At 67.8% G+C, this 55,276-nt stretch carries 53 protein-coding genes (1 of these 53 running past the window's edge); 29 read left to right on the top strand and 24 right to left on the bottom strand.

Features of this window, described 5'->3' with window-relative positions:
* The 3 genes in view from DOM66_RS17485 to DOM66_RS17495 are tightly spaced (each overlapping or abutting the next) and all read left to right on the top strand, a layout consistent with a single transcriptional unit that may run on beyond the window.
* Positions 1-68, top strand: the final stretch of a protein-coding gene (locus DOM66_RS17485; RefSeq protein ID WP_110677042.1) for a (2Fe-2S)-binding protein. 487 nt of this gene lie to the left of the window's left edge; 68 of the gene's 555 nt are visible here — the last part of the coding sequence; its start codon lies beyond the left edge, outside the window; it ends in the stop codon at positions 66-68.
* A complete protein-coding gene (locus DOM66_RS17490) occupies positions 65-1,108 on the top strand; it encodes an FAD binding domain-containing protein (protein WP_110691034.1) in 1,044 nt (347 codons plus the stop codon). Before DOM66_RS17485 ends, DOM66_RS17490 begins: the two co-directional genes overlap by 4 nt.
* Positions 1,105-3,360 carry a xanthine dehydrogenase family protein molybdopterin-binding subunit gene (locus tag DOM66_RS17495; RefSeq protein WP_110691035.1) on the top strand — a complete coding sequence of 752 codons (2,256 nt, stop codon included), beginning with the start codon at positions 1,105-1,107 and terminating at the stop codon, positions 3,358-3,360. The genes DOM66_RS17490 and DOM66_RS17495 overlap by 4 nt, the downstream gene beginning before the upstream one ends.
* Here DOM66_RS17495 and DOM66_RS17500 read toward each other — a convergent pair.
* Entirely contained in the window at positions 3,345-3,992 is a 648-nt protein-coding gene (locus tag DOM66_RS17500) for a TetR/AcrR family transcriptional regulator (protein ID WP_110677048.1), read from the bottom strand. The two genes, DOM66_RS17495 and DOM66_RS17500, sit on opposite strands and share 16 nt — an antisense overlap.
* 171 nt (positions 3,993-4,163) lie before the next feature.
* On the opposite strand from DOM66_RS17500, the gene DOM66_RS17505 reads away from it, so the two are divergent.
* The 6 genes from DOM66_RS17505 to DOM66_RS17530 all read left to right on the top strand — a co-directional run bounded on the left by DOM66_RS17505 (position 4,164) and on the right by DOM66_RS17530 (position 12,115).
* The gene (locus DOM66_RS17505) at positions 4,164-5,252 is read left to right on the top strand and encodes an HlyD family secretion protein (RefSeq protein WP_110677050.1); all 1,089 of its coding nucleotides are present in this window, start codon (positions 4,164-4,166) and stop codon (positions 5,250-5,252) included.
* A 13-nt stretch (positions 5,253-5,265) separates the two neighbouring features.
* Positions 5,266-6,816 carry a DHA2 family efflux MFS transporter permease subunit gene (locus tag DOM66_RS17510; protein ID WP_110677053.1) on the top strand — a complete coding sequence of 517 codons (1,551 nt, stop codon included), beginning with the start codon at positions 5,266-5,268 and terminating at the stop codon, positions 6,814-6,816.
* Positions 6,817-6,991: 175 nt separating this feature from the next.
* Complete coding sequence (locus DOM66_RS17515; RefSeq protein WP_110677055.1) at positions 6,992-7,405, top strand: hypothetical protein; 414 nt, start codon at positions 6,992-6,994, stop codon at positions 7,403-7,405.
* A 21-nt stretch (positions 7,406-7,426) separates the two neighbouring features.
* Entirely contained in the window at positions 7,427-9,739 is a 2,313-nt protein-coding gene (locus DOM66_RS17520; protein ID WP_157959094.1) for a tRNA(Met) cytidine acetyltransferase TmcA, read from the top strand.
* Positions 9,740-9,851: 112 nt separating this feature from the next.
* On the top strand, positions 9,852-11,327 hold the full coding sequence (locus DOM66_RS17525; protein WP_110691037.1) for an aminoacyl-histidine dipeptidase: 1,476 nt from the start codon (positions 9,852-9,854) through the stop codon (positions 11,325-11,327).
* Between the two features lie 146 nt (positions 11,328-11,473).
* Positions 11,474-12,115 (top strand): Vat family streptogramin A O-acetyltransferase, encoded by a 642-nt coding sequence (locus DOM66_RS17530; protein ID WP_110677061.1) that lies wholly within the window; start codon positions 11,474-11,476, stop codon positions 12,113-12,115.
* A gap of 42 nt (positions 12,116-12,157) precedes the next feature.
* Here DOM66_RS17530 and DOM66_RS17535 read toward each other — a convergent pair whose 3' ends face one another.
* Together DOM66_RS17535 and DOM66_RS17540 are read right to left on the bottom strand one after the other, a co-directional pair.
* Entirely contained in the window at positions 12,158-13,306 is a 1,149-nt protein-coding gene (locus tag DOM66_RS17535) for an App1 family protein (RefSeq protein WP_245392480.1), read from the bottom strand.
* 114 nt (positions 13,307-13,420) lie between these two features.
* On the bottom strand, positions 13,421-13,984 hold the full coding sequence (locus DOM66_RS17540; RefSeq protein WP_110677063.1) for a type 1 glutamine amidotransferase domain-containing protein: 564 nt from the start codon (positions 13,982-13,984) through the stop codon (positions 13,421-13,423).
* A gap of 162 nt (positions 13,985-14,146) precedes the next feature.
* Here DOM66_RS17540 and rmuC point away from each other — a divergent pair, with 162 nt between their 5' ends.
* Complete coding sequence (gene rmuC, locus DOM66_RS17545) at positions 14,147-15,778, top strand: DNA recombination protein RmuC (protein ID WP_110691111.1); 1,632 nt, start codon at positions 14,147-14,149, stop codon at positions 15,776-15,778.
* Here rmuC and DOM66_RS17550 read toward each other — a convergent pair.
* The 4 genes from DOM66_RS17550 to DOM66_RS17565 form a co-directional block, all read right to left on the bottom strand.
* Positions 15,775-17,355, bottom strand: a complete 1,581-nt coding sequence (locus tag DOM66_RS17550; RefSeq protein ID WP_110691038.1) for a chemotaxis protein CheW — start codon at positions 17,353-17,355, stop codon at positions 15,775-15,777. The two genes, rmuC and DOM66_RS17550, sit on opposite strands and share 4 nt — an antisense overlap.
* Complete coding sequence (locus tag DOM66_RS17555; protein ID WP_245392481.1) at positions 17,352-19,088, bottom strand: methyl-accepting chemotaxis protein; 1,737 nt, start codon at positions 19,086-19,088, stop codon at positions 17,352-17,354. The genes DOM66_RS17550 and DOM66_RS17555 overlap by 4 nt, the downstream gene beginning before the upstream one ends.
* Before the next feature lie 196 nt (positions 19,089-19,284).
* A complete protein-coding gene (locus DOM66_RS17560) occupies positions 19,285-19,758 on the bottom strand; it encodes a Dps family protein (protein WP_110677068.1) in 474 nt (157 codons plus the stop codon).
* A 284-nt stretch (positions 19,759-20,042) separates the two neighbouring features.
* On the bottom strand, positions 20,043-21,185 hold the full coding sequence (locus DOM66_RS17565; protein ID WP_110691040.1) for a glycerate kinase: 1,143 nt from the start codon (positions 21,183-21,185) through the stop codon (positions 20,043-20,045).
* 198 nt (positions 21,186-21,383) lie between these two features.
* Here DOM66_RS17565 and DOM66_RS17570 point away from each other — a divergent pair, with 198 nt between their 5' ends.
* The 4 genes from DOM66_RS17570 to DOM66_RS17585 all read left to right on the top strand — a co-directional run bounded on the left by DOM66_RS17570 (position 21,384) and on the right by DOM66_RS17585 (position 24,230).
* Positions 21,384-21,998, top strand: a complete 615-nt coding sequence (locus DOM66_RS17570; RefSeq protein WP_110677072.1) for a hypothetical protein — start codon at positions 21,384-21,386, stop codon at positions 21,996-21,998.
* Complete coding sequence (locus DOM66_RS17575; RefSeq protein WP_157958868.1) at positions 21,995-22,423, top strand: hypothetical protein; 429 nt, start codon at positions 21,995-21,997, stop codon at positions 22,421-22,423. The genes DOM66_RS17570 and DOM66_RS17575 overlap by 4 nt, the downstream gene beginning before the upstream one ends.
* A gap of 80 nt (positions 22,424-22,503) precedes the next feature.
* Entirely contained in the window at positions 22,504-23,199 is a 696-nt protein-coding gene (locus DOM66_RS17580; protein ID WP_232825271.1) for a DUF1007 family protein, read from the top strand.
* Positions 23,187-24,230, top strand: coding sequence for a nickel/cobalt transporter (locus tag DOM66_RS17585; protein WP_232825272.1), 1,044 nt, complete (start codon positions 23,187-23,189; stop codon positions 24,228-24,230). The genes DOM66_RS17580 and DOM66_RS17585 overlap by 13 nt, the downstream gene beginning before the upstream one ends.
* A gap of 2 nt (positions 24,231-24,232) precedes the next feature.
* On the opposite strand, the gene DOM66_RS17590 is transcribed toward DOM66_RS17585, so the two are convergent.
* Positions 24,233-24,658, bottom strand: a complete 426-nt coding sequence (locus tag DOM66_RS17590; protein ID WP_198651825.1) for an HIT domain-containing protein — start codon at positions 24,656-24,658, stop codon at positions 24,233-24,235.
* A gap of 208 nt (positions 24,659-24,866) precedes the next feature.
* Between DOM66_RS17590 and DOM66_RS17595 the strand changes: the two genes are divergently transcribed.
* The 5 genes from DOM66_RS17595 to DOM66_RS17615 all read left to right on the top strand — a co-directional run bounded on the left by DOM66_RS17595 (position 24,867) and on the right by DOM66_RS17615 (position 29,904).
* Positions 24,867-24,998: an entericidin A/B family lipoprotein gene (locus DOM66_RS17595; protein ID WP_035475804.1), complete on the top strand. Its 132-nt coding sequence runs from the start codon at positions 24,867-24,869 to the stop codon at positions 24,996-24,998.
* 187 nt (positions 24,999-25,185) lie between these two features.
* Positions 25,186-25,968: a formate dehydrogenase accessory sulfurtransferase FdhD gene (locus DOM66_RS17600; protein WP_110677076.1), complete on the top strand. Its 783-nt coding sequence runs from the start codon at positions 25,186-25,188 to the stop codon at positions 25,966-25,968.
* A 334-nt stretch (positions 25,969-26,302) separates the two neighbouring features.
* The gene (locus tag DOM66_RS17605) at positions 26,303-28,657 is read left to right on the top strand and encodes an FdhF/YdeP family oxidoreductase (protein ID WP_110691041.1); all 2,355 of its coding nucleotides are present in this window, start codon (positions 26,303-26,305) and stop codon (positions 28,655-28,657) included.
* Positions 28,650-29,009 carry a MarR family transcriptional regulator gene (locus DOM66_RS17610; protein ID WP_110691042.1) on the top strand — a complete coding sequence of 120 codons (360 nt, stop codon included), beginning with the start codon at positions 28,650-28,652 and terminating at the stop codon, positions 29,007-29,009. Before DOM66_RS17605 ends, DOM66_RS17610 begins: the two co-directional genes overlap by 8 nt.
* 130 nt (positions 29,010-29,139) lie before the next feature.
* Positions 29,140-29,904, top strand: coding sequence for an SDR family NAD(P)-dependent oxidoreductase (locus DOM66_RS17615; protein ID WP_110677083.1), 765 nt, complete (start codon positions 29,140-29,142; stop codon positions 29,902-29,904).
* Here the strand turns inward: DOM66_RS17615 and DOM66_RS17620 are convergent.
* The gene (locus DOM66_RS17620; RefSeq protein WP_110691043.1) at positions 29,879-30,124 is read right to left on the bottom strand and encodes an alpha/beta fold hydrolase; all 246 of its coding nucleotides are present in this window, start codon (positions 30,122-30,124) and stop codon (positions 29,879-29,881) included. The two genes, DOM66_RS17615 and DOM66_RS17620, sit on opposite strands and share 26 nt — an antisense overlap.
* Before the next feature lie 145 nt (positions 30,125-30,269).
* Here DOM66_RS17620 and DOM66_RS17625 point away from each other — a divergent pair, with 145 nt between their 5' ends.
* The gene (locus DOM66_RS17625) at positions 30,270-31,541 is read left to right on the top strand and encodes a hypothetical protein (protein WP_110691044.1); all 1,272 of its coding nucleotides are present in this window, start codon (positions 30,270-30,272) and stop codon (positions 31,539-31,541) included.
* A gap of 125 nt (positions 31,542-31,666) precedes the next feature.
* Here DOM66_RS17625 and DOM66_RS17630 read toward each other — a convergent pair whose 3' ends face one another.
* Genes DOM66_RS17630 through osmF form a run of 4 tightly spaced genes read right to left on the bottom strand, consistent with a single transcriptional unit; the run spans position 31,667 to position 35,637 of the window.
* Positions 31,667-32,434, bottom strand: a complete 768-nt coding sequence (locus tag DOM66_RS17630) for an ABC transporter permease (RefSeq protein ID WP_110691045.1) — start codon at positions 32,432-32,434, stop codon at positions 31,667-31,669.
* Entirely contained in the window at positions 32,431-33,507 is a 1,077-nt protein-coding gene (locus DOM66_RS17635; RefSeq protein ID WP_110691046.1) for an ABC transporter ATP-binding protein, read from the bottom strand. The genes DOM66_RS17630 and DOM66_RS17635 overlap by 4 nt, the downstream gene beginning before the upstream one ends.
* Positions 33,508-33,521: 14 nt before the next feature.
* Positions 33,522-34,709, bottom strand: coding sequence for an ABC transporter permease (locus DOM66_RS17640; protein ID WP_110691047.1), 1,188 nt, complete (start codon positions 34,707-34,709; stop codon positions 33,522-33,524).
* Between the two features lie 7 nt (positions 34,710-34,716).
* Positions 34,717-35,637 carry a glycine betaine ABC transporter substrate-binding protein OsmF gene (gene osmF / locus DOM66_RS17645; RefSeq protein WP_110677095.1) on the bottom strand — a complete coding sequence of 307 codons (921 nt, stop codon included), beginning with the start codon at positions 35,635-35,637 and terminating at the stop codon, positions 34,717-34,719.
* A gap of 205 nt (positions 35,638-35,842) precedes the next feature.
* On the opposite strand from osmF, the gene DOM66_RS17650 reads away from it, so the two are divergent.
* A complete protein-coding gene (locus DOM66_RS17650) occupies positions 35,843-36,163 on the top strand; it encodes an I78 family peptidase inhibitor (protein WP_157958870.1) in 321 nt (106 codons plus the stop codon).
* 127 nt (positions 36,164-36,290) lie between these two features.
* Positions 36,291-36,830, top strand: a complete 540-nt coding sequence (locus DOM66_RS17655; protein ID WP_157958871.1) for a cytochrome b — start codon at positions 36,291-36,293, stop codon at positions 36,828-36,830.
* Positions 36,831-36,926: 96 nt separating this feature from the next.
* Here the strand turns inward: DOM66_RS17655 and DOM66_RS17660 are convergent, their stop codons facing one another.
* The 7 genes from DOM66_RS17660 to DOM66_RS17690 all read right to left on the bottom strand — a co-directional run bounded on the left by DOM66_RS17660 (position 36,927) and on the right by DOM66_RS17690 (position 44,357).
* Positions 36,927-38,000, bottom strand: a complete 1,074-nt coding sequence (locus DOM66_RS17660) for an ion transporter (RefSeq protein ID WP_188115214.1) — start codon at positions 37,998-38,000, stop codon at positions 36,927-36,929.
* Between the two features lie 31 nt (positions 38,001-38,031).
* Positions 38,032-38,508, bottom strand: a complete 477-nt coding sequence (locus DOM66_RS17665; protein WP_110677101.1) for an acyl-CoA thioesterase — start codon at positions 38,506-38,508, stop codon at positions 38,032-38,034.
* A gap of 355 nt (positions 38,509-38,863) precedes the next feature.
* Positions 38,864-40,177 carry a short-chain fatty acid transporter gene (locus DOM66_RS17670; protein WP_110691048.1) on the bottom strand — a complete coding sequence of 438 codons (1,314 nt, stop codon included), beginning with the start codon at positions 40,175-40,177 and terminating at the stop codon, positions 38,864-38,866.
* A gap of 77 nt (positions 40,178-40,254) precedes the next feature.
* Entirely contained in the window at positions 40,255-41,616 is a 1,362-nt protein-coding gene (locus DOM66_RS17675; protein ID WP_245392482.1) for an MATE family efflux transporter, read from the bottom strand.
* 58 nt (positions 41,617-41,674) lie between these two features.
* Positions 41,675-41,923 carry a YfhL family 4Fe-4S dicluster ferredoxin gene (locus DOM66_RS17680; protein WP_035475834.1) on the bottom strand — a complete coding sequence of 83 codons (249 nt, stop codon included), beginning with the start codon at positions 41,921-41,923 and terminating at the stop codon, positions 41,675-41,677.
* A 19-nt stretch (positions 41,924-41,942) separates the two neighbouring features.
* On the bottom strand, positions 41,943-42,431 hold the full coding sequence (gene coaD / locus DOM66_RS17685) for a pantetheine-phosphate adenylyltransferase (protein ID WP_110677107.1): 489 nt from the start codon (positions 42,429-42,431) through the stop codon (positions 41,943-41,945).
* 48 nt (positions 42,432-42,479) lie between these two features.
* Positions 42,480-44,357: a beta-ketoacyl synthase gene (locus DOM66_RS17690; RefSeq protein WP_110677314.1), complete on the bottom strand. Its 1,878-nt coding sequence runs from the start codon at positions 44,355-44,357 to the stop codon at positions 42,480-42,482.
* A 328-nt stretch (positions 44,358-44,685) separates the two neighbouring features.
* On the opposite strand from DOM66_RS17690, the gene trmB reads away from it, so the two are divergent.
* The 4 genes from trmB to DOM66_RS17710 all read left to right on the top strand — a co-directional run bounded on the left by trmB (position 44,686) and on the right by DOM66_RS17710 (position 48,080).
* On the top strand, positions 44,686-45,345 hold the full coding sequence (trmB, locus tag DOM66_RS17695) for a tRNA (guanine(46)-N(7))-methyltransferase TrmB (RefSeq protein ID WP_110691050.1): 660 nt from the start codon (positions 44,686-44,688) through the stop codon (positions 45,343-45,345).
* 61 nt (positions 45,346-45,406) lie between these two features.
* Positions 45,407-46,855: a D-alanyl-D-alanine carboxypeptidase/D-alanyl-D-alanine endopeptidase gene (dacB, locus tag DOM66_RS17700; protein ID WP_110691051.1), complete on the top strand. Its 1,449-nt coding sequence runs from the start codon at positions 45,407-45,409 to the stop codon at positions 46,853-46,855.
* A 170-nt stretch (positions 46,856-47,025) separates the two neighbouring features.
* Positions 47,026-47,475 carry an META domain-containing protein gene (locus DOM66_RS17705; protein ID WP_110677113.1) on the top strand — a complete coding sequence of 150 codons (450 nt, stop codon included), beginning with the start codon at positions 47,026-47,028 and terminating at the stop codon, positions 47,473-47,475.
* 98 nt (positions 47,476-47,573) lie between these two features.
* A complete protein-coding gene (locus DOM66_RS17710; RefSeq protein ID WP_110691052.1) occupies positions 47,574-48,080 on the top strand; it encodes a GNAT family N-acetyltransferase in 507 nt (168 codons plus the stop codon).
* 57 nt (positions 48,081-48,137) lie between these two features.
* Here DOM66_RS17710 and DOM66_RS19765 read toward each other — a convergent pair whose 3' ends face one another.
* Positions 48,138-48,611 (bottom strand): hypothetical protein, encoded by a 474-nt coding sequence (locus DOM66_RS19765; RefSeq protein ID WP_188115215.1) that lies wholly within the window; start codon positions 48,609-48,611, stop codon positions 48,138-48,140.
* 95 nt (positions 48,612-48,706) lie between these two features.
* On the opposite strand from DOM66_RS19765, the gene DOM66_RS17720 reads away from it, so the two are divergent.
* Complete coding sequence (locus DOM66_RS17720) at positions 48,707-49,441, top strand: TSUP family transporter (protein ID WP_110691053.1); 735 nt, start codon at positions 48,707-48,709, stop codon at positions 49,439-49,441.
* 54 nt (positions 49,442-49,495) lie between these two features.
* On the opposite strand, the gene DOM66_RS17725 is transcribed toward DOM66_RS17720, so the two are convergent.
* Positions 49,496-50,422: an AraC family transcriptional regulator gene (locus DOM66_RS17725; RefSeq protein WP_232825274.1), complete on the bottom strand. Its 927-nt coding sequence runs from the start codon at positions 50,420-50,422 to the stop codon at positions 49,496-49,498.
* 250 nt (positions 50,423-50,672) lie between these two features.
* Between DOM66_RS17725 and DOM66_RS17730 the strand changes: the two genes are divergently transcribed.
* Positions 50,673-51,746, top strand: coding sequence for an NAD(P)-dependent alcohol dehydrogenase (locus tag DOM66_RS17730; RefSeq protein ID WP_110677118.1), 1,074 nt, complete (start codon positions 50,673-50,675; stop codon positions 51,744-51,746).
* A 150-nt stretch (positions 51,747-51,896) separates the two neighbouring features.
* Here DOM66_RS17730 and DOM66_RS17735 read toward each other — a convergent pair whose 3' ends face one another.
* Positions 51,897-52,712 carry an acyl-CoA thioesterase gene (locus tag DOM66_RS17735; RefSeq protein ID WP_110691054.1) on the bottom strand — a complete coding sequence of 272 codons (816 nt, stop codon included), beginning with the start codon at positions 52,710-52,712 and terminating at the stop codon, positions 51,897-51,899.
* Positions 52,713-52,818: 106 nt separating this feature from the next.
* Between DOM66_RS17735 and tadA the strand changes: the two genes are divergently transcribed.
* Positions 52,819-53,286: a tRNA adenosine(34) deaminase TadA gene (tadA, locus tag DOM66_RS17740; protein WP_110677122.1), complete on the top strand. Its 468-nt coding sequence runs from the start codon at positions 52,819-52,821 to the stop codon at positions 53,284-53,286.
* Here the strand turns inward: tadA and DOM66_RS17745 are convergent.
* Positions 53,281-55,239, bottom strand: coding sequence for a diguanylate cyclase domain-containing protein (locus DOM66_RS17745; RefSeq protein ID WP_110691055.1), 1,959 nt, complete (start codon positions 55,237-55,239; stop codon positions 53,281-53,283). The two genes, tadA and DOM66_RS17745, sit on opposite strands and share 6 nt — an antisense overlap.
* Positions 55,240-55,276: the final 37 nt, after the last annotated feature.

Below are 55,276 nucleotides of genomic sequence, written 5' to 3' on the forward strand. Positions count from 1 at the left end.
CGATCCAGCAGGCGCGCGCGACCCTGGCCGACGACGCCGCGAGCCAGGCCGGGGAGGAGACCCCATGAGAGCCTTCGACTTCTCCCGCGCCGAGAGCGTCGGCAACGCCGCGCAGCACGGCAACGCCGAGACGGCTTTTGTCGCCGGCGGCACTACCCTGCTCGATCTGGTCAAGCTCGATGTCATGCGTCCGGCAGCGGTGGTGGATATCAACGCGCTGCCGTTGAAGGCGGTCGAGCGGCTGGCGGATGGCCGACTCAAGATCGGCGCGCTGGTGACCAACACCGATCTCGCCCATCACCCTGAGGTGAAGCGCGACTACCCGCTGCTCTCCCAGGCGCTGCTGGCGGGCGCCTCGACCCAGCTGCGCAATATGGCGACCACCGCCGGCAACCTCATGCAGCGTACCCGCTGCCCCTACTTCCGCGATGTCGGCAGCGCCTGCAACAAGCGCCAGCCGGGCAGCGGCTGCGATGCCCGCGACGGCATCAATCGCATGCACGCGCTGCTCGGTGGCAGCGCCGACTGTATCGCCGTGCACCCCTCGGACATGTGTGTGGCGCTGGCCGCCATCGGCGCCACCCTGACCCTCGAGGGGCCGTCGGGCGAGCGCGAGGTGGCGTTCGCCGACTTCCACCGGCTGCCCGGCGACACCCCGCATCTCGAGCACGATCTGGCCGCGGACGAGCTGATCACCGCGCTCACCCTCGACGCGCCGCTGGCGCCAGCCGGGTCGCACTATCTCAAGCTGCGCGATCGAGCCTCCTACGAGTTCGCGCTGGCCTCGGCGGCGGCGCAGCTCAAGCTGGATGGCGAGCGGATCACCGAGGCGCGGCTCGCCCTCGGTGGCGTCGCCACCAAGCCATGGCGTGCCAGCGAGGCCGAGGCTGCCCTGGCCGGCCAGCCGGCCGTGCTGGAGAGCTTCGAGCGCGCCGCCGAGATCGCCCTGCGCGATGCCCAGCCGCGGGCGCACAACGCCTTCAAGGTCGACCTGGCCAAGCAGGCGATCGTGCGTGCCCTGCGCGACGCCAGCCGCGCCGCACAGCGTGGTACCGACCAGGACGACACCGGCCAGGGCCGCACCGATACCCAGGAGAGCCAGGCATGAACGATCTGAACCAGTCGACACTCGACCAGCCCAAGGTCGTCGGCCAGCGCACGCCGCGTATCGATGGCGAGTTCAAGCTCACCGGACGCGCCGGCTATACCGGTGAACTCAGCATCGAGGGCATGCTCTACGGCTATCCGGTCGCGGCGACCATCGCCCACGGCACGCTGGAACGGCTCGAACTCGACGAGGCGCTGGCGATGCCCGGCGTGGTCGATATCTTCCACCACGCCAACTTCCCGCGCCTGCACCGCTCGCCCAACAGCATGGGGCACGGCGATCAGGTGAGCGAGGTGCGCCTGCCGTTCGAGGGCGAGCGCATCTACTACCACGGCCAGTACGTCGCACTGGTGGTGGCGGAGAGCTTCGCCCAGGCCCGCGCCGCGGCCCAGCGCGTGGTGGCCCGCTACCGCCAGGAGACCGGCGCGATCTCCAGCCTGCTCGACGGTGCCCATGACAGTCACTCGGAAGGGGAGCTGCTCAAGGACGCCGGCACCCGCCGCGGCGATCCGGAAGCCGCGTTTGACGGGGCCGCGGTGAAGGTCGATGCGGTCTATCACATCGCCGCCGAGAGCCACCTGCAGATGGAGATGCACGCCACCCTGGCCGAGTGGCGCGATGGCGGCAGCCGGCTGGTGGTGCACGAGTCGAGCCAGGGGGTGTTCTACCAGCGCAACGCGATGGCCCGGATCTTCGATCTGGCGCAGGAGAACATCGAGGTCATCTCCCACTACATCGGCTCCGGGTTCGGCAACAAGCTGTTCATGTGGCCCCACGCGGTGGCCGCCGCCGGTGCCGCGCGTGAACTCGGTCGACCGCTCAAGCTGGTGCTGCCGCGGCCCCAGGACATGACGAGCGGTGGCAACCGGCCCGCCTCACGCCAGCGCCTGCGGCTGGGGGCGGATCGCGATGGCCGCCTGAGCGCGGTGATTCATGACTCCACCACCGAGACCTCGCTGGTGGACCGCTACGTCGACGCCTGCGGCAGCGCCACGCCGAGCTTCTACGCCTGCGACAACCTGGCGGTGAGCCAGCGCATCCTGGCGCTCAACCACGGCACGCCCTGCCCGATGCGCGCGCCCGGCGAGGTCTCCGGCATCTTCGCGCTGGAGACCGCGATGGACGAGCTGGCGGTGGCGCTGCAGATGGACCCGGTGGAGCTGCGCCTGCGCAACTACGCCCATAAGGACCCGGAGAGCGGCCTGCCGTGGTCGAGCAAGCAGCTCGACAAGTGCCTGCACAGCGCCGCCGAGCGCTTTGGCTGGGCCCAACGCGACCCCGGGATCGGGGCGATGCGCGACGGTGACGAGATCATCGGCTACGGCATGGCCGCCTGCACCTGGTTCGCCGGACGTCAGCCGTGTCAGGCGCGGGTCGAGCTGCGCGCCGACGGCACCCTGTTCGCGGCCTGCGGCACCCAGGACATCGGCACCGGCACCTACACCATCGTGGCCCAGACGGTGGCCGAGCTGACCGGCGTCGCCCTCGCTGACATCGAGGTCAAGCTGGGCGAGACCAGCCTGCCGGCGGGGCCGCTCTCGGGGGGCTCGATGGCCACTGCGACCACGCTGCCCGCCGTGGCGGCGGCGGTCCGCGATGCCTTGGGCGCGCTCAAGGAGGTGGCGACCGGCCACGATGGGGTGTTCGCCGGCTGCGACGCCGACAGCCTGACGGTGGCCGAGGGCACGCTCAGCGACGGTGAGCGCAGCTACCGCTTTGCCGAGGTGCTCGAGGCCATGCGCCTGTCCAGCGTCAACGGGCAGGGCAGCAGCGCCCCGGGCGAGGAGAAGAAACAGTATAGTTTCCGCTCCTTCGGCGCCCACTTCGTCGAGGTGCGGGTCGACCCGGGGATCTCACGGGTGCGGGTATCGCGGGTGGTGTCGAGCATGGACATCGGCCGCGCGATCAATCCGCCCACGGCGCGCAATCAGGTCGAGGGTGGCATCGTCATGGGGATCGGCATGGGGCTGTTCGAGAAGCTCGACTACGACCCCCGCGACGCTCGGTTGATCAACGCCAACGTGGCCGACTACATCGTGCCGGTGCACGCCGACATCCCCGAGATCGACGTCGAGCTGCTCGACTATCCGGACTTCAAGTTCAACGAGTTCGGTGCCCGCGGGGTGGGGGAGATCGGACTCACTGGCATTGCGCCGGCGATCTCCAATGCGCTCTATCATGCCACCGGCAAGCGCTACCGCGACCTGCCGGTGACCATCGAGGCGCTGCTCGCCGATCACGCCTCGGCGTAGCGCAAGCCGCCGACGAAGAGGGAGACGCAGCGCGCCACGCGCTGCTCGATCGCCGCCTGTGAAGGCGGCGATTCCAGTTGCAGCAGCTGGGTCAGGTGCAGCTCGCCGAGCACCGAGCCGAGGAAGATGCCGGCGAGTTCGACGGCATCGCCCCGGGGTAGGCGTTCGGCGCGCATCTGGCGCTCGAGATAGGTGGCCAGCGCCTGGCGCACACGGCCCGGGCCAGCGGCATAGAACAGCTGGCCGAGCTCGGGCTGGCGCGGGCTCTCGGCCACCACTTCACGGTAGATACCGAGCGTCTCGCAGTCGGTGACCTTGATCAGCAGGGTGACCCCCAGGCGCTGCAGCGCCTCCTCGATCGAGAGCCCGTCGACGCCCTCGGCGGAGAGCGCCTGATAGAGGTAGTGGGAGCGGCGCTCGATCATCGCCTGGAACAGCCCCTCCTTGTTGCCGAAGTGACGGTAGAGGGTGGAGAGCGAGCCGCCCGCCTCGGCGACGATGTCGTTGACGCTGACCTGGCCGTAGCCGCGCTCGAGGAACAGCTTCTGGGCCGCGTCCATCAGCGCGTCGCGGCGCTTGAGTCCGCGCTCGGTGGTGGGCATCAGCGGGCGGGGGGCATCGGTTGAGGGCATGGGGCTTGCGGTGGCCTCGGTGAAGGTGTGGCGCGCCGGGTGCGTTGCCAACCGCAACACGATGGCGGTGGCGTTTTACAAAAGATAGTGTAGCATACACTACACTTTAATCGCGCCTGTGTCTCCGGCACCCAGTCAAAGGCATGAAGATCAAGGCATGAAGATCAAGGCATGAAGATCAAGAAAAAGCTCTACACGGCGGCGGCGGTCGTGGTGTTGGCGGTCGCCGCGCTCGTCTTCGCGTGGCACTGGTGGCATACCGGACGCTTCTTCGTCGGCACCGACAACGCCTACATTCACACCGACAGTGTGGCGGTGCGTGCCGAGCTCACGGCCAAGGTGACGCGGGTGGCGGTGACCGACAACCAGCGCGTCGAGGCGGGCCAGCTGCTGGTCCAGCTCGACGATCGCGATACCCGCAGCCAACTGGCCCAGGCCCAGGCCCAGCTTGCGGTCAACGTCGCCGGCGTGACCCAGGCCCAGCGCCAGATCGAGCTCGACCGCGCCAGCATCGACGAAGCCCAGGCGCAGGTGAGCGCAGCGGAGTCCGACGTCGCCCAGGCGCGCCAGCACCTCGAACGCTCGCAGTCGCTGGCGTCGAAGAATTACGCCTCGCGCCAGCAACTGGACGACGACCGCGCCTCGCTGCGCGTGGCCCAGGCCACGCTGGCGGCGCGCCGGGCCAGCGTCGAGTCGGCCAAGCGCCGGCTGAGCGCCGATCAGGCCGCGGTGGAGAGTGCCCAGGCCCAGCGCGATGCCGCCAAGGCCGATATCGACTACTACCAGAACCAGCTCACCAAGACCCGCATCGTGGCCCAGCGCGCTGGTGTGGTCGGCAACCGCACGGTGGAGGCCGGTGATCTGGCCCAGCCGTCGCTGACCCTGATGCAGCTGGTGCCGACCTCCAGTGCCTATGTCGTGGCCAACTACAAGGAGACCGACATCGAGCGCATGCGCGTGGGGCAGCCGGTCTCCCTCGAGGTCGACGCCTACCCGGATATCGCCTACACCGGCAAGGTCGACAGCGTGGCGCCGGCCACCGGCACCCAGTTCAGCCTGCTGCCGAAGGACAACGCCACCGGCAACTTCAACAAGATCGTGCAGCGGGTACCGGTCAAGATCCGCATCACCGGGCCCAAGGATCAGCTCTGGCGGCTGCAGGCGGGGCTCTCGGTGGAGCCCTCGGTGGATACACGTCAGGTCGACGGTCAGGCGATCTACTTCGATCCGGGTCCCGCGCTCGACGACAGCACCCCGTGAGGAGTGACGCGGCATGAGTGAGGTCGCGCCGCCCGCCAATGGCGGCCCGCAGGAGATGCCCTCCTGGCACCACCGCTTCGGCTTCATTGCGGCGGTGTTCGGGATGTTCATGGCGATCCTCGACATCCAGATCGTGGCCAGCTCGCTCAATGAGATCCAGGCCGGTGTTTCCGCCTCCAGCGATGAGATCTCGTGGATCCAGACCTCCTATCTGATCGCCGAGATCATCATGATCCCGCTCTCCGGGGTGCTGATGCGCTGGCTCTCGACCCGGGTCGCCTTCGTCATCTCGTGCGCCGGCTTCACCCTGGCCAGCCTGGGCTGTGCGCTGGCCACCAGCATCGATCAGTTGATCGTGCTGCGTGCGATCCAGGGGTTCATGGGCGGGGCCATGATTCCGCTGACCCAGGCGGTCAGCTTCTCGCTGTTCCCGCGCCGGGCGATGGGCACGGTGCAGGGCATCATCGGCATGGTGGTGACCCTGGCGCCGTCGATCGGCCCCACCGTGGGCGGCTATCTCACCGAGATCTTCAGCTGGCACTGGCTGTTCCTGGTCAACGTGATTCCCGGCATCTTCGTCACCCTGGCGGTGTGGCGTTTTCTCGACGTCGACAAGGGTGACGCCAGCGTCGCCAAGCGGCTCGACTTCAGCGGGCTGATCCTGATCGCGCTGTTCCTCGGCAGTCTCGAGTTCGTGCTCGAGGAGGGACCCGGTGACGACTGGTTCTCGAGCGAGCTGATCGTGTGGATGACCCTGCTCTGTGTCTCCTCCTGCATCGGCTTCTTCTGGCGGGTGCTCACCTGTGAGCATCCGATCGTCGATCTGCGCGCGTTCAAGAACCTCAACTTCTCGATCGGCACCGGGCTGGTGTTCGTGGTCGGCATCGCCATGTACGGGCTGGTCTATCTGATGCCGCTGTTCCTGGGCGGCGTGCGCGGCTACTCGAGTCTGCAGATCGGCGAGGTCATGTTCGTCACCGGGGTGGCGATGTTCTTCACCGCGCCGGTGGTGGGGCGGTTGACCAACTCGGTCGACCTGCGCGTGCTGCTCTTCTTCGGCCTGCTGCTGGTGGGTATCGGCACGGCGATGAACTCGAATCTCACCAGTGAATCGGGTTTCTGGCAGTTCTTCTGGCCGCAGATCGTGCGCGGCACCGGCATGATCATGTGCATCATCCCCGCCTCGCGTATCGCCCTGGGCACCCTGGGGCCGGCGGAGCTGGGCAACGCCGCGGGGCTGTTCAGCGTGATGCGTAACCTGGGCGGCGCGGTCGGGCTGGCCATGCTCGATACCGTGCGCGACTGGCGCGAGGACTACCACTGGAACCAGCTGATTCCGGCCCTCGATCAGGGGCGGGTGGTGGTCCAGCAGGAGATTGCCAACTACCAGGCGATACTGATGGGGCATGTCGCCGACCCCTACCATAGCGCCGTGGCGATGCTCGGCCAGCGGATCGGCGTGCAGACCCAGGTGCTCGCCTACAACGACATCTTCCTGTGGATGGGCTGTCTCTATCTGCTCAGCGTGCCGCTGGTGCTGCTGCTCAAGCGCATCGAGCACTGAGGAAGCGCTGAATAAATCGTCGAGCGAGATGAAGCGCAGGCATTTATGCAGTGATTCCCTGAGGCGGGGCGGGGGAGATGCAGGCGGGCGGCGCGGATGATTCAATAGCGCCAGACGCCGGTGGCGTGGCCACGACTGCCGCGCCGCTCTTGCCAACCCGTTTCGGAAATCCATGATGCAGACCCCGCATTCGCCCAAGCCGGGCGCCGATGAGCCCGTTCGTACCGTATCGCGCCTGATCGGCGCCTTCGCCGCCCCGGTGTTGATCTATCTGCTGGTATGGGAGCTGGCGGCGCGCCTGCTGTTGCCCGGTGTCGCCGCGTCCGGACGCGAGTTCGTGATCAACCTGTGCAGTGTACTGATCCCCTGCCTCGGCGTGCTGGTCAGCGTCTACCTGGCCGGCGCGCGCGCCGGGCGCCTGCTCGGTGGCGGCGTGATGTCGCTGTTCTTTCTCTATCTCTATGTCTCCTCCGGGGTGGCCTTCAGCTGGTTGCCGATACTGCTGACCCTTGGCGGCGTGGCCTTGGCGCTGGTTCTGGCGCGCTTCTGCCCGACGTTGAAACCCGATCTCGGCGATCTCTTTGGATAGGCGATCTCTTTGGAGAAAGACGTGAGCCCGCTGGCCGCGTGGCTACGTGCGCAGTGTGACGGGCTGCGTGAGCGCCGGGTGCGCGGGGTCCTGTGGATCGCCGCCGACCCCGGCACGGCGCTGACGCGCGCTGCCGCGTGGATCGCCGCCGGCGACTGGCGCGCGCCGCTGTGGGTCGGCCCGGCCAGCGAGCGCGTGTCGCCCGACATACCCCGGATCGCTGCATCCAGGGCGCGCTCGCGGCTGGGCCAGGAACACGATCTGGTGGTCGTCGATGCCGCCTCGCCCCAGGGGGGCTTCGACCCCGACGCTTTCGGTGCGCTCAGCGGTACTGTCCTCGCCGGCGGCTGGCTGGTGCTGCTGACCCCGGCGCACTGGCTCACCCCCGAGGCGGGCCCGTGGCGGGGCGACGCCGACTACCGCCGGCTGACCCAGTGGCCCCACGCGGCGGACATACTGAAGGCGCGCTATCTGCGCCGGGTGGCGCGGGGGCTGACGGCTGCAGAAGCGGTGGCCGTGTGGACGCCCGACGCGGCACTGCCGCGGGCGGGGCGGGCGACGCTATCGGCGGGTGGCCCGGCACAGGCGCAGACACCGCCATCGACACCGACGAGCAGGGACACCGACTGTCTCACCGCCGATCAGGCCGAGGCGGTGGCGCGGCTGACCCGGCTGCGCCGGCGCCGGCCGCTGGTGCTGGTCGCCGACCGCGGGCGCGGCAAGAGCGCCGCCCTGGGGATCGCCGCGGCGCGCCGGCTGCAGCAGGGCGAGCGGCAGCTCTGGGTGACCGCGCCCTCCCGCGAGGCGGTGGCGCCGCTATTTGCGCGCCTCGTGGCGCTGCTGCCGGAAGGCCGCGTGGATGAGGCGGGTTTCACCCTGGCCCTGGCGGGGCAGACGGCGCAAATCACCTGGCTGCCGCCGGAGCGGGTGCTGCCCGCGCTCGAGGAGGCAGAGGTCGACCCGCACTCGCCGCCGACCCTGCTGGTGGACGAGGCGGCGGCGATCCCTGCCCCCCGGCTGATCCGCTGGCTCGAACGCTTTCCGCGGCTCGCTTTTGCTACCACGGTGCACGGCTACGAAGGCACCGGGCGTGGCTTCGAGGTGCGCCTGCGTGAGCGTCTCGACCGGCTGACGCCCGGCTGGCGGCGGCTGCGTCTGAGCGCGCCGGTGCGCTGGGCCGAGGGCGACCCGCTGGAGGCGCTGACCCGCGATCTGCTGTGCCTCGATGCCGAGGCGGCGAGCGCCGAAACGGTGGCGGCCAGCGCCGTCAGCCACGCGCCGCAGGTGGTCTGGCTCGACCGCGAGGCACTGGCGGCGGACCCCGAGCGGCTGGCCCAGGTCTTCGGACTGCTGGTGCAGGCCCACTACCGCACCGCGCCCAGCGATCTGCGTCATCTGCTCGACGGCCCCGAGGTCATGCTGCCGGCGGTGATGCTCGGCGAGACGCTGGTGGCGATCGCCGTGGTCCAGCCGGAGGGGGGCTTCGACGCCGCCCTGGCCGAGGAGATCCACCAAGGCAGACGCCGCCCGCGGGGGCACCTGATGGCGCAGTCGCTGGCGTTCCATGGCGGCCACCTCGACGCGGCCCGCGTGCGCTGGTGGCGACTCATGCGGATCGCCGTGCATCCGGCCTGGCGCCGCCGTGGTGTGGGCAGCCAACTGCTCGCTGCGGTGGCCGAGGAAGCCAGTGCCGCAGGGGTCGGTCGGCTCGGCGTCAGCTTCGGCGCCGAACCGGGGCTGATCGCCTTCTGGCGCCGGGCCGGGTTCGTGAGCCTGCGCTTGGGGTTGACCCGCGAGGCGGCCAGCGGCGAGCCGGCACTGATGCTGGGGCGGGGGCTGACGCCTGTGGCGCGGGATGCGCTGGCCACCATGGCAATGGATTTCCGTCTGCTGCTGCCGGATCTGCTCAGCCAGGCGGCGCGGGATCTCGACCCCGAGGTGGCGGCGGCACTGTTGTGGGAAGGGGAGCCCGACCCGGCCTCTTCGGTGGTCGAGGCGCGACTGGCCTGGTTTGCCGCCGGTGGTGGCGAGTTGGCCCTGGTGCGGCCCTGGCTGCGCCAGGCGTGGCTCGACTGGTGGCGACGCCAGCCCGTGCCCGGGGGAGAGGTGGCGTCTGTCAAGGCGGACAATGCGCCGGGCGGCGATGCCGCCTCAGCGCTGGGTACGCCGTCAGCCATTGCCACCGCAGTGGCGGCCCTGTTCCAGGGCCATGACGAACGCCTCTCGGACGACGGCCGGCGGGGGCGCCAGGAGAGCGCCCGGGCGCTCGCCCGTGGCCTGCTCGCAGCGGCCGGTGAAGGCGGCGATATGGTCAAGCCGGCGCCGGGCGAGTAAGGTGTTGGCACGCAGAAACAGGCCGCCCGCCGCGCTGCGGGCCGGGCCCTTCTCTTCCTTCACCGTTGGAAGCCTGCCGCCGCCTGCCGGTGTCGGCGAGGCCGGAATCGACATGAACGATCATCTGTTAACGCTCTCCCCCGAACCCGTCTGGCGTCATTTCCGTACCCTGTGCAACACGCCGCGCGCCTCGGGGCACGAAGCCCGACTGGTGGAAACGCTGGAGCAGTGGGCCGATGCCCAGGGGCTCGCCCACGATCGCGACAGCAGCGGTAACCTGCGTATCCGCAAGCCGGCCACGCCCGGCTGCGAGTCGGTGCCGGGGATCATTCTCCAGGGCCATCTGGACATGGTCACCCAGGCCAACGCCGACCGCCCCCACGACTTTCTCAACGACCCGCTCGACACCTACGTCGACGCGGGCTGGCTGCACGCCCGTGGCACCACCCTGGGCGCCGACAATGGCCTCGGCGTGGCCGCTGCGCTGGCGATCCTGGAAACCGACGACATCGCCCACGGGCCGATCGAGGCGCTGTTCACGCTGGAAGAAGAGACCTCGATGAAGGGCGCGCTGGGTCTCGACGAGGGCTGGCTCGAAGGGCGCTATCTGCTCAACCTCGACTCCGAGGATCGCGGCGAGGTCTACATCGGCTGCGCCGGCGGTGCCGACGTGGTGATCGATGCCGACCTGCCGATGCGCGGCTGTGACGAGGAAGAGGTGATGCGGCGTCTCGCGCTCACCGGTCTGGTCGGCGGTCACTCCGGGGTCGATATCCACAAGGAGCGGGGCAACGCCAACCGACTGCTGGTGCGCGCGCTGCGGGCACTGGAGGAGTACGACATCCGTCTGGTCGACTACCACGGCGGCACCCTGCGCAACGCTCTGCCGCGGGAAGCCTTCGCCACCATCGTGGTCAACGCGAGCCATCTGCCGGCGCTGGAAGCGACCCTGGCCGAGCTGCAGGCGCTCTACCGCGACGAGCTGGCCGGTGTCGACGACGGCGTCACCCTGACGCTCTCGCCGGGCGAGCTCTCCTGCGACGAGGCCGAGGCGTTGACCGACACCGCCACCGACCTGCTGGTGGCGGCGCTGCATGCCTCGCCCTACGGCATCGAGCGCATGAGCGTGGAAGTGCCGGGCGTGGTCGAGACGTCCAACAACCTCGGCGTGGTGACGCTGGAGAACGGGCGTTTCCACCTCTGCGCGCTGGTGCGTTCGCTGCGCGACAGCGCCACGCGCAACCTGGCCGACCGCTTTACCGCGCTTTTCGGGCTGATCGGCGCGCGCACTCGGGTCGAAAACGGCTATCCGGGCTGGACACCGAGCGCCGACAGCGCGCTGCTGGCCCGCTTCAAGCGTCTGCACCAGGAGACCCTGGGCCAGGAGCCGGCGGTCAAGGTGATCCACGCCGGGCTCGAGTGCGGCATCATCGGCAGCAAGTACCCGCAGCTGGAGATGATCTCCTTCGGCCCGGTGATCCGCGGCGCCCACTCGCCCACCGAGCGCACCGAGATCGCCTCGGTCGAGGAGTTCTGGCGGGTCCTCAAGGCGCTGGTGGCGGATATCGGCTCCGGCCGCGCCGCCTGACAAGCGCCATACGGATAGGCACCCTCAGGTCGGCGGCGCCATGACGCCGGCCTGACAACGACAGCGCGCTTCGACACCCCGCGGCGGAGTGCGACTGCTCCCCTGGGGTTGAAGAAACGCGTTGGAAAAGTCGTTGGAGAAACGCCGTGCACGGTCCGAACCCAGACACCAAGCACCCCATGGCAGGGTTCCCGCAGGTTTGTTTCATCAAGAATACGGTGCGGAATCCGAATATCGTCGTCGGCGACTATACCTACTACGACGACCCGGAAGGGGCGGAGAATTTCGAACGCAACGTCCTCTACCACTTCCCATTCATTGGCGACAAGCTGGTCATCGGCAAGTTCTGCGCCATCGCGCGTGGCGCGACCTTCATCATGAATGGTGCCAATCACAAGCTCTCAGGCATCTCCACGTATCCTTTCCAGATCTTTGGCAACGGCTGGGAAAAGGTCATGCCGGAAGCGGGTGACTTGCCGTTCAAGGGTGACACCGTCATCGGTCATGATGTCTGGATTGGCTACGACGCGCTGATCATGCCAGGTGTCACCATCGGCAATGGTGCCATTGTCTCTTCACGCGCCGTGGTGGTCTCCGATGTGCCGGCCTATACCATCGTGGGTGGCAATCCGGCCAAACCGATCAAACAGCGCTTCGCGGCGGAAGACGTGGCCAGGCTCAACGAACTTGCCTGGTGGGACTGGCCCATCGAGACCATTACGCAACACCTGGCGCACATCGTCTCGGGGGATATCGATGCGCTGATGGCGTGCGCGCCCCGGGCCTGAAGCCTCATCCCATCCATGGTGTCAGAGCACCGCCACAGCGCATCACTCTCGCTGTTGCTGGGCGCGGGTATCGGCGCGTACCGCCTCGCAACCCTCCTCCGAGATCAGCCCCTTGTCGCGGGCGTGCTCGGCCATGCTCACGCTGTCGCGGGCGAGCACCAGTTCGCAGCCGGCCTGACGCAGCTCCTCGGCCAGCGCTGCGATCGCGGCGTCGCGCGCCGGGTCGTCGTCCACCTTGCGGATATAGATCGCGCGAACCCGGTCCGGGTGCGCCTTGACGATCTCGGTATAGACCTCCGGGTCGCGCTGGCCGCTGTCGCCGATCAGCACGAAGGGCAGGTCTTCGTAGAGCGCCAGCATGTTGCGGATCACGTCCGACTTGTGCTCTTCCGCCTTGCGCGGCCAGGGGCGCTTGAGCGTCATGCCCCACTCACGCAGGAACAGGATCGGGCCGACCGGAATGCGGTTCATGTTGAAGAACGCTTCGAGCATCTCGTAGATGCTCCAGGGCCCGCGCGAGACATAGAGCATGGGGCGCTTGCGATTGCCCTCGACACCGCCGTAGAGCGCACGATAGAGCGCAGCAACACCGGGAAAGGCGGTGCGCCGGTCGGCGGTCTCGACGAACAGCCGATAGAGCATCTTGAGCTTGTTGGCGACCCCGGTGTACATCACGGTGTCGTCGATATCGCTGATCACGATCAGGTCGGTGCTGGCCGGGGGGATGTAGACCTCGGTCTCGGTGCTGATCGCGTCCTCTTCGGAAATCACCTGCAGCTTGGCGGTGTGCCAGATCGCGTCGGCGGGGAGGGTATGGGTGATCTCGATATGCGCATAGAAGTAGCCATCGCGGTCGGTGGTCACCGAAGCGTGGGTGGCGCCGAGTCGGATGTCGACCCGCGCCTCGGCGATGCCGCGGCGTACTACGCGGCGGGCGATATCGACCACGTCCTGCATCATGCCGCCCTCCTGCCACGCCAGCAGGCGGCCTGGCTGACGGAACACGCGCCCCATGATGAAGGCTTCGCGCTGGGAGCCATAGCCGCGAAATGGGTGCACCACGACCCCGCCACGGCCACTGTCTCGGCGCACCGGCCGTGTGAACAGGCGCACCAGTTTCTTGGCGAAGTGGGCCAGCTTGCCGATGAACAGGCGCGGCAGGCGGCGCGATGAAGAGGTGAAGTGGGTCACGGGCTGGCGGTTCCTGGGTCGAGTGCCTTGAGTATGCGGAGCACAGGGCGATCCCGCAAAGCACACGAAAACGCCCGCCTGACGGCGGGCGTTCGGTCTCGTGCGGGGTGACGCTCAGGCGTGCTGATGACTGTGCCGGCCTTCGGCCAGTTCTTCGAGCAGCTTGGCGTTGAAGGCATCGAGATCCTTCGGTGTGCGGCTGGTGACAAAGCCGCTGTCGACCACCACCGGTTCGTCCACCCAATGGGCACCGGCATTCTTGAGATCCTGAGCGACCGACGCCACCGAGGTGAGCTTGCGCCCCTCGACCACGCCAGCGTTGATCAGGATCCAGGGCGCATGGCAGATCGCCGCGACCGGCTTGCCGGCCTCGAAGAACGCCTTGACGAAGGCCAGCGCCTTGTCGTTCAGGCGCAGGGTGTCCGGGTTGAACAGGCCGCCCGGCAGTACCAGCGCATGGTAGTCGCTGGGGTTGGCGGCATCGAGTGCCTTGTCGGCCTCGTAGGTGTCACCCCAATCGGTCTCGGCCCACGCGCGAATACCCTTGCCGTCCGGAGTGATGACGTGAGTTTCCACGCCCTGGCCTTGCAGTGCGGCGCGGGGAGAGGCAAGTTCGGACTCCTCGAAGCCGTCGGCGGCGAGAATGGCGACGCGTTTACCGTTGAGTTGCTGAGCCATCGTGACCTCCTGGTCGTGATGTGTCATGGAGTGTATGGGGTCGTGGGCCATCCCGGTCCACGTGTTGCCCGCCCCTCAGTGTGGAACATGAGGGCGAGAGTGCAAGGCGGCCCTGGCGGGCGGCGGTAGGATCATGGAGGGCATGAGCGGATGGAGAGCGCGATGAACGCGGATACGGTGGCGCTCGCCTGGGGGCTGGCCTGTGTGCTGGCGCTGGCTGGCGGGGTGGCGCTGTGGCAGTGGCGTCAGGCAAGCGCGAGGGGGGCAGGGCTCGGCGCGCGGCTGCGCGAGGCGGAGAGCCAGCGCCAGCGCCTGGAGCAGGAGCTGGCCCAGAGCGATGCCCAGCAGGACGAACTGCGCGAGCGCGAGGCCGAACTCAAGCGTCAACTGGCCCAGCGCGACCAGCAGGTGGAGAGTCTCAATGCGCGCCTGGCCGATCTGCGCGAGCGCTATGGTCGACTCGAGACCCTGAACGAGCAGCAGCAGCGCCAGCATGCCGAGCGCCTGGAGCTTCTGGAGCAGGCCAAGGCGCGCCTGGCCCAGGAGTTCGAGGCGCTGGCGGGGCGGATCTTCGACGAGCGCCAGCGTGCCTACAGCGCCCAGAGCCGAGACAGCCTCGAGGCGCTGCTCAAGCCCTTCCGCGAGCAGGTCAGCGGCTTCCGCCAGCGTCTCGAGGAGATTCACGGTGAGGAGGTGCGCGAGCGCACCACGCTCAAGGTGCAGATCGACCAGCTCGCCACCCTCAACCGTCAGATCACCGAAGAGGCGGCCAACCTGACCCGAGCGCTCAAGGGCGACAAGAAGATGCAGGGCAACTGGGGCGAGGTGATGCTGGAGTCGGTGCTCGAACGCTCCGGATTGCGCCGCGATATCGAGTACCGCCGCGAGGTCTCGATCGAGGGCGAGCAGGGGCGTCAGCGCCCCGATGCGGTGATCTACCTGCCCGACGACAAGCATCTGATCGTCGACGCCAAGGTCTCGCTCAACGCCTATGTGCGCTACGTCAATGCCGAGGAGGACGCCGAGCGCGAGCAGGCGCTGCGCGCCCACGTGCAGGCGATCCGCGCGCATATCGACGGGCTGGCGGGGCGTGACTACCCGCGTCTGCCGGGGCTGCGCTCGCCCGACTTCGTGTTTCTGTTCATGCCCATCGAGCCGGCCTTCGCGGTCGCCTTCCAGTTCGATGACACCCTGTTCCAGGACGCTTTCTCGCGCGACATCGTGGTGGTCACGCCGACCACGCTGCTTGCCAGCCTGCGCACCGTGGCGAGCCTGTGGAACCTGGAGCGCCAGAACGAGAACGCGCGTCATATTGCCGAGCGCGCCGGCAAGCTGCTCGACAAGTTCCAGGGCTTCGTCTCGAGTCTCGAGGATGTCGGGCGCCACCTGGGCCGTGCCCGGGGCAGCTACGACCAGGCCATGGGGCGGCTCGCCACCGGCCAGGGCAGCCTGGTTGGCCAGGCGCTGGCGCTGGAGAAGCTCGGCGTACGCATGAAGCGCGCGTTGCCCGAACATCTGACCCGGGAGGCGGGGGCAGACGCTGACGAAGCGGCACTCGATCGAGCGCCGCGCGGCGCCGACGCGAGTCGCGTGGGTGAAGACGAAGAGAACGGGCATGCCGAGGATGCGCACACCAAGGGTGAGCACGCCGAGAGCGGCCCTAACGAGAGTGGCCATGGCGAGAGTGGCCATGGCGAGAGCGAGCGCGCCGAAGACGGCGCGCATACCGGTAGCGGCGAGAGCGATGCCGCACCGGGTACGCGAGTCCGTTCGGAGCCGGGCAGGTCGGATTAGACGGACTCGGCGGTGTCGTCGGCTTTCGGCAGCGCTGCACTGCTCGCCGCCAGGTCCATGGCCAGGCCCTGCAGGCAGATCATCGCCATCACCTGATGGCGGGCGCCGACGCCGAGCGCCACCAGCCGCTTGGCGCGTTCGATCGCTGGGGCCTCGGGGTCGATGTCACCGCGCCAGCGCACCACCAGACTCTCTTCGGCCGCCTCGACGTAGTCGATGCGCTGCACCGCGTCGGCGAGAAAGCCGATCAGCCCCTGGCCGCTGTCGGCGATCAGCACGTGCTGGGGTGGGCGCGACGCGTCGCGACCCAGCAGGTGGCGCAGATCGACCAGGGCCACACTGTGCCCGTGACGGCGCCAGACGCCGACGAAGCGCGGGTCACCGCCGCTCTTGAGATAGTCGGTGGGGGCGACGTCGACCGCGTCGAGCTGATCGAGCAACGTGGTGTAGTCTCCGTCACAGGTGAAGCGCACCAGCGCGAAGCGTCGCCGGGGTTGGTGCTCGGCGGCCGAGCTGCCCGTCTGGGTGCCGTCGAGCCGCGCATGCAGGCGCGCCAGCGCACTCAGATTGAGCGCCGACAGCAGCTCCCGGTGATCGAGCGCCAGCGCATCGCGCCCCGTGGGGCCGATGACCAGTCCGGCCACCGCCGCCGGCTGCCCCGGGCCGGCGGGCGACAGGGTGCCGTCGGCACTGAGCGCGGTGACGTGTTCCAGGGCCAGTGCCAGACGCCCCTCGGGGCCAGCGAGCACCACCATGTAGCTGGGCCGTGAGCGCTGCGGGGCGCGCCCGATCAATTCGCCGGGGTCGAACAGGGGCAGCCGTGCACCGCGCAGCGTGACGTTGCCGAGGTAAGCGTCGAGTTCGATCGGCGGCGGTTCGATCTCGGGGCAGTTGGCGACCTCGCCGACGATCTCGGTATCCAGCGCCAGCGCTTGGCCACCACTCTCCACGATCAGCCAGCGCCGGGCGCTGATCCGCGTCGGCGTGGCGTCACTGGTCAGTGTCGGCGGCGCCGAAGCGTCGGACGATTGGCGCTCGGTCAGCGCTGGCGACGGTGTCACCGCGACCATCTCTTCCAGCGCGAACAGCGCATCCAGATCGAGCAGGTACGCCGGGTTTGCCAGGCTCGGGTGATCGATCAGCGAAGGCGTCAGTGCCAGGGTGCTGCCGTCGCCGTGGCTCACCGCATGCTGCTGGTCAGCCAGCACTTCGATCACGTCGACGATCTGGCTCACACACAGCCCGAAACGCGCACCGCGATGCGCCACCACGGCGACGAAGCTGGCCTGGGACCTGCTCTGGCTGTGGCCACTGCTCCGGGCGCCGTCGACATGGCGTTTATCAGGGGTATCGAGAGTGGACGCTGCCGAGACGTCATGATCGAGCTGCAGCAGCCCTGCCAGGTCGACCAGCGGTAGCGGCTGGCCACGCAGCGACAGTGTGCCCCGCGACCATGCCGGCGCCCGCGGCCGTGGTGGTGGCAGGCGCTCCAGGCGCACTACTTCTTGCAGATCGTGGGCATCGAGCGCGACATCGCCGGCACCGACGCGCAGGATGCCGAAGACGCGTGCGCTCATGATTTCGCCCGCTCCTCGCCGCGGGTCGCCCGGGCCAGTTCACGGATCGCGGTATCCACCTGATTGGCGGTCTCGAGCTGGGCGCTGGCGGTGGTGGCGATCTCCTCGATCGAGTCGGTGGTCTGGGCCACCCCCTCGACGATGCGCGCGAACGAGTCGGTGGCGCGCTGGGTCACGGCGTTACCGCTGTCGATACGCTTGAGCGATTCGCCCAGCAGACGGTTGATCTGACGCGTGGCGTCGGCGGACTTCTCGGCCAGCTTGCGCACCTCGTCGGCGACCACCGAGAAGCCCAGCCCGTGCTCACCGGCGCGGGCGGCCTCGATCGCGGCATTGAACGCCAGCAGGTTGGTCTGCGAGGCGATCTCGCCGATCACCTTGACGATCGCATCGATATCCTCGGACGACTTCTGGATCGCTGCCATCGCCTCGCGTGAATCGTTCAGCGACTGGGTGCCGCGGCCGGCCTCCTGCTGGGTCTCGCGGGCCAGCGAGCGGGTTAGCTGGGTGTTCTCGGCGATCGAGGCAATGGACGCGTTGAGCGCGTGGATCGACTGGCTCATGGCCTCGGTCTGGGCCTGGATATGCTCCTCCAGCTCGACCTCGGCGGTGATGTCGGTGGCGAACTTGATCACCTTGTAGGGCTTGCCGTCGGCATCGAAGATCGGGTTGTAGGTAGCCTGGATCCAGACCCGGCGTCCATGCTTGCCCAGACGCATGAAGCGGCCGTCGAACAGTTCGCCACGGCTCAGCGCCAGCCAGAAGTCGCGGTACTCGCGGCTGACCACATGATCGGGCGCGCAGAACATGCGGTGGTGTTGACCCTCGATCTCGTCGGCGTGGTAGCCCAGGGTATCCAGAAAGTTCTGGTTGGCGGCGAGGATATTGCCCTTGAGGTCGAATTCGATCACTGCCTGGGCGCGGTCGATGGCGTTGATCCGGCCCTCGAACTCGGCGTTGCGCAGGCGTTCGGCGGTGACGTCGTGGGCGAACTTGACCACCTTGTAGGGGCGCCCGCTGGCGTCCAGGATCGGGTTGTAGCTGGCCTGCAGCCAGATATCGTGACCGCGCTTGTCGAGACGGCGGAACTCGCCGCTGTAGAACTCGCCCTGGCGCAGCCGCGCCCAGAACTGGCGGTAGTCGTCGCTCTTGGCGTAGTCCGGCTGGCAGAACAGCGCGTGGTGACGCCCTTCGATCTCATCCAGGGTGTAGCCCACGGTATTGAGGAAGTGCTGGTTGGCAGTGAGCACATGGCCGTCGAGATCGAACTCGATCACCGCCTGGGCGCGATCGATCGCCTTGACCTTGCCCTCGTACTCGGCGACAGCACGCTTCTGCAGGGTGATGTCCGAGGCCAGCTTGATCACCTTGTGCGGTTTGCCCTCGTCATCGAGCACCGGATTGTAGGTCGCCTGCAGCCAGATATCCTCGCCCTGGCGGGTGACGCGCTTGAACTCGCCGCTGACGAACTCGCCGCGCCCCAGGCGCGTCCAGAACTCCTGATAGGCGCGGCTCTGGGCGTAGCGCTCATCGCAGAACAGGCGGTGGTGCTGCCCCACCACCTCGTCGCGGCGATAGCCCATGGCTTCGAGGAAACGCGCGTTGGCGTCGAGCACGTGGCCGTCGAGATCGAACTCGATCACGGCCTGGGAGCGGTTGACCGCCTGCCACAGCGCCTCCAGTGGCGGGGCGGCGAGTGAGTCGGAGCTGTCGGCGGGAGTATCGAGGGACATGGTCTGCCTCCGCGGTGCGGGAAGTAAGCCGCGAGCCTGCCGGGTTGCAAGGCTCATGGTGGGTAACGCACAACATCGGCTGGGGCGGGGCGAAGTTTAATGAAACGCGACTATCGGCGAGATAAACCGGGCCCAAAAGACGATGCCGCCCCGGAGGGCGGCATCGTCGTCGTCAGCGGCGGTGAGAGCGAACGCGTCAGCCGAGGTAGGCGTTGAGCATCCAGACCGTCTTCTCCTGCTCGCGGATATAGTCGCTCGCCAGCGAGGCGGTGCCCTCGTCGTCGGCGTCGCTGGCCTGGGAGAGCAGATCGCGCTGCAGCTCGATCAGCACCTGGAAGCCCTCGACCAGCCCGCGCACGCACTGCTTGCCGTCGGAGACCTTGGTGTCCTCCTGGATCTTCGACACCGAGAAGTAGTCGCTGTAGGCGTGCAGCGGCTGGTAGCCCAGGGTCAGGATACGCTCGGCGACCTCGTCGACCTTGGTCAGCAGGTCGGTGTAGATCTCCTCGAACTTGGCATGCAGCTCGAAGAACTGCTCGCCCTTGACGTTCCAGTGGTAGCCACGCGTGTTCATGTAGAAGATCTGGTAGTTGGCCAGCAGCGCGTTGAGTTTTTCCGCGAGCTGCTCGGCTGCGGATGCGTGCAGGCCGATGGCGTTGGTATCCGACATGACATTCCTCCTTAGAAAGAGATGGGCGCGACCAAAGTGTATGCCGCCATGCCGCCGCTGCCCAGCCAAGCCTGGGTATGGCCGGCATAGGCCCCGACTATCCGAGAGAGTGTTTACAAAATGCCTGCGCTCGACAATACGGCGTTGAAATCGATCTCAAAGTACTCATTTACTCCATGTAAACTCCGCTTTTTCGATCGATTTCGCCTTGTCTTGTCTTCGCTCGTCGAATTTGTAAACACCCTCTGAGATATCATAGCCGTCCGCGGGAAGAGGATATCCTCTCAGGCACGCTCGCGCTCGGCGCGCCACACCCGTGCCAGGCTGCGGGCGTTGTCCTCCAGCAGCGCCGCACAGCGGTCCAGCGCGGCGTCGAGGGTGAGCGGGCCGTCGGCGAGAGCGAAGGCAGCGGTGACGCCGTGGTCGAAGGCCGCCTGCCAGCCGTCGCCCAGCCGACCGGCCAATACCACGCTGGGCACCCCGGCCTGCTGCGCGCGCCGGGCGATCCCGATCGGTGTCTTGCCGGAGAGGCTCTGACCGTCGAGCTGACCTTCGCCGGTGATCACCCAGTCGGCGCCGGCGAGCAGTGCATCGAACCCGACCTGTGCCATGACCAGCTCGATGCCGGGGCGCAGCTCGGCAGCGAGAAAGGCGCGGGCGGCAAAGCCCATGCCGCCGGCGGCGCCGGCGCCGGGCAGCTCGCGGTGGTCCTCGCCGAGGACCTGAGCGGCGTGGTCGGCGAAGTGCGCCAACGCCGTGTCGAGACGTTCGACGTCGGCGTCGCTGGCGCCTTTCTGCGGGCCGAAGATGGCGCTGGCCCCTTGGGACCCGAGCAGCGGGTTATCGACGTCGACGGCGGTCTGAACCGTCAATGAGGCCAGCCGCGGGTCGAGGCCATCGAGATCGAGTGTCGCCAGCTCGGCCAGCGCCGCGCCGCCCGCGGGCAGCGGCTGGCCGTCGCCATCCAGCAGCCGGGCGCCGAGGGCCACCAGCATGCCGGCACCGGCGTCGTTGGTGGCACTGCCGCCCAGTGTCAGCACCAAGTGGCGGGCGCCGGCGTCCAGTGCGGCCAGAATTAGCTCGCCGACCCCATGGGTGGTGCTGTGAAGGGCGGTGCGCTCGTCACGCGTCAGGGCCTGCAGCCCGCTCGCCTCCGCCAGTTCGATGAAGGCGGTGTGCGACGCGGCGAGCCAGCCCCAGTGCGCCTCGGCGGGGCGGCCCAGCGCATCCTGTACCCGGGCACGGCGCCGCTCGGCGCCGGTGGCCGCAAGCAGCGCATCCAGCGTGCCTTCGCCGCCATCGCCCATGGGGCACTCGTGCAGGCTCGCCTCGGGCCATTCGCGGGCGATGCCGCGGGCCACGGCGGCGGCGGCCTCGCGGGCGCTGAGCGCGTCCTTGTAACTGTCGGGAGCAATGACGATCTTCATCGAATCCTCGGCTGTGGCTGACGGCGTGGGGGCAGTGGCGTCACCAGCATAGCGTCGTTCGACGGCCGCGGCGACGGCCCTGCCCGCGGCATGCGGTGGAGCGCAGACAGTTTTCGTGCAACGCCTAATGGACATGGACCGGCGAAGGGCCAACTGGCATGCTCACGCTGTTCGCCGTTGCCTCTCGAGGAGAGTGCCATGAAACCATCATCCTGGCGTTGCCGGTGGCCCCGCGCGACGCGTCCAGGCTCCACCGGTTGGCTCGTCGTCGGCGCCGTGGTGGCGCTGACCAGCGGCTGCCAGTCGCTGGCCACGCCGGCACCGCTGGCCGCCAACCGGTCGGATTCACTGCCCGCCGCCTGCCAGTGGCCGGCCACCGGGGAGACCCTGGCGCGCCTGCGCGCCACCCGCCAGGCGCTGGAGCAGCAGGGCTATCAGGTGCTCGACACCGACGCCAAGCTGGGCCTGGTCAGCGCCGAGCGGCGCACCGCCCAGCCCGGGCTGGGGGCGGTCGATAGCCCCTTCGGACGCACCGGCTTCTGGGGCGGCTTCGGCCTTGGCGGGGGCCACGGCTACTCGCTGGGCGTCTTCCAGGGCTTCGGCGGCGGCTACAACACCGATCCGGTGCAGATCGAGCGGGTCTCGGTGGTCACCCCCGAGGCGACCACCTTTGTCGATCGCGATTCGGTGGTGGTCGACCACAACGGCTACCTGATCGACGCGCGCAGCTACAACCAGCCCGGCTTCTGCGCCCAGTTGCGCCAGTCGATCGAGTCCCGGCTGGCGGCGCCGGCGGCGGGGGTGAGCCCATGAGCCGGTTGCTGCCCGCCCTCCCGCGCCGCGGTAGCGTGGGCCTGTGCCGCGCGCTGATCCTGGGCCTGCTGCTGGGGCTCGCCGGCTGCGCTGTGAATCCGCCGGCGCAGCCGCGCAGCATTGCCGTCAGCGCCAGCGAAGATGCCACCCTGCGCGCCACCCTGGCGATGCTCGCCGAGCGCGGCTTCGTGATTCGTCAGGCCGACGGCGACCTGCGCCAGATCGATGCGGTGCTCGCCTCGCGCAGTGGTTACGAGGTGCACGCCGAGGTCAGCGGCGGCAGCCAGCGCCCGCCGGGGCTGGTACTGCAGAACGGAGATACCTATCTCACCCTGAGCGGGCGTCGCGGCGGTCAGCCGTTGGACGCCGCCGCGCTCGATCCGCTGTTCATCGACGTGCAGCGCCGCCTGGGGCTGCTGCCGTGACCGGCAAGTCGCATGCCTTTCGGCCTCATCTGGCTCGGCGGCGTCTTGACCAGAGGCTGAGCCAGGGGGTGAGCCAAAGGTTGAAACGGGGTCTGACACGGTGGCTGAACCTGAATCTGGCCCTGGGCGTGGTGGTGGGCGTGTGTACGCTGGGCTGGCCGCTGCTGGCGTCGGCCCACCCCCACGGCTGGGTCGATATCAGCGTGCGCGGGGAGTTCGACGCCCAGGGTCGGCTGGAGGCGCTGCGTCAGCGCTGGCGCATGGACCCCTTCTACAGCCAGGTGGTGATGGAGGAGCTGTCCAACGTCGATGACGACAGCAGCATGGCGGTACGGCTGGATGCCCTCGGCACCGAGATCCGCAACAACCTCGCCACCCAGCACAACTTGACCTGGATCGATCTCGACGGGCGCGAACTGGCCCAGGCCGAGGTGGTCGACACCAACACCGAGATCGACGGCGAGCGGCTGGTGTTCCAGTTCGTGCTGCCGCTGGCGCAGCCGGTGGCGCTGGGCGGGCACCTGCTGCGCTATCGTGTCTTCGATCCCACCTATTACATCGAGATGGTCCACGAGGCCAATGCCGACGGCTCCCAGCCGCTACCCGAGGCGCTGACCCTGTCCAACGCGCCGCCCGGCTGCACCACGCGTATCGTCAAGGCCAAGCCCGATCCGCAGAAGGTGATGGAGGCGGCGATGCTCGACAAGACCGATAACGGCGAGCCCAATCTGGGGCGCTTCTTCGCCGAAACCGGAGAGATTCGATGTCCCGGCTGACCCCCTGGCGCAGCATGGCGCTGGCACTGGGTGGTGTGCTGCTCGCCGCCGCCCTGATCTACTGGCTCGGCTGGTGGCAGCAGGCGGCGGTGCAGGTGGTGCTGTGGCAGCGCGATCTCTATCACGCCCTGACCGCGGCGATCACCGCCATCGACCGCGCACCGGGGCTTGCCACCTGGAGCGTGCTGCTCGGTGTCAGCTTCGGTTACGGCGTCTTCCACGCCGCTGGGCCGGGCCATGGAAAGGTGGTGTTGAGCACCTATCTCGCCTCCCAGGGCGGGGCCTGGCGGCGCGCCATCGCACTCTCCGCGCTCGCCTCGCTGCTTCAGGGGCTGATGGCGATCGCGCTGGTCGCGGTGCTGGTGTTCGGGCTCGGCTGGCTGACCCGCGAGGCGATGGCCAGCGTCGATCAGGCGGAACTGGCGAGCTTCGTGATGGTGGCGCTGGTCGGGCTGTGGCTGTGCTGGCGCTCGCTGCGTCGGCTGTGGCGCTGGCACGCCGCGCCTCGGGCGGCGGCTGGTCACGCTCATGACCATGATCACGCTCATGATCGCAGCCATGAACATATCCATGATCACGGCGCCGGTTGCGGCTGTGGCCATGACCATCACGTTTCACCCCAGCGCGCCCAGGCCTGGGGTACGGCGGCGCTGACGGTGCTCTCCATCGGCATTCGCCCCTGCAGCGGCGCGGTGCTGCTGCTGGGCGCCTCGGCGTTGCTGGATCAGTTCGGCAAGGGCGTGGTGGCGGTACTGGCGATGTCGCTGGGCACCGCGCTGACGGTGTCATCGCTGGCGCTGGCGAGCGTGCTGGCGCGGGAGTGGACCCAGCGGCGCCTGGCGCCGCTCTCCGGGCGTCGGCCGTGGGGCGCCTGGGTCGGCTTTGCCGGCGGCGCGGTGATCCTGGCGCTGGGCCTCTCGCTCAGCCTGGCCCAGTGGCAGCAGGGCCCGGCACCCGGCGCGCCCTTTCTCGGGACGCCGGGTGCGGCTTCGGGTTCGCCGCTGCTGCCGGGGGCACATAGCGCTTCCTGAGTTCAGGCGAGGAGACCGGCCTCGCGCGCCAGCCGCTCGAGTTCGCCGCGGCGGGTCTCCAGGTCGGCCTCGGTATAGGCGCGCGCCTCGCCCTGGCCCCAGACCGGCCCCGGCCAGGCGTCATCCCCGCGGGTGCGCACGATCACGTGCAGATGCAGCTGCGGCACCATGTTCCCCAGCGTTGCCACATTGAGCTTGTCGCCCGCGTAGTGGCGCATCATCGCTTCGCCCAGGCGCGTGCCCTCGCGCCATAGCTGGGCCTGCTCCTCGGTCTCGAGATGGTAGAGCTCGATCACCTCGGGGCGCCGCGGAATCAGGATCGCCCAGGGGTAGCGGGCATCGCGGCTCAGCCGCAGCTGGCACAGCCCCAGGTCGGTGACTTGCAGGCTATCCTGCGCGAGGCGGGGGTCGAGGGTGAAGATCGGCATGGCGGCTCCGGCAGATCGGCGTCAGAAAGCGCCTACTCTACGGGCGGCCAGGCGCCGGCGTCGAGCGCCTCGGCCGCGGCTGGGCGCCGGCGACCGGGGACGACGCGCACCGGGTGCGCCTCTGCTATGTTGACACTGAGCCGGCCAGAATCCGGCTCCGGTGGCATCTCGGGCCACTCGCCAAGAAACGTTAAGGAGGACGATAACGATGAAACGACTCATTGCGCTGTCTCTGCTCGCCCTGCTGGGTGCCGGCATCCTCTCCGGATGCAATACCGTCAGCGGCGCGGGCCAGGACATCGAAGAGGGTGGCGAAGCGGTACAGGACGCCGCCAACTGAGGTGGGAAGCGTCCGGCGGCGAGCCGCCGGACGCTTCGTGCACGACCTTGAATACCGCCTTGCTGCTATCCCTTCGCGCATTCTCTCCGCTACGCTCGATCTTTCCGTCCACCGAACTCCGCTCGGTTCGATTTCCGCTTCCCGTGAAGAGCCGCGACAGCCGATGACGCCAGATTCTCCTCATTCCATGCCCCAGGCCGTCTCTCAGCCAGAGGGCGATGACGCTCCCGACGCCTACCACGACAGCAGCGAGACCGATCTCGCCGCGCTGCCGGGGCCGCAGGAGCGGCCGGTTTCGATTCTCTTCAACGACACCGCCTACGCCACCGTGCTGGCGACGCCGGATCAGCTCGAGGCACTGGCCGTGGGATTCGCCTTCAGCGAAGGGGTGATCGACCGCTATGCCGATATCGAGTCGCTGGCCTGCGAGAACAGCCGCCATGGCCACCGCGTGCGCCTGGGCGTGGCGGCGCGTATCGAGCGCCGCGCGGCAGGGCAGGCGCGGGCCACCACCACCACCAGTGGCTGCGGCGCCTGCGGCGTGCAGGAGGAGTCGCAGCTGCTGTTCGGGCTGACGCGCCTGGCGCCGGCCAGCCCTCCCGCCCCGACGGCGCTGCGCACCGGGCTGGCGTCGCTGGAGGCACGTGCCGAGAGTGGCATGCATCTGGCCCTGAGCTTCGCCGCCGACGGCGAATTGATCGCCGCAGGTCGCGATATCGGCCGTCACAATGCCCTCGACAAGGTGATCGGTGAAGGGCTGCGCCAGGGCCGTCAGGCCGCCTGGGCGATGACCTCGAGCCGCTGCAGCCTGGAGCTGGTGCAGAAGAGCGTCCGCGCGGGCATCGCCACCCTGGCGACGCTCTCCTACCCCTCGCGCCTGGCGGTGGAAGTGGCGCGTGCCTGCAATCTCACCCTGATCAACTGCCACCGCGGCCGGCGGCTCGAACTGATGAGCCGAGGCGACCGCTGATCCTTCGATCCGCTGGCCCGATCCGCTATTCCGATCCACCAAGTCTCGGACCGACGCGCTCAAGCTCGGCGCGGCGGGGCCGATAAGCCATGCCTTGACGCCCTCAGTGGTGGCTGTATCGACAGCCACTAGTTAGCGGGCGTACTATACTTGCACATTATACTTTGGTATTAATCGATGCCTGGGCGCCGGGCGGCGATCTGTCGCCTCACGCCCGTATGGCCCGATCTCCAGCCGGTCTCGCCCCTGCCATCGAGGCGATCTCCTGTCAGCGCGCGCCGCGCGGCCGCTGGCGAGGTGGCCGCGCGCACGCCTTCACGCAGCAAGGAACCCCATGTCCCAGTCTCGCCAAGCCCCTGACGCCCCCTCCGTAGCCGCCCAAGAGCCGCCGCTGGCGGGCCTGGCCCGCGATCCCAAGGTCTTCTCCTATCGCAACCCGGCCGGCGGCTGGGGCGCGCTCAAGTCGGTGGGCAAGCATCTGTGGCACAGCCGTTCGCCGCTGCTCAACGCGCGCTCGCTGTTCAAGCTCAACCAGCCCGACGGCTTCGACTGCCCCGGCTGCGCCTGGGGCGACCCGGAACACGGCTCGTCGTTCGAGTTCTGTGAGAACGGGGTCAAGGCGGTGACCTGGGAAGCCACCGCCAAGCGCGTCACGCGCGAGTTCTTCGCGCGCCACAGCGTCAGCGAACTCAAGACCTGGGACGACTATCAGCTCGAGGATCAGGGGCGGCTGGTGGAGCCGATGCGCTACAACGCCGAGACCGATCACTACGAGCCGATCACGTGGGAGGCCGCGCTCGACCTGGTGGCGCAGGAACTCAAGGCGCTGCCGACCCCTGACGACGCCATCTTCTATACCTCGGGCAAGGCCGCTAACGAGTCGGCCTATATATTCCAGCTGCTGGCACGACGCTTCGGCACCAACAACCTGCCGGACTGCTCCAACATGTGTCACGAGGCCAGCGGTGTGGCGCTCACCGCGGCCCTGGGGACCGGCAAGGGCAGCGTGCGGCTGGAGGATTTCGAGCGCGCCGAGGCGATCTTCGTGTTCGGCCAGAACCCCGGCACCAACCACCCGCGCATGCTGGGTGTGCTGCGCGAAGCGGCCGAGCGCGGCGCCACCATCGTCTCCTTCAACCCGCTCAAGGAGCGCGGTCTGGAGAAGTTCGCCGACCCGCAGAAGCCGATGGAGATGCTGCACAACGGCAGCCATCGCATCAGCACCTTCTACTTCCGCCCCAAGCTGGGTGGTGACATGGCCGCCGTGCGCGGCATGGCCAAGGCGCTGTTCGAGCGCGATGCCGCCGGTGATGCCGTGCTCGACCACGCCTTCCTGGCCGCGCACACCGCGCATCTGGAGGCTTACCGGGTCCGGGTCGAGGCCACCGAATGGGCCGATCTCGAGGCGCAGTCTGGGCTGTCGGTGCGCGAAATGCGCGAGGCTGCCGAGCTCTATGCCCGCTCGCGTGCCACCATCGCCTGCTGGGCCATGGGCATCACCCAGCATGTGCACTCGGTGGCCACCGTGCGCGAGATCGTCAACCTGCTGATGCTGTGCGGCAACCTGGGCAAGCCCGGCGCCGGCACCTCGCCGGTGCGCGGCCACTCCAACGTCCAGGGCGATCGCACCATGGGGATCTTCGAGAAACCCGCGGATGCGCTGCTCGACGCGCTGGAGGCGTACTATCAGTGCCCCATGCCGCGCCACCACGGGGTCGACTCGGTGGCCGCGGTCAAGGCGATGCGCGACCAGCCGGGCAAGGTCTTCATTGGCCTGGCCGGCAACTTCACCCGCGCCATCTCCGATAGCGGCGTCACCGAGCAGGCGATGGCCAACTGCGCGCTGACTGCTTTCATCAGTACCAAGCTCAACCGTAGCCATCTGATCACCGGGCGCGAGGCGCTGATCCTGCCGTGCCTGGGGCGCAGCGAGATCGATCGCAACGCGGCGGGTCAGGCGCAACTGATCACGGTCGAGGATTCGATGAGCATGGTGCACGGCTCGGCGGGCATCAATCGCCCGGCGGACAAGGCGTTGCGCTCCGAGGTGGCGATTCTCACCGGCATCGCCGAGCGCCTGTTCGGAGACGAGGACAGCGTGGCGTGGGCAACGCTGCGCGAGGATTACGACCGCATTCGCGAGCATATCGCCGCGGTGATTCCCGGCTTCGACGACTTCAATACCCGGGTGCGTGAGCCGCGCGGCTTCTGGTTGGCCAACCCGGTGGCGCGGCGCGAGTTCGACACCGCCAGCGGCCAGGCGGAGTTCTCCGACGATGCGCTGCCGGCCGAGGTGATGCACCAGCGCCTCGCCGTCCGGGAGGGCTGGATCACGCTGCAGACGATGCGCTCCCACGACCAGTACAACACCACGGTCTACGGCTACGATGACCGTTACCGCGGCATCGAGAACGGCCGCCGGGTGATCTTCCTCAATCAGGAGGATATCGCGCGGCTGGGCTTCGCCGCCGGGCAGTGGGTCGATCTGATCGGCGAGTCCGAGGATGGCGTGACACGGCGTGCCGACGGCTTCAAGATCGTCGCCTATGACACGCCCGCCGGCTGCGCCGCTGCCTACTATCCGGAGACCAATCCGCTGATCCCGCTCGATCACAAGGGCGAGCAGAGCCACACGCCGGCATCGAAGTCGGTCGCCGTGCGTCTGGCAGCGAGCGCGCGCCTTGCCTGAGCGCGGGCAACCCGAGCTCGATATCGCCGCCCTCGAGCGTCGTTTCACGGCGCTCCAGGCGGCACACCCCGAGCTCGATCCGCTGGCGGTACTGCTGCTGGCGTCGCTGCGCGGCGCCGGCCCGGGGAAGAGGGCGGAGCTGGCCAGTCCTGACAGTGCCCATTCAGCGCAGCCCCGTTCAGAGCTGTCTCGTGCAGGGTTATCCAGCGCCCAGCTGTCGCGTCATCTGGGCATCGAGCACGCGCTGGTCAGGCGCGCCGCCGCCGAGCTCGAAGCTGCCGGCTGGATCGACACCCAGGCGCGCGGTGGCGCCAGCCCGGCACTGTGGCTGCGCCTGATCACTGACGCCTAGGTCGTACACGACAACGGCCGACATCGCTTATCCCATCTGGCGCTATCCTGACTCCTGTTGCAGACGCGTGACGTTCGCCTCCCGGGCGTGCCATCGCTGTCAAACCACTGTCTCTTCCAGGAGGAACCCGATGTCTGAATCGCAGCTGCAGGGCCGTATCGCCGTGGTCAGCGGTGGTGGTGTGGGAATCGGCTACGCCATCGCCCGCGCGCTGGCGGCGGCCGGGGCCCGCGTGGTGATCACCTATCGTACGCATCAGCCCGATGCCGCGGCGCTCGAGGGGCTCACCGCCAGCGGTGGCGAACCGGCGCTGGCACGGGCGCTCGACGTCACCGACGAGGCGGCGGTGGCCGACTTCGCCGGCTGGCTGCGGGACGAGTGCGGCCGGGTCGATATTCTGATCAATAACGCCGGTGGTCTGGTGCAGCGCGCTGGCATCGAGGAGATGCCCTATACCCTGTGGCGTCAGGTGCAGACACTCAACGTCGACTCGGTGTTTCTGATGACCCACTACCTGCTGCCACTATTCGGCGCCGAGGGCGGGCGCATCATCACGCTGTCGTCGCTGGCCGGGCGCAACGGCGGCCACCCCGGTGCCACCGCCTATGCCACTGCCAAGGCCGCGCTGTTCGGCTTCACCCGCGGGCTGGCCAAGGAGGTCGCCGGGCGTGGCATCACCGTCAACGCCCTGGCGCCGGGCTTTATCGAAGCCACTCCGTTCCACGCGACCTTCACCAGTGAGGCCTCCAAGCGCGATACCATCGCCGGGATTCCCGCCGGGCGAGCCGGGGTGCCCGAAGACGTCGCCTCGGCTGCCCTGTGGCTGGCCAGTGACGGCGCTGCCTTTGTCTCGGGGAGTATTGTCGATATCAATGGCGCCCAGTATTTCGGCTAGTCAGGAAGTCGCCCAGCGCCTGCGACAGCCGGCCGGGGCACTCGAGCATCGGGGTGTGGCCGGCGTCGAGCCGCGCCAGGCGGGCGCCGGTGATGCCCTCGTCCAGTGCCATGGCGTGCTGCCAGGTACGTGCCGGGTCTCGGTCGCCATGCACCACCAGGGTGGGGCAGCGGATCTCACTCAGCCGCGCGGTGAGATCGAGCCGGCGCAGGCTGCACATGGCACGGTAGGCGCGGCTTTATGCATCAGATGATCGCACACGGAGGTAGCCGCTTTCCTCAGAAAACCTCCAGCGCTTCAGTTCATATTCAAGTTCTGGTAATTTTGCTCCTAATTATGTGGCGTCAGATAGAGACCTTACGCGTATGGGCATGCTTCAGATTATATTCTCTGTCGTCATGGCTTTTGTTATTCCTCTTGCAATGCTGTTTTTTCTGGCGCTCATGGGTTTGCTTGTAAATAGAGTTGCTAAGCAAATGGGGTTGCGAAAGGATAAAAAATCTAAACAGCCCCCGGGATGGGGATGGCTGCTGACAGTCGCTACGCTAGGGCCTCTAGTTTGGGTCGTCTTGTCCACGCCTAGCGTTTCCGAACTTCGTCACGCTATGGACAAGTTTAGTGGTTACAACACGACTCGCATAATACTGACATTACGCGAAGATACACCGGAGGCGCGGGCGGCGTTAGTGGAGCTGCTGACCCCGTTGATGCGCATCGGAGTGCGTGAAATAAAATATCAAATAAAAAGCCGTTATGGCTCCCACCTAGATCGCGATGAGGTGCCTAGCTTCTATCGTTTCGATCAAGGGAAAATGGACATCGTCATGGGCGGCGTTCTGCCAGGCGCTTCGCTTTACATGACTCAGGCCGCACTGGAGGCCGTCGGGACTCATGTGCCGAGCACGCTGCGGGCGCGGCTCGAACTCCATGATAAGACTCTTGATGTCGTGCTGTTGCCGCCTTCCATTGTGATCAACACTAACGACGCGGCATGGGGCGGCTTTCTCACGGATCGGATCGGTGGGGAAACTTGTTCATTCAGTATGGAGATGCGGATCGATCTCGATGCCGTTTGGGACTTGCTTTTTGGCCATACGTTGAGATCTGGTGCTCTCAATGGCGCTATGCTTCGAAGTGACGCTGGAGGTCTTTTTGCCAGTCAGCCGCTGAAAATTGTTGGGTTTTCTGGCGGTCACATCGAAGCCAATCCTTCGAATACCAGACGCTATCTGACCGGGCGCATTCTCATGCGTCCCGATAATCTCGACCCGACGGCTACCCCGGATTGTGGCCGCGCGCTCGTGCGATGGGCGACCCCTGGACTCCGTGCGGCACTGCTGAATGCGCTACCCGCCGATCTGGATAAATTGGTCAGCCATGCGTCGATAGAGCCGCGGGTCGAATTCAGTCCTTGGTATAGCAGGGAGCACTGGCAGTCGGTGGTCGCTGATGGAAAAGGTCGTGGTCAACGAGAGGCATGCACTATCGAGGACGAGATTCAAAAACGATTCCTCGTGAAGTGGATCAGTACGGAATGTAACGGTGAACTGTCGGGCTCCGAGAGCTGCCTCCGTCTCGATCGCTTGAGAGAAGCAGCATTTCAGGACGTATTGAGCTGTACCTCAGGTGTCATCTAATGCATCCATAAGCTGTCGCTGAAAAGTGAAAAAAGTTTGAAGCGAAGATTCAATGTCGTCGGTCCAAATACTTGGAGCTATATCATCGATCTTCCAATGGTTTCCGAGATCCTCAAGTAGGGCTTTTATCCCCCGAACGAATATCGACGCTCCAGGCGCTCGAACGCCAGGTCGGTGACGATCGCCAGCAGGCCCACCAGCAGCGCACCCTGGATCACGTAGGCCAGGTTATTGCCCACCAGGCCGGCGATCAGCGGCGTGCCCAGGCTCTTGGCGCCGACGGTGGAGCCGATGGTGGCGGTGCCGATGTTGATGATCACCGAGACTCGAATCCCGGCGATGATCACCCGCATCGCCAGCGGCAGTTCCACCCGCCACAGGATCTGCAGCGCGCTCATGCCGTTGCCGCGCGCCGCCTCGCGAGTGCTCGCGGGGACCGTGCCGAGCCCGGCGATGGTGTTCTGGATCACCGGCAGCAGGCCGTAGAGCGACAGCGCGATGATCGTGGGGGTGAAGCCGAACCCGGCCAGCGGAACGGCGATGGCGAGCACCGCCGCGGGGGGAAAGGTCTGCCCGATCGCGGCCAGCGACGACACCATGGGCTCGAACTCGCGCCCGGCGGGGCGGGTGACGAAGAGCCCGGCGGCCACGCCGACGCTCACCGAGATCAGCGACGACACCAGCACCAGGCCGATATGCGCCAGCATCAGGTTGAGAAAGCTGTCGCGGCTGTAGAGCGGCTGGCTGAGATCGGGAAACAGCGCCCGGAACAGCGGTTCCAACTGGCCCATACCCAGCGTCAGCCCCACCAGCAGCAGCGCGAGCAGCGCCAGCGTGAGGTTGCCGGCGGCGGCGCGGCGCAGCCGGCCGGTGCGGTTGGCGGCGACGCTCATGGCGCGGCCTCGATGGCACCGCCGTCGCCTTCGATGCCCATCACCCCCGGCATGCCCACCTCGGCGATCAGACGCCCCTCGCGGTCCACCACCGGCAGCGCGGTCACCCGGTACCACACCATCCGCGACAGCGCCTCCTTCATGCTCATCTCGGGGGTGGCGATCCACTCGGGCTTGACCCGGGTGATGGCGTCGGCGTCATCCAGCCGCGCGCCGGCAAGGGCGCTGGGGCGGCCCTCGGCGTCGACCAGCCAGGCGTGCTCGTCGAGACGCTCCAGCCCGGTCTCCGGCGCCAGCCGGGCGCGGCGCTGGTACTGGTGCACAAAGCGTCGCGACAGCAACTTGAGACCCAGATCGGCCTGGCCGATGAACTCGCGCACGAAGTCGTCGGCGGGATCGACCAGCATCTCGATGGGGCGCTCGTACTGCACCAGACGGCCGCCGTTGAGCAGGGCGATACGCGTGGCCAGGGCCAGCGCCTCGTCCATGTCGTGGGTGACGAAGACGATGGTCTTGCCGGTCTTGGCGTGGACGCGCCTCATCTCCGCCTGCAGCGTCTCGCGGGTGAGCGGGTCGACCGCGCCGAAGGGCTCGTCCATCAGCAGGACTTCGGGGTCGGCGGCGAGCGCCCGGGCCACCCCGACCCGCTGCGCCTGGCCGCCGGAGAGCTGGTGTGGGTACTTGTCGCGGAATTCGGCCGGGTCGAGTTGAAACAGCGTCATCAGTTCATCGACCCGATCATCGATGCGCGCCTTGGGCCACTTGAGCAGCTGCGGCACGGTGGCCACGTTGCGCGCCACGCTCCAGTGCGGGAACAGTCCGGTGGACTGGATGGCGTAGCCGATCCGCCGCCGCAGCTGCTCCACGGGCAGCTGGGTGACGTCGTCGCCGTTGATCAGAATGCGCCCCTCGCTCAGCGGGATCAGGCGGTTGATCATCTTCAGCGTGGTCGACTTGCCGCAGCCCGAAGGCCCGATCAGCACGCCGAATTCGCCGCTCTGAAGCGTCAGTGAGACGTCGTCGACCACCCGCTTGCCGGCGTAGGTCTTGGTCAGCCCTTGCAGTTCGATCATGGGGTTCCCCCGGGTCAACGGGTGCCGGGCGGGCGGCTCGCGGCCACCAGCAGTTGCAGAAGGAAGTCGGCGATCACCGCCAGCACGATGGTGGGGATGGCGCCGAGCAGGACCAGGTCGATGGCGTACTGCCCCAGGCCCTGGAAGATGAAGGCGCCGAAGCCGCCGGCGCCGATCAGCGCCGCCACCACGGTGAGCCCGATCGCCTGCACGGTGACGATACGCAGCCCCGACAGGATTACCGGCAGCGCCAGCGGCAGCTCCACCCGCCACAGGATCTGGCGCGAGGTCATGCCCATGCCGCGGGCTGCCTCCAGCGTCGTCGCCGGCACCCCGGCAAGGCCGGCGTAGGTGTTGCGCACTACCGGCAGCAGCGAGTAGAGCACCAGGGCGATGATCGCCGGCGCTACCCCGATGCCGCTGACACCCAGCTCGCCCAGCCACGGCACCGCGTGGGCGAGTGCCGCCAGCGGTGCGATCAGCAGCCCGAACACGGCGATCGAAGGCAGTGTCTGGAACACGTTGAGCACGCTGAACAGGCCATCGCGCCAGCGCCGGCTGCGGGTTGCCACGAGCCCCAGCGGCAACCCCAGGGCCAGCGCCGGCAGCAGCGCACCGCCGACCAGGGACAAATGGCGCAGGCCCTGGGCGACGAAGATGTCACGCTGGTTGGCGAATTCGCGCATCAGCGACAGCGGGGCGAGCAGGTCGCTCGCCAGGCAGGCGCCGATCAGGCCCAGCGCCAGCAGGGCGAACAGCGCCCGCGACAGCAGCCCCAGGCGCAGGCGCTGCAGCGCATCCACGGCGATCAGCGCCGCCGCCAGCAGCAGCAGCCAGAAGGCGCCGCCCTGGGAGACCCGGGCGGCGGGGGAGGCCTCGGCCAGGGCGCGCTGGGCGTAGTCGCCGAGGGCGAAGAGGGCCAGCCCGAGCAGCGGCAGCGTCAGCGCCAGCCCCAGCCAGTCAGCGGCGCGTGGCGGCAGCGGTCGCGCCAGCGCGGCCAGTAGCAGTCCCGCCGCGATCAGCCCCAGCCCGCCGAGCTGCCAGACGGGCAGCGCCTGCCATAGCATCACCGGCTGGCCCGAGACCAGCCGGTTGGGCGAGAGCGTGGCGAACGGCAGCAGCGCCACGCCAATGGCTGCGGCCAGCCATAGGGTCAGCAGTACCCGGTTGCCGATCACCCGTGGGGTGTGTTCCCGAGGCATGCCGGACTCACTCCAGCAGGCCCTGCTGGGTCAGATAGTCGTGCGCCACCTGCTTGGCCGGCAGCCCGTCGACCTGGATCTTGCCGTTGAGGCGCTGCAGGGTCTCGCGATCGAGGGACGCGAACACCGGCTTGAGCAGCTCGGCGATCTGCGGGTGCGCCTCGAGCACAGACTCGCGCACCACCGGGGCCGGCGCGTAGACCATCTGCACCCCCTTGGGGTCGTCCATCACCTTGAGCTGGGCGGCGGCGATGGCGCCGTCGGTGCCGTAGACCATGGCGGCGTTGGTGCCGCTGGTGCCCTCGGCGGCGGCGCGGATGGTCGCCGCGGTGTTGCCGCCGGAGAGCACCAGCAGCTGATCCTCGTCGAGGGTGAAGTCATAGGCGCGCTGGAAGCTGGGCAGGGCCGCATCGCTCTCGACGAACTCCGCCGAGGCGGCCAGCTTGACCTCACCACCGTTGTCCACCCAGCGCCCGAAGTCGGCCATGCTGCTGAGATCGTTGGCATCGGCGACGTTCTGGCGCACGGCGATCGCCCAGGTGTTGTTGGCGGGGGCCGGGGTCAGCCATGCCAGCTGGTGCTGTTGGAGATCCATCTCGCGGATCTTGGCGTAGCCCTCGGCGGCGTTCTTCCACGCCGGGTCGTCGGTGGTATCGGTGAAGAAGGCGCCGTTGCCGGTGTACTCGGGGTAGAGGTCGATATCGCCGGAGAGCAGCGCCTGGCGCACGATGTTGGTCGGCCCCAGCTGCAGGCGGCTCTCCACCGGCAGCTTGGCGTTCTCGAGCACCTCGACGATCATGTTGCCGAGCAGAGACCCCTCGGTATCGATCTTGGAGGCGACACGGATCGGCGCGTCGGCGGCGTGAGCGGCGCCCGTGGCGGCGGTGAGGGTGGCGGCGGCGAGGCCGATGGCGAGGAGCTTGCGCATGATGTCGTCCCTGGCTGGGCGGCCTTGGCGGCACGCCGGTATTGTCGTCGATGTCGCTGTCGATGGTCGCGGGATACACTGCCCCGCACGCTAGGTGAGAGTCTAGCGGGCCGATCCGCTAGCGACCAATCGCTGTTCTCCCGCGTCGCAGGTGCTAATCTGGAGCCAATCAAGGACGCTTTCCCCCTGTACAAAGGAGATGTCGATGAAGATCCCCGCCACGACCCTGCTGCTCGGCAGCCTGCTTCTGGCCGGCTGCAGCACCGCGCCGGCACCGGACGAGGCGCCGCCCCCGCCGCCGATGATGAAGCCGCTGCCCGCGGATAGCTGCGGTGCCCAGGCGGTCGGCAGCATGAACGGTCAGATCCTCGACGAGACCACCCGCCGCTGGATCGATGACCGCTCCCGTGCCGACGAGATCCGCGTGATCCAGCCGGGTGAGCAGGTCACCATGGATCACCGCCCCGGGCGGCTGGATATCCGGGTCGACGACCAGCGCCGGATTCTGTCGCTCGCCTGCGGCTGACGCGGCAAGCCGCCAGGGCGCGAGGGGTGAAGGGCGGTAGCGGCCGCCGCTGAGAGGCGGTGGCGCGTGTTTTGGCGTATGATCCGCGCCTTCACAGGACGAGATGACTCGACAAGGAACCTTCGCCATGCTGCAGGACTCCCCCCAGGTATACGGCTCTGCGACCCGCTTTCTGCACTGGGTCGTGGCCGCGCTGGTCATCGTCCAGCTCTCCAGCGTGTTCCTGCACGAAGTGTGGGATGGCAACGCCTTCAGTCAGATGATTCTGCCGTGGCACACCAGTATTGGGGTCAGCGTGCTCGCGCTGATGGCGATCCGCACGCTGTGGGCGCTGTCGCAGCTCGGGCATCGTCCGGTTCACGATGGCAGCCTGCAGCGGATGGCGGTGTGGGCACACGTGCTGATGTACGCGCTGCTGATCATGATGCCGCTCTCCGGCGTGCTCATGACCTGGGGCTCCGGCTACGGTGTCCATGCGTTCGGCAGCGTACTGATTCCCGGCGCCGACGTACCCTGGGCGGCAGCGCTGGGGATGGTCCACGAGCCGATCGCCTGGCTGATCACGCTGATGATCCTGGGGCATGTGGCGATGGCGATGCATCACCACTTCGGGCGTCGCGACGACACCCTGAAGCGCATGGTCGGGCGCCCCGCCGACCCGCAGTAGCCCGACCTCCCGACGCTCGACTCCCTCCGGCCCCTGCCGAGGGCGGCGCTTCCGCCGCCCTCGGCAGGGGCGCCTGCACGCACTGTCTGGGCGATATCAGCGCTCGCCGGCGGCCTGGCGGGCGGCATCGCGCTCGCGGATGGTACGCTCCGGGTCCATCTCGAGTTTCCAGCGCTGCACCGCGACCTGCTGCTTGAGCAGTTCGAGCACGTCGATCAGCACTTGCTGGGTCACCTGATCGGTGGTCTTGTCGACGCGCAGCCAGGCATCGATGCCGCTGCCGACCAGATCGGCCAGCAGCGAGTGAAAGTGCGGCGAGCGCAGGCCGTCGATCGCCTCGTGGACCACCCGGTTGGCGATATCGTCGAGGCTGCGTTCGAGCCCCTCGGCCACGGCATCGCCCAGGGGCAGACGCTTGAGCCGGCGCAGCTCGGCATTCTCTTCCAGAGTGCGCGCGACCAGTGCCGAGACGTAGCGGTGAACCTGGCGATGATTCTCGGCGTAGCTCTTGTCGATGGTGCGCTCCAGGCGCGCCGCGATCTCGCTCACCAGGGCCGCCTTGCGTGGCTGAATCACCTCCTCGGAGACGCGCCGGGTGAGGTGGTCGCTCTGACGGATCTCGTGCTGGATATCCCCCAGCAGCTTGATCGCCACGCGGTCGGAGAGCTCCTCCATCACCACGCCATAGTAGGTACGATAGAAGCGGTAGAGCGGCCAGCGGGTCACGTCGACCACGCCCAGCCGCTGTAGCCGGATCAGCAGCGACACCACGCGCAGTACGCGCAGCAGGCGGAACCCGGCGAGCGGGATACAGCCGAGCACGTCGTACCAGTGCACGAAGGGGTAGAAGAACCAGCGTGCGTAGCGCCGCTGGGCGATGGCGATGATCCAGCCCAGCAGCACATCGAGAATGAAGATCGCCACGAAGCACAGATCGATGCGGAAGAAGTGCTCGCGCACGTTGACCTGATAGGCGTGGTGGAGCCCCGGCGCCAGCGCCTCGAAGGCTTCATTGAGCGGCGGGATCAGGTAGAGACTGTCGAACAGCAGCAGGGCCAGATTGATTGCCACCAGCACCACTACGGCGATATCCCAGATCAGCAGCAGGCGTTCGCTGAAGCGGCTGATCGGGCGCTTGGTGGGTGCGGCGTGAGGCGCGCTTGCGGGCATCGGACTTCCTTGTCGGTGCCACCGCCGGGGCTCACTCGTCGTGGTGGCCCTGGCGGTAGGCGGTCGTGGCGTTGCGCTCTTCTTCGGCTTCCTGCTTGCGCAGCTTCTTGCGCATCGCGGCCTTTTCGAAGCGTAGCTTCTGTATCGGGGTCTTCAACGCCAGCGGTGGCACCTCGACCGGGTGTCCCGTGCTGTCGACCGCCACCATGGTCAGGTAGCAGCTATTGGTGTGGCGAATCACGTGCTCCTGGATCGACTCGGCCAGCACCTTGATGCCGATCTCCATCGACGAGCGACCGACATGATTGACCATGGCGAGGAAGGTGACCAGCTCGCCGACATGGATCGGCTGCTTGAACAGCACCTGATCCACCGACAGTGTCACCACATAGCTGCCGGAGTAGCGGCTGGCGCAGGCGTAGGCGACTTCGTCGAGCTTCTTGAGAATCGCCCCGCCATGCACCTTGCCACTGAAGTTGGCCATGTCGGGGGTCATCAGAACGGTCATCGACAGCTCGTGCTGTCGCGGGAAATCGTCGGGCGTCACGGTGTCCTCGGCGTTGTCTGACCCAGTATTGTCGTGGGCCAGATGTACCACAGATCCGGGGTGACTACCCGTATTGCGGTGCGTTCAGACACGATACCTATGGGCATGAGCTTTATTTGAAAAGCTGACGAGCGAAGGCAAGACAAGGCAAAAATCGGCGAAGACGGACCGGGCTGGCGTTCCAGTTTACAGGGTGTAAATGAGCATGTGACTCGCTCCGCTCGCCCTTCGGGCCGTCCTTCGGACGTTCTGAACGTTGTTCAGTGAGCCGATTTTTAACGCCGTATTGCCGAGCGTAGTCCTTTTCAAACGGGACCTAGAAGAACGTCAGGCCCAACCCGATGATCACCCCGGTCACCACCAGCTGGATCAGGCAGAAGCCCATGATGTCCTTGGCGTTGAGCCCGGCGATGGCGAGCACCGGCAGGGCCCAGAACGGCTGCAGCAGGTTGGTCCAGGCGTCACCCCAGGCCACCCCCATCGCCACCCGCGCCACATCGGCGCCCAGCGCCTGGGCCGCGGGCAGCATCACCGGCGCCTGCACCGCCCACTGGCCACCACCGGAGGGGACGAACAGGTTGACCACGCCGGCGCTGATGAACGACCAGAAGGGCAGGGTGTCGGCGCTGGCGATGGCGACGAACATCTCGGAGAGCGACTGCGCCAGCCCCGACTGCATCATGATGCCCATGATGCCGGCGTAGAAGGGGAACTGGATGACGATGCCGGCACCGCCCTTGATCGCCTCCTGGAGACTCGTCAGCAGGCTGCGCGGGGTGCGGTGCAGCACGATCGCCAGCGACAGGAACAGGAAGTTGACGCTGTTGAGGTTGAGCCCGCCGTCGGCGAAGACGAAGTAGTGGATCAGATAGACGAGCCCCGGGATGCCCACCAGCCACGACAGCAGGGTGCTGTTCTCGAGCCGGTCGGCGGGGCGCGGGGTGCCTGTCGGCGCGGCGCTGTCGGGCTCGGCGAGCTGAGACGGCTCGACGTAGACGCTCTCGCGCTCGTCCGGCAGCATCCAGCGATTGATCAACGGCATGACCACGAACAGGATCCCGACGATCAGCAGGTTGTAGAGCGAGAAGATCGTCTGCGAGGTGGGGATGATACCGATCTGGGCCTCGCTGAAGTGGCCCGGGGTGGCGATGGTGAGCGGGATCGAGCCCGCCAGGCCGCCGTGCCAGACGACGAAGCCGGAGTAGGCGCTGGCGATCAGCAGGCGATAGTCGACCCTTATCCGGCGTGCCAATGCCTTGGCGAACAGCGCCCCGATCACCAGCCCGAAGCCCCAGTTGATCCAGCTCGCGGCGAGCGACACCAGGGTCACCAGCACGATCGCGCTGCCGGGGGAGCGGGCCAGGCCGGCGAGGGCGTCGAGCAGGCGCTTGACCGGCGGTGAGCTGGCGAGCATGAAGCCGGTGACCAGCACCAGCAGCATCTGCATCGAGAAGGCCAGCAGCCCCCAGAAGCCGTCACCCCAGTAGCGCATCACCGCCAGCGGTGACTGCTGCTCGAACAGCACCGCCGCCAGCGCGGCGACCAGTGTCAGCAGCAGCACGAAGATATAGGGATCGGGCAGGTAGCGCTCGACCAGTTTGACGGCGGGGCGGGAGAGTTTCTGCAGCATGGCGACGGGGCTCGCTGTTGTTTTCAGTACAGCCTAATGCATTCCCCGAGCCTTGATTAGTCAACCTTGGTCGACGACTAGCTGACTGATTCCGCGGCACTTTCGGCCCTGGGGGCGGCACGCCAGCGGGTTCGCCGATAGTGCACATAGCAGGCACCGAGGGTGGCCGAGCGCACCAGCGTGAAGACCAGGAACGCGAACCACAGGCCATGGTTGCCGAAGCCCCGGGTCAGCCACCACACCGGCAGATAGACGGCCAGACCCAGCCAGACCGAGTTGCGCATGGCGCGGCTCTCGGTGGCACCGATGAAGACACCATCGAGCAGATAGCTCCAGACCGCCAGCAGCGGCATGGCGATCATCCACGGCAGGTAGTCGCTGGCGGTGGCGCGTACCTCTGGCAGGTCGGTGAGCCGCGCGATCAGCCAGTCGCCGCCGAGGGCGAACAGCGCCATCGCGCCCCCTGCCACCAGCAGCGAGAGCTTGCCTGCCGCGCGCACCGCGTCGCCGAAGTCGTCCCAAGCGCGCCGGCCCACCGAGCGCCCGGTCAGCGCCTCGGCGGCATTGGCGAAGCCGTCCAGGGCGAAGGAGGTGAGCATGATGAACTGCAACAGCACCGCGTTCGCGGCCAGGGTGGTATCGCCGAAGTTGGCCCCCTGGGCAGTGAAGAACGCCTGCGCGAACAGCAGGCCCAGGGTGCGCACGAAGAGGTGCTGATTGACCCGGATCAGCGCGGCGTAGTGTGCCCACACCCGCAGCGCCTGGCGCGACAGCGAGCCGCCGAGCTGACGGCAGTGCACCGCTACCCGCCACAGGCCGAAGGCCAGGGCGGTGTAGTCGGCGAGCAGCGAGGCCCAGGCAACGCCATCGCTGGCCAGCCCGAAGCCGACCACGAACAGCAGATCGAGGACGATGTTGACGCCGTTGGTCAGCAGCAGGATCGCCAGGGTGATACGCGTCTTCTGCTGGCCGATGAACCAGCCCAGGATGGCGTAGTTGGCGAGCACCGCTGGGGCCGAGAAGATACGGATATGGGCGTAGTCGGCGGCCAGCTGCATCGCCGTCTCGCTGCCATCGAGCAGCCACAGCCCGCCGGCGATCAGTGGTCGCGAGAAGAGGATCAGCATCACCCCGATCACCGTCGCCATCACCAGCGACTGGGCCAGCAGCAGGCGCACGTCGCTGTCGTCCTCGCGGCCCACCGCCTGCGAGGTGAGGCCGGTGGTGCCCATGCGCAGGAAGCCGAAGCCCCAGTAGAGGAAACTGAACAGCGTGGCGCCGAGGGTCACCGCGGCGAGATAGCGCGAATCCGGCAGATGGCCGACCACCGCAGTATCCACCAGCCCCAGCAGGGGCACGGTGATATTGGAGAGAATGATCGGCCACGCCAGCGTCCAGACGTGGCGGGTGGAGTAGCGGGGGGTGTCCTGGCTGGCCACGGGCATCCTTGCAGGCGGGGAAGAGGCGTGCGCTGGCGCAGCGGCCACCGCGACCCGCTCAGGCGGCGGTGATGATCTCGTACTTCTCCATCAACTGCTCACGCGTCTCCGGGCGCTCGGGGTCGAGCGGAATGCAGTCGACCGGGCACACCTGCTGGCACTGGGGCTCGTCGAAGTGGCCGACGCACTCGGTGCAGCGCGCGGGGTCGATGACGTAGATCTCCTCGCCGGGCGAGATGGCGTCGTTGGGACACTCCGGCTCGCAGACATCGCAGTTGATGCATTCGTCGGTGATCATCAGGGCCATGTGGCTGTCCTCGCGGCGCTCAGGCGCCGTCTATCGCGAAGCGCCGGCGGAGTGCGTCGACCACGCACGGCGATACGTGTTGGGAAACGTCCCCGCCGAGGCGCGCGATCTCGCGCACCAGGGTCGAGGAGAGATAGGAGTTCTGGATCTCCGGGGTCAGGAACAGCGTCTCCACGTCCGGCGACTGGGCGCGGTTCATGTTGGCCAGCTGCAGCTCGTACTCGAAATCCGTGGCGCCGCGCACCCCGCGCAGCAGGATGCGCGCGTCGAGCCGTGTCAGCAGTTCGGTGAGCAGGCCGTCGAAGCCCACCACCTCGACATTGGGCCAGTCGGCGGTCACGTCGCGTGCCAGCGCCTCGCGTTCGGCCAGCGCCAGCGCTGGCTGCTTGCGCGGGCTGGCGGCGACCGCGATCACCACCTTGTCGAAGATCCGCGCGGCGCGCTGGATCAGATCGCGATGACCGTTGGTGATGGGGTCGAAGGTGCCGGGATAGACCACGGTATTCATGCACTCACTCTCCTGCCGGTTGCCGCCGCAGCGCACGCTCGCGTGGGCTCACTCGAGCGAGCCGAAGGGATTGTCGGCCTTGAGCGATACCGGCTGAGCATAGCCGGGGATGCGGATGGCGTCGGCACCCACCTCCAGCTCGGGGCCTTCGAGTACGCCCTCGCCGAAGCGATAGATCACCTCGAAGCGGCCGCTGTCGGCGGCTTCGCGGTACTGTTCCGAGGCGGCCAGCGCCTGCTCGCGGCGCCCGCGCCAGGCATCCACCGCGCGCTGGCCGTGACGCTTGACCAGCAGACGCTCGGTCACTGCCGGCGAGAGTAGCAGCCCGGTGGCATTGTTGCCGCCGAAACCCTTGGCATTGATGAAGCTGGCGTCGGCCTCGAACGCCAGCGGCTCGCGGAAGAAGCGCAGGCGCTCGGCGAAGACGTCGTCGGCCACCGCATCCAGCGTCGGGATGCCCGGAATATAGCCGTGGGCGAAGGTGCCCAGGGCGCTGGCGATCTGATCCCCCGCGGCACTGCCCTGGGAGTGGCCGATGAACGCCTTGATCGCTGCCACCGGCCAGTTCTCGATGCCGTTGGCGCGCGCCACCTGATCGAAGATGTGCGACTCGGTGGTGCGGTTCTTGGGCGTGCTGGTGCCGTGGGCGTGCAGATAGGTGCGCTGGCGCACGCTGTCGTCGCCGAGGATCGAACGCGCCAGAGCGACCGACTTGCCCAGGGTAATGTAGTTGCCGATGCCCGGGGCCGAGATCGAGCGCTTCCAGCCGTCGGCGTTGACGTGCACGTCCGGCACCGCGCCGAGGATCTGGGCGCCGGTCTCCAGCGCCAGCGAATCGTCCATCAGCAGCACGAACTGCGAGGCCTCGGCGATGGTGAAGCCGCAGTTGCGCGCGAACGGCCGACAGGCGCGCTGGTAGTCGGCGTCGGTGAGCAGCTCCAGCGCATCCAGCGCCATCAGGCTCTGGTCGTCGGCCAGCGCGCTCATGGCACGGAAGCCCTCGATGATCTCGGGGGTCACCGGGGCATCGCTGGTGCCGACCATCACCATGCGGCGGCGGCCCTGGCGGATATCCTCGACCCCGAGACGCAGGTTATAGAGGAAGGTTGCACAGGCGCCCTGGATCGCGCCGGTGGCGCCCACGCTGCCGAGCACGTAGGCGTTGAGGAAGTCGGCCGGCATCTGGCCATAGCCCAGCGGCATCTGCTTCGAGGTGGTACGGCTGCCGGTGACGAAGCTCTTGAGCATGCCGCCCCAGCCGGCATCGTCGAGCTGGCCGATGGAGTTGCCGGCATAGACTGCGATGGCATCGGGGTCGAGCTGGCCGCGCACGCGCTCCCAGTCGAGGCCGCTCTGGCCGAGACAGTCGCTGACCCCGAAAATCGCCATCGACAGCCCGCGCGGGTGGTGCACGCTGCGATAGAAGGTGTCCGGGGCGAAGCCGAGCGGCAGCTGGCCGGCGGCGCGAACGGCGGCCTGGCGGCGCTCCGGCAGCAGCGCCTGCAGCGCCCCCGCGGGCACCGCGACCTCGACCGTGTGGCGGTCGATCTCGCGCACTTCCCAGCCCGCCGGCAGCGGCTGCGGCAGCTGCCGGCGCGAGGTGGTGAAGCGCACCGGTTCGGCGAAGGTCATCGCCAGCTCGCGGTTGCCGGGGATGCCCGCGGCGCCGAAGGCGTCGCTCTCGATGCGGCGGATCAGGGTGTGGGCGAGGATGTGCTCGCGATAGCGGGCGACGATCTGGGGCGCGTCGAGGGCTTCGCCCTCGGCGTTCTCCCAGCCGCCATCCGCGCTGCGGGTAACCAGGCGCATGAGGGTGGCCAGGGCCACCAGGGTCTGGGTCTGTGCCGTCTCTGGCAGGGCTTCGAGAATCGTGCGGCGGTAGGCGTGGTGCCCGGAGGTTCTTCCCGCGGCATTGACGCCGCCCATGCCGACGATCACCGGTAAATGTGACAAGCCACGTCCCTCGTGAGCGTTGGGGGCAATCGGGCTCTTCGAGACAGGGAGTGACGCAGCGACGAGAAAGGGCGTCTCCCGACAGGGCGCGTGCCGATCGCGGGAATCGACGAAACACGGTGAACCGCGCCTGCCTTCGAAGGGCGTATTGCCAAGATTGGCTGAATGTGGGCTGGGATGATACACCCGCGCGTGCGTGTCGTCATGCCGCGGCCGTGCCGAGAGGAGGGTTCGCGTGGCAGGATCGTCGGCTTTCAGGCTGGTAGACTGGCGGGTCTTTCCGGTCGTCAGTGTTCCTGCCATGCAATCGTCTTCGCGCGCTATCGTCAGTAACCAGAGTGGGCCCCATCGCGATCTCGCCGCGCGCGTCGCGCGTGCACGCGCCAGCGTATGGCAACGTCCGCCGGCCCAGCACACCCGCGACGCCTTCGAGGTCGCCGCGGCCTGGCTCACCGTCAGCGGCAAGCCGCTGATCCTCGATGCCGGCTGCGGGGTGGGGCTCTCCACCCGGCGTCTGGCGCTCTCCCATCCCGACCACGCGGTGATCGGGGTCGACCGCAGCGAGCAGCGGCTCTCCCGCGACCACGGCGAGCTGCCGGTCAATGCGCTGCTGGTACGCGCCGACCTGGTCGACTTCTGGCGTCTGGCCCAGGATGCCGGCTGGCGCCCGGCGCACCACTATCTGCTCTATCCCAACCCCTATCCCAAGAGCGCCCAGCTCAAGAAGCGCTGGCACGGTCACCCGGTCTTCCCGACGTTGATCGCGCTGGGCGGCCGGCTGGAGCTGCGCTCCAACTGGGCGATCTACGTCGAGGAGTTCGCGCTGGCGGTGGAAACACTGTGCGGCCGGCGTGGCGAGTGGGGCGCGTTCACCCCCGAGGAGACTTTCCTGACCCCGTTCGAGCGCAAGTATGCCGAGAGTGGCCAGACGCTGTGGCGCTATGCGGTCGATCTCGACTAGTCTCGGCGCATCGGTTTTGACTAATGCGCTAATCATTCCACCCAGTGCGGACGTTCTCATCATGCGGCAAGCGTTGTATCGGGGCTTTCTGGCCTCCTGTCTGGTCTCGCTCTCCACGCTCTCGCTGGCCGCGCAGGCGGCGGGTTTCGATCACGTCGCCCAGCTCGCCGACAAGGGCTTTGCGATCAGTGCCCAGGCACGCCTGCTGGGCAGCGGCGAGGTGCTCGGGGCGCTCGACCCCGACCGCGCGCTGTCGCCGGCGTCGGTGACCAAGCTCTATACCGCGGCGGCGGCGCTCGACCGCTGGGGCCCGCAGCACCGCTTCACCACCCGCTTCGTCTCGGTCGGCAGCGTCGATCCCGGCGGCACCCTGCACGGAGACCTGGTGCTCGAGGGTGGTGGCGACCCGGCGCTCACCTCCGAGGAGCTGTGGCGGCTGATCCAGAAGCTGCGCGAGAGCGGCGTCAAGCGTGTCGATGGCCAACTGGTGATCAGCCAGTGGCGCTTCGGTCCGGTGCGCTGCACCACCACCGACCGCTGCGAGACACGGACCCGTGGCACCAACGCCTACAGCGCGCTGCTGTCGTCGGCGGCGATCAACTACGGCAGCTGGTGCGCCACGGTGGCGCCGGGTGCGGTGGGCCAGCCGGCACGGATCACCAGCTGCGATACCGTGACGCCGACCCTGCGGGTCGACAATCAGGTGCGCACGGTCGCCGCCAACGGCTCGCTGAGTCTCTCCGCCGCGCGGGTCACCGACAGCCAGGGTGACACCCTCAAGGTCAGTGGTCAGATTCCGGCCGACAGCTTCCCCCAGGCGATCTACAAGGCCAGCTCCGACCCCGCCGACCAGACCGGCCAGACGCTGCTGGCGCTGCTGCAGCAGTCCGGGGTGGCGGTGGGTCGCGGCTATGCGGTGAGCCAGCAGCCGCCCCCGGTGACCGCCACGCAGCTCGCCGCGGTCGAAGGCAAGCCGCTGCAGGAGCTGTTGCTGCGCACCCTCAACTACTCCAACAATTTCATGGCCGACACCCTGGCGATGGATCTCACCGTCGGTTCCCAGCAGCAGCTGGCGGACGCCGGGGCGATGCTAGAACGCTTCGCCGCCGGCCTGCCGGGGCACGGCCCAGCGACGCTGAAGAGCGGCAGCGGGCTGACCCCGGGGAACCGCGTCTCGGCGCGCAGCGTGGACGCGCTGTTGGCGGCGATGTACGCCAACGCCTCGCTGTTCCCCACCTTCGTCGCCGGCATGCAGGTGCCGACCAACGGGCCGATGCACTTCATCCGTCGCGGCAGCGAAGTGTTCCAGGATCACGTGATGCTCAAGACCGGCACTCTCAACGAGCCGGTCACGGTGCGCGCCATCGCCGGCTACTTCCGCACCCGTGAGGGGCGCTGGGGCAGTTTTGCGGTGCTCATCAACGGCACCGCCTCGACCCCGTATCTCTCCTGGCGCGAGAGCCTGCCGCTGATCGCCGAGGACCTGACCGCGATGATCGAAAGCCACTGACCTGATCCCGGAACGGGGCGCGAGTTGTCGACAGTGGCCAGGTCGGGCGAAGATAGCCTCAGGTTCTGTACGAAAACGGCCTGCGCTCGCCGACTTTTCGTACACACCGCTGCGAGCGGCGTGCCACCGAGGCGGCGCGCCGTCCTATCCGTCGCCGGAGGTCTCTATCTATGTTCACGCTGCCCAACTCCCTGCGTCTCGCCCTGCTGGGGCTCGCGCTGGCAAGCCTGCTCGGTGGCTGTGCCGGCCACACTGCGCCGGCGTCCAGCGAGTCACTGGTCGATACCTACTGGCGTCTGGAGAGTCTGGGCGGCGAGTCGGCGGTGGTGGATGACCAGCAGCGCGAGGCGCATCTGGTATTCAACGCCGCCGGCCACGTGCGTGGCTCGACCGGCTGCAATCGGCTGATGGGGCGTTACCAGCATACCGGCGATGCACTGAGTTTCTCGGCTCTGGGTACCACCCGCCGCGCCTGCCCCGGGGCGCTGCAGGGGCAGGAGCAGGACTGGCTCGACGTGCTCTCGCGCACCCGGCATCTGTCGCGCCGCGGCGATCGGCTGGTGCTGGAGGATAGCCGCGAGCGGGCGCTGGCCACGCTGCGCGCGACGGCACTCTACTGATCCCGCCGGCGGGCGGCACCCGCGCGCCGCCTGCGCTTGCGACGCGACCCTGCAAAGGCGCGTCGACCCGAATCACGATGATATGGACGAGCCCCCGCATGACCCCGATCGAGTGCCAGTTCGACGCCCATGGCGACGCCGTGATGTCGATCTTCAACGACGCCATTCTCAACACCACCGCGCTCTACGAGTATCAGCCTCGCACGCTGGATGTCATCGAGCAGTGGTTCCGCACCAAACACGCAGGTGACTTGCCGATCCTCGGCGTGCTCGACGAGGCTAGCGGCCGGCTGATGGGCTTCGCCAGCTATGGGCCGTTTCGGCCCCATGCCGCCTACCGCTACTGCATCGAGCACTCGGTCTACGTCGATCGCGACTATCGCGGGCGTGGCGTGGCCCGCTGCCTGATGGAGGCGCTGATCAGGCGCGCCGAGGCGCAGGGCTACCACAGCATGATTGGCGGCATCGACGCCACCAATGTCGCCAGCATCGCGCTGCACGAGCGCCTCGGCTTCAGCCACGCCGGCACCGTGCGCGAGGTCGGCTACAAGTTCGAGCGCTGGCTGGATCTGACGTTCTACCAGCGCCTGCTGGGCACGCGCTAGGCGTTGTACGGCACCTGCCTGCGCGCGAGGACTCTAGGTGCAGAACCTGGCTACGCTTCAGGGCGCGGCGTCACCCGTGCCGGCCGGCGTGTTGGCCTGGCTAGCGTTGTCACTGGTGTCGCTGCTGGCATCGTCAGTGGTGTCCGTCGGCGTATCCGGCATGGCGTCCGCGCCCGCGGTGAGCTTGTCGGCGGGGGCGATGAAGACCTCCTGGCTGGCGCGCAGATAGAGGCAGAGTTCCTGCTCCGCGCGGCCGTTCATGTGCTGCTGCGGGTAGTGCCCCTGGAGCAGCAGGGCGGTGGTGCCGGCCTCATCGTCGAACAGCACCGGCGCGCCGGCCGGTTCGGCGTCCGTGAACTGGCTGGCGTCCGTGCACTGGGCGATCACGTCGCGGGTCTGGTCTTCCCAGGCCGCGGGGCTCGACGCCCGGGCGGGCAGTGCGGTCAGGGCCAGCGAGGTCGTCACGGCGACGGCCAGGAACGCCAGCGAGAATCGGCAAAGCGGTTGCTGCGAGCGGGTGGGGCAGGGCATGCGGATCATCCTTCAGTGAACAACTGTCGGGTCAAGGGCGCGCCGGCGCGCGAGGCCGGGCCGGGGCAGGACTATTTTGGGAGTATAGACCTTTCATGACCCTACCCATTTCACTGCTGTTTCTGGGAGTGGTCTTCGCCACCTCGGTGCTCTCCGGGATATTCGGCATGGCTGGCGGGCTGGTCCTGCTCGGCTTTCTGCTCGCCTGGCTGCCGGCGGCGACGGCGATCGCCGTGCACGGGGTGGTCCAGCTCTCCGCCAACGCCTCGCGGGCGTGGCTGTCGCGACACTTCATCGACTGGCGCATCGTCGGTGGCATCGCCGTCGGGGTGGCGATCGCGGCGCTGGCGCTGGCGCTGGTGCGCTACCACCCCAGCGAGACGGTGGTGCTGATCGTGCTCGGGTTGATGCCGGTGATGGTGTGGATCCCCAAGCGCTGGTTCCATCTGGATGTCTCGCGCCCCAGCCATGCGGTGCTCTGTGGCGTGGTCTCCGGCGGCCTGACCATCGCCGTGGGCGTGTCGGGGCCGACCATCGACATCGGCTTCATTCGAACCCATCTCGACCGTCGCACGGTGGTCGCGAGCAAGGCCTCGATCCAGGTGATCGCGCACTCGCTGAAGATCGTCTTCTACTGGCAGGCCGCCGCCGCCATGGGCGCAGAAGCGTGGGGCTGGGTACTGCTGGGGCTGCCGCTGGCGGTGCTCGGCACGCGCAGTGGCAACCTGATTCTGACCCGCCTGAGCGACAGCGGCTTTCGCACCTGGACGCGCTGGATCGTCACCGTGGTGGGCGGCTACTACCTGATCCGCGGGCTGGCTGGCCTCTGACCTCGGTCCGCAGGCGCGGCCTTGCCTGCCGCGCCCCGAACATGGGCCCGTGGCTCACCCCCGGGAGGGGCTGACGCCGAAGTAGCGCTTGTATTCGCGGCTGAACTGGGAGGTGCTGCGATAGCCCACCTCGCTGGCGGCGCGAGCCACGTTCATGCGCTGCTGGCCGAGCAGCGCCCGCGCCTTGAGCAGCCGCAGGCGCTTGAGATACTGCAGCGGCGACTGCTGGGTGGTGCGCTTGAAGTGGTGGTGGAAGTGCGAGGCGCTCATGTTGGCCTGGGCGGCCAGGGTCTCCACCGTCAGCCCGCTGGCGAAGTGGTGATGCAGATAGTTCAGGGCGTCGATGATCCGCGCGTACTGGCCCTGGCGCTGCACCAGCTGGCGCAGCGATGGCCCCTGGGGCCCGCGCAGCGCGGCGAACAGCACCTCTCTCACGCGCCCCGGGCCGAGCACCCGGCTCTCGGTGGCGTCGCCGAGGCAGTCGATCAGACGCAGCACGCACGCCTCCATGGTCGTATCCAGCTCCACCGCCGCCATCGGCGCCGGGTCGCCGAGCTCGCGCCCCGACTCGGGCAACTGCTGCACCAGCTCGCTGAGAGTGAGGGGATCGAAGGCGATATTGATTCCCAGCATCGGTGCGTTCTCCGGCGTGCGCGTCTCGCACTCGAAGGGCATCGGCAGCGCCTGGACCAGATAGTTGCCCGGCCCGTAATGGATCACCCGCTCGCCCAGGTAGCCGATCTTGTCGCCCTGGGCGATGACGAAGATACCCGGCTCGTAGATCAGCGGCGTACGTGGATAGCTGCAGTGCGAAGCGATCAGGCGCACTCCCTCCACGGCGGTATCGAGAAAGCCTTCGCCGTTGACCAGCGGGGCGATCGCCTCGGCCAGTCGACGAGCGGAGACCGTGTCGTTGGGCATGCGGCCGGCCGGCGCCGCCGACGGCGCGCGGTCGAGCAGTGGTGAGCGTATCTCGAGCATCGGCGGGTCCCCTGCGCTGCGGTATCTTGTGGCCCGGCGGACCGGGATGACGGCCGCCTGGAAGGCTAAGTGTAGTTAGGTTTCGGGGTATTGTGCACATTTTTTACGCAAGACGTGCCGAAATCAGCTTTCCATAAGCAGAATCCGGCAGACCTTTGGCAGGATCGAGCATGGCGGCGCGGCCCGCGATGCACCACACTTCGTCGCGTCATTCACGGGTCGCAAGCGACCCCGAAAAGGAGCTTCCCTCATGAGCGAGAAGACACCGGCCAAAGGGTATGCCGCCCACTCCGACAGCTCGCCGCTGGCGCTGTGGAACTTCGAACGTCGCGCCCCGCGCCCCGACGACGTTGCGATCGAGATTCTCTACTGCGGCGTCTGCCACAGTGACCTGCACTTCGCCCGCGACGACTGGGGCATGGCCTCCTATCCGGTCGTCCCGGGTCACGAGATCGTGGGGCGCGTCACCGCGGTGGGCGACGACGTCAGTCAGTACCAGGTCGGCGATCTGGTCGGCGTCGGTTGCATGGTCGACGCCTGCCGCGAGTGCAAGGCGTGCCAGGATGGTCTGGAGAACTACTGCGCCGAAGGTTTCGTGATGACCTACGGCAGCCCCGACAAGCACGACGGCACCCTGACCCAGGGCGGCTACTCGGACAAGGTGGTGGTCAGCGAGCGTTTCGTGGTGCGCATGCCCGATGGCATCGACCTGAAGTCCGCGGCACCGATCCTGTGTGCCGGCATCACCACCTATTCGCCGCTCAAGCATTACGGCGTCAAGCCGGGCGACAAGGTCGGCGTGATCGGCATGGGTGGCCTGGGCCACATGGGCGTCAAGCTGGCCAAGGCGCTGGGCGCGGAAGTGACCCTGTTCACCCGCTCCGAGTCGAAGAAGGTCGAAGCCAAGCAGCAGGGCGCCGACCACGTGGTCATCTCCACCAGCGACGACGAGATGCAGGCGGTCGCCGAGACCTTCGACTTCATGCTCGATACGGTGCCGGTACAGCACGACATCAATCCCTACCTGGAGGCGCTCAAGCCGGACGGCACGCATATCCTGGTGGGACTGCTGGAGCCGATCGACCCGGCCATCTCCGGTGCCAACCTGGTGTTCCGTCGTCGCGTGCTCGCCGGCTCACTGATCGGCGGCATGCCGGAAACCCAGGAAGTGCTCGATTTCTGTGCCGAGCACGGCATCACCTGCGACGTCGAGATGATCAACATCGATCAGATCAACGAAGCGTGGGATCGGATGCAAAAAGGTGACGTCAAGTACCGCTTCGTCATCGACATGGCCTCGCTCAAGGAGGCTCAGGCAGCCTGAGGCAAGCCCAAGGGATGGCCCGGCGGCGATTCGCCGGGCCAGTCAGGGCATCCAGGTACGTCCGTCGGCGTGCGGTGCGCTGCCTGACAAGCTCCCAGGGTAATGATGCAAGCGTGCGGCCTCCGGGCCGCGCGCTTTTTTTGCGTCGGCTCAGTGCTCGCTGACCCGCACCATGCCCTCCTGGGCGGTGGAGGCGACCAGGCGACCCTGGGTGTCATAGAAGCTGCCGCGGGCGAAGCCGCGCGCGCCGCCCGCCCAGGGACTATCCATGACGTAGAGCAGCCAGTCATCGAGCTTGGGGTCCTCGTGGATCCACAGCGCGTGATCGAGACTGGCAATGCGCAGGTTCGGGTCGCCCAGGGTGACGTCGTGGGCCAGCAGGCTGGTCAGCAGCAGGTTGAAATCGGAGCTGTAGGCGAGCAGATAACGGTGCAGGGCCGGATCGGTGGGCAACGCCCCACCGGTGAGACGGAACCAGATCATCCGCGACGGCGGGCAGGCGTGGCGCTCCTCGACGGTGATGAACTCCACCGGGTGATTGCGGAAGCGCTGATGCACCGCCTCACCGCGGGCCAGCAGCGCCTCGGGATGCTCGACCTCGGGGGCACTCGTCTGATGGTGAATGCCGTTCTCGCGCCCCTGGAAGGAAGCACTGCAGAAGAAGATCGGCTTGCCCTTCTGGATCGCGGTGACGCGGCGGGTGGTGAAGCTGCCGCCGTCACGCACGCGGTCGACCGAGTAGATCACCGGCAGCTCGGCATCACCGCGGCGCAGGAAGTAGCCATGCAGCGAGTGCAGGTAGCGATCCTCGGGCACGGTGCGGGTGGCGGCGGCGGCCGACTGCCCCAGCGCCTGGCCACCGAACAGCTGAGGCAGGCCGAGATCCTGGCTCTGGCCGCGGAACAGATTCTCCTCCAGGGCTTCGAGACCCAGGAGGGTGACGAGATCATCCAACGCTTGGCTCATTCGCGTATCCTTGCGTGCAGTGGTGACAGCGGTATTGATCAAGGTAGTGATGGTCGGCGTGCCTGCCCAGGCGCGCGCCAAGGGCGATCCAACGAGCGGGTAGCGCATGACCCAGAGTGACGAATTCTACATGCATCGGGCGCTGGAGCAGGCGCAACTGGCGTTGGCGGCGGGCGAGGTGCCGATCGGCGCGGTGGTGGTCGATGCCGCCGGCGAGGTGATCGGGCGTGGCTACAATCGGCCCATCGCCAGCCACGACCCCACCGCCCATGCCGAGGTCCAGGCGCTGCGTGACGCCAGCCTGACGCGGGCCAACTACCGTCTCGACGGCTGCGCCCTGTTCGTCACCCTGGAGCCTTGCCTGATGTGCACCGGGGCGATGATCCACGCGCGCCTGGCGCGTCTGGTCTACGCCGCCGCCGAGCCCAAGGGCGGCATGGCCGAGTCCCGCGCCAATCTGTTCGCGCAGCCCTGGTTCAACCATCGTATCGAGGTGCGCGGAGGCGTGCTGGCCGCGCCGTCGCGGCGCCTGCTCAAGGGCTTCTTCCAGGCCCGTCGGGCGGCCGACTCATAGCGCCAGGCCGTCGATCTCGACCCGATTGCGGCCGTTCTGCTTGGCCCGATAGAGCGACTCGTCGGCGGCCTGGAACAGCGGCTCACGCTGCAGCGTTCCGCCGCCCGTCACGCTGACGCCGATGCTCAGGGTCAACGGCCGGCCGTCGGGTTGTACCAGCTCGGTCTCGGCCACCGAGAGGCGCAGCGACTCGGCCAGATGCCGCGCCTGCTGGCGATTGCAGCGGGGCACGCAGGCGACGAACTCCTCGCCGCCGTAGCGCGCGAAGATACCGCCAGCCTCCTCGATCTTATCGCGGCAGCACGCCGCGACGGTGGCCAGGTAGCGGTCGCCGGTCAAATGGCCGAAATGGTCGTTGATACGTTTGAAGTGATCCAGGTCGCAGATCATCAGCGCCAGCGGCAGTGCCTGTTGGTGCTCGTCCAGCCAGTTCATCAACTGGCGGCGGTTGGGTAGCTGGGTCAGCTCGTCGTGGCGTGCCAGCCACTCGATCTCGCCCTGCAGCCGCTCGCGCTGGGCGATCTCGTGGCGCAGCGAATCGTTGGTCTGGCTGACCAGGCGGTGCTGCTGGGCCAGTCGGCGATAGACGTAGAGCACCATGTAGACCAGATAGGCGAGCACCAGGCCGAAGACCAGCGTGATCTCCGGTACCCGGTCGCGCTGGCGCAGCAGCAGATCGAGATCGGGCTGCACGCTGAGCAGGAGGGTGTCGGCGCCGATCCGTACCGGGCGCTGATAGCGCCAGTCCGAGAGGTTGGCCAGCGGGCCACCGTGGAAATAGACCTGCTTGTGGTCGAGTATCATGATCGCGCGGTCGCGACTATGGGTCTGGCGCAGCAGCGACTTGAGCAGGTTGTCGACGCTGACCACCATGCCCACCGCACCCAGCAGCTCGCCATCGACGATATCGCGCACTGGCAGGTAGCTGATCACGCCGCGCCCCCCCTGCAGGAAATCGATGATCCCGGTTTGCCCCTCGATGCCGTAGACCAGCGGCCGGTCGAGCACGGCGTTGGCCCTAGCCTGGCTCTGATAGAGGTTGATGCCGAGCAGGGACTGATTGCCGCGCAGCGGATAGACGCGCAGCACCTTGCCGTCGCGATCGATGAAGGCGATATCGCGGAAGTAGCCGAAATCCTCGTAGTAGCGCTTGGCCTGACGCTCCCACTCGGAGCGGGTGGGAATCTGCCCGAGCATGTCCCAGAAACTGGCGAAGCGGCGCATCGCCTTGAGGTGGGCCTCGGTCTCCGTGGCGAGCAGGGTGGCGATACGGTCACCGTCGTTGGCGATCTGGGCGAACAGCCGGTCATTGTCGTTCTGGCGCTGTTGCTGCCAGCCGAACAGCACGACCAGCATGATCGTACCGGCGATCGCCAGCGGCGGCAGGATCCGTTGCCAGTAGCGCATCAGTGGCGCCACCAGGCGCGCCAGCTGGCTGCCCCAGAGCAGCCAGAGTGCCGCCAGCAGCGCCGGTGGTGCGCCGATAAGCGCGCTCGCATGGGGCGGTGCGGGCAGCAGCGAACGCGCACTCACCAGCGCCGTGCAGCCGGCGACGAGCAGCAGCAGCACCGGCGACCCCAGGCCTAGCCGACTGAGCAGCAGCAGGTTGAGCATCAGCGTGAACAGTGCGGCCAGCGTCAGCGGCGAGGGCCTTACCTGGTAGAGGGTCCAGTCACCCGGTAGACGGTCGAGCCAGCCCTGCCAGGTGGCGGTGGCGATCCAGCTTTCGCTGATCATGACGCTGGCGAGGATACCGAGGGTCACCAGCGCGGTGGGGATCAGCAGCCAGCGGCTGAGCGCGATCCAGCGCTGCCAGGAGAGCCACTGGCCCAGCGCCAGCAGTCCCAGCAGTGGCGCCAGCACCCAGCGCTGAGCGGGGTCCTCCCCGGACCAGAGTGTCCAGACGATGAGCGGCAGGCTCAGGTAGAGTGTGAGACTGGACACCAAGCGCATAGGTGATAGAGGGCTCCTAGAGGTGCAGCCACAGAGT

The sequence above is a fragment of the Salinicola endophyticus genome, assembly GCF_003206575.1.
Lineage (GTDB): Bacteria > Pseudomonadota > Gammaproteobacteria > Pseudomonadales > Halomonadaceae > Salinicola > Salinicola endophyticus.

Excerpts from the sequence above, each read along its gene's own strand:
- DOM66_RS19765 (WP_188115215.1), bottom strand. The coding sequence starts at position 48,611 with ATGCCCTGCCCCACCCGCTCGCAGCAACCGCTTTGCCGATTCTCGCTG.
- DOM66_RS17570 (WP_110677072.1), top strand. The coding sequence starts at position 21,384 with ATGAAACCATCATCCTGGCGTTGCCGGTGGCCCCGCGCGACGCGTCCA.
- DOM66_RS17635 (WP_110691046.1), bottom strand. The coding sequence starts at position 33,507 with ATGATCGAACTGCAAGGGCTGACCAAGACCTACGCCGGCAAGCGGGTG.
- DOM66_RS17595 (WP_035475804.1), top strand. The coding sequence starts at position 24,867 with ATGAAACGACTCATTGCGCTGTCTCTGCTCGCCCTGCTGGGTGCCGGC.
- DOM66_RS17665 (WP_110677101.1), bottom strand. The coding sequence starts at position 38,508 with ATGACCGTTCTGATGACCCCCGACATGGCCAACTTCAGTGGCAAGGTG.
- trmB (WP_110691050.1), top strand. The coding sequence starts at position 44,686 with ATGCAATCGTCTTCGCGCGCTATCGTCAGTAACCAGAGTGGGCCCCAT.
- DOM66_RS17565 (WP_110691040.1), bottom strand. The coding sequence starts at position 21,185 with ATGAAGATCGTCATTGCTCCCGACAGTTACAAGGACGCGCTCAGCGCC.
- dacB (WP_110691051.1), top strand. The coding sequence starts at position 45,407 with ATGCGGCAAGCGTTGTATCGGGGCTTTCTGGCCTCCTGTCTGGTCTCG.
- DOM66_RS17585 (WP_232825272.1), top strand. The coding sequence starts at position 23,187 with ATGTCCCGGCTGACCCCCTGGCGCAGCATGGCGCTGGCACTGGGTGGT.
- DOM66_RS17735 (WP_110691054.1), bottom strand. The coding sequence starts at position 52,712 with ATGAGCCAAGCGTTGGATGATCTCGTCACCCTCCTGGGTCTCGAAGCC.
- DOM66_RS17525 (WP_110691037.1), top strand. The coding sequence starts at position 9,852 with ATGAACGATCATCTGTTAACGCTCTCCCCCGAACCCGTCTGGCGTCAT.
- DOM66_RS17650 (WP_157958870.1), top strand. The coding sequence starts at position 35,843 with ATGAAGATCCCCGCCACGACCCTGCTGCTCGGCAGCCTGCTTCTGGCC.
- DOM66_RS17745 (WP_110691055.1), bottom strand. The coding sequence starts at position 55,239 with ATGCGCTTGGTGTCCAGTCTCACACTCTACCTGAGCCTGCCGCTCATC.
- DOM66_RS17555 (WP_245392481.1), bottom strand. The coding sequence starts at position 19,088 with ATGTCCCTCGATACTCCCGCCGACAGCTCCGACTCACTCGCCGCCCCG.
- DOM66_RS17655 (WP_157958871.1), top strand. The coding sequence starts at position 36,291 with ATGCTGCAGGACTCCCCCCAGGTATACGGCTCTGCGACCCGCTTTCTG.
- DOM66_RS17540 (WP_110677063.1), bottom strand. The coding sequence starts at position 13,984 with ATGGCTCAGCAACTCAACGGTAAACGCGTCGCCATTCTCGCCGCCGAC.
- DOM66_RS17730 (WP_110677118.1), top strand. The coding sequence starts at position 50,673 with ATGAGCGAGAAGACACCGGCCAAAGGGTATGCCGCCCACTCCGACAGC.
- DOM66_RS17490 (WP_110691034.1), top strand. The coding sequence starts at position 65 with ATGAGAGCCTTCGACTTCTCCCGCGCCGAGAGCGTCGGCAACGCCGCG.
- DOM66_RS17690 (WP_110677314.1), bottom strand. The coding sequence starts at position 44,357 with ATGGGCGGCGTCAATGCCGCGGGAAGAACCTCCGGGCACCACGCCTAC.
- DOM66_RS17680 (WP_035475834.1), bottom strand. The coding sequence starts at position 41,923 with ATGGCCCTGATGATCACCGACGAATGCATCAACTGCGATGTCTGCGAG.
- DOM66_RS17590 (WP_198651825.1), bottom strand. The coding sequence starts at position 24,658 with ATGCCGATCTTCACCCTCGACCCCCGCCTCGCGCAGGATAGCCTGCAA.
- DOM66_RS17515 (WP_110677055.1), top strand. The coding sequence starts at position 6,992 with ATGCAGACCCCGCATTCGCCCAAGCCGGGCGCCGATGAGCCCGTTCGT.
- DOM66_RS17630 (WP_110691045.1), bottom strand. The coding sequence starts at position 32,434 with ATGAGCGTCGCCGCCAACCGCACCGGCCGGCTGCGCCGCGCCGCCGCC.
- DOM66_RS17500 (WP_110677048.1), bottom strand. The coding sequence starts at position 3,992 with ATGCCCTCAACCGATGCCCCCCGCCCGCTGATGCCCACCACCGAGCGC.
- DOM66_RS17600 (WP_110677076.1), top strand. The coding sequence starts at position 25,186 with ATGCCCCAGGCCGTCTCTCAGCCAGAGGGCGATGACGCTCCCGACGCC.
- DOM66_RS17720 (WP_110691053.1), top strand. The coding sequence starts at position 48,707 with ATGACCCTACCCATTTCACTGCTGTTTCTGGGAGTGGTCTTCGCCACC.
- DOM66_RS17670 (WP_110691048.1), bottom strand. The coding sequence starts at position 40,177 with ATGCTGCAGAAACTCTCCCGCCCCGCCGTCAAACTGGTCGAGCGCTAC.
- DOM66_RS17575 (WP_157958868.1), top strand. The coding sequence starts at position 21,995 with ATGAGCCGGTTGCTGCCCGCCCTCCCGCGCCGCGGTAGCGTGGGCCTG.
- DOM66_RS17620 (WP_110691043.1), bottom strand. The coding sequence starts at position 30,124 with ATGTGCAGCCTGCGCCGGCTCGATCTCACCGCGCGGCTGAGTGAGATC.
- DOM66_RS17510 (WP_110677053.1), top strand. The coding sequence starts at position 5,266 with ATGAGTGAGGTCGCGCCGCCCGCCAATGGCGGCCCGCAGGAGATGCCC.
- DOM66_RS17710 (WP_110691052.1), top strand. The coding sequence starts at position 47,574 with ATGACCCCGATCGAGTGCCAGTTCGACGCCCATGGCGACGCCGTGATG.
- osmF (WP_110677095.1), bottom strand. The coding sequence starts at position 35,637 with ATGCGCAAGCTCCTCGCCATCGGCCTCGCCGCCGCCACCCTCACCGCC.
- tadA (WP_110677122.1), top strand. The coding sequence starts at position 52,819 with ATGACCCAGAGTGACGAATTCTACATGCATCGGGCGCTGGAGCAGGCG.
- rmuC (WP_110691111.1), top strand. The coding sequence starts at position 14,147 with ATGAACGCGGATACGGTGGCGCTCGCCTGGGGGCTGGCCTGTGTGCTG.
- DOM66_RS17615 (WP_110677083.1), top strand. The coding sequence starts at position 29,140 with ATGTCTGAATCGCAGCTGCAGGGCCGTATCGCCGTGGTCAGCGGTGGT.
- DOM66_RS17560 (WP_110677068.1), bottom strand. The coding sequence starts at position 19,758 with ATGTCGGATACCAACGCCATCGGCCTGCACGCATCCGCAGCCGAGCAG.
- coaD (WP_110677107.1), bottom strand. The coding sequence starts at position 42,431 with ATGAATACCGTGGTCTATCCCGGCACCTTCGACCCCATCACCAACGGT.
- DOM66_RS17640 (WP_110691047.1), bottom strand. The coding sequence starts at position 34,709 with ATGCCTCGGGAACACACCCCACGGGTGATCGGCAACCGGGTACTGCTG.
- DOM66_RS17495 (WP_110691035.1), top strand. The coding sequence starts at position 1,105 with ATGAACGATCTGAACCAGTCGACACTCGACCAGCCCAAGGTCGTCGGC.
- DOM66_RS17660 (WP_188115214.1), bottom strand. The coding sequence starts at position 38,000 with ATGCCCGCAAGCGCGCCTCACGCCGCACCCACCAAGCGCCCGATCAGC.
- DOM66_RS17725 (WP_232825274.1), bottom strand. The coding sequence starts at position 50,422 with ATGCTCGAGATACGCTCACCACTGCTCGACCGCGCGCCGTCGGCGGCG.
- DOM66_RS17705 (WP_110677113.1), top strand. The coding sequence starts at position 47,026 with ATGTTCACGCTGCCCAACTCCCTGCGTCTCGCCCTGCTGGGGCTCGCG.
- DOM66_RS17550 (WP_110691038.1), bottom strand. The coding sequence starts at position 17,355 with ATGAGCGCACGCGTCTTCGGCATCCTGCGCGTCGGTGCCGGCGATGTC.
- DOM66_RS17625 (WP_110691044.1), top strand. The coding sequence starts at position 30,270 with ATGGGCATGCTTCAGATTATATTCTCTGTCGTCATGGCTTTTGTTATT.
- DOM66_RS17505 (WP_110677050.1), top strand. The coding sequence starts at position 4,164 with ATGAAGATCAAGAAAAAGCTCTACACGGCGGCGGCGGTCGTGGTGTTG.
- DOM66_RS17605 (WP_110691041.1), top strand. The coding sequence starts at position 26,303 with ATGTCCCAGTCTCGCCAAGCCCCTGACGCCCCCTCCGTAGCCGCCCAA.